Annotated in this window: 41 protein-coding genes and 1 pseudogene (1 of these 42 cut by a window edge); 31 read left to right on the top strand and 11 right to left on the bottom strand. The window is 46.7% G+C overall.

Going from position 1 to position 47,195, the window contains the following annotated elements; translation table 11 throughout:
* Nucleotides 1-227: 227 nt before the first annotated feature.
* From AC0YNZ_RS20690 to AC0YNZ_RS20650, 9 genes and pseudogenes are all read left to right on the top strand, one after another.
* Nucleotides 228-740: an N-acetyltransferase family protein gene (locus AC0YNZ_RS20690; protein ID WP_475828393.1), complete on the top strand. Its 513-nt coding sequence runs from the start codon at nt 228-230 to the stop codon at nt 738-740.
* A 36-nt stretch (nt 741-776) separates the two neighbouring features.
* Nucleotides 777-1,351 (top strand): annotated as a pseudogene (locus AC0YNZ_RS20685) (GNAT family N-acetyltransferase).
* 376 nt (nt 1,352-1,727) lie between these two features.
* Nucleotides 1,728-2,147 (top strand): DUF2203 domain-containing protein, encoded by a 420-nt coding sequence (locus AC0YNZ_RS20680; protein ID WP_475828392.1) that lies wholly within the window; start codon nt 1,728-1,730, stop codon nt 2,145-2,147.
* 260 nt (nt 2,148-2,407) lie between these two features.
* A complete protein-coding gene (locus AC0YNZ_RS20675) occupies nt 2,408-3,178 on the top strand; it encodes an IclR family transcriptional regulator (RefSeq protein WP_475828391.1) in 771 nt (256 codons plus the stop codon).
* 120 nt (nt 3,179-3,298) lie between these two features.
* A complete protein-coding gene (locus AC0YNZ_RS20670) occupies nt 3,299-4,012 on the top strand; it encodes a type 1 glutamine amidotransferase (RefSeq protein ID WP_475828390.1) in 714 nt (237 codons plus the stop codon).
* A 32-nt stretch (nt 4,013-4,044) separates the two neighbouring features.
* Nucleotides 4,045-4,953, top strand: a complete 909-nt coding sequence (locus AC0YNZ_RS20665; protein WP_475828398.1) for an aldo/keto reductase — start codon at nt 4,045-4,047, stop codon at nt 4,951-4,953.
* Between the two features lie 151 nt (nt 4,954-5,104).
* A complete protein-coding gene (locus tag AC0YNZ_RS20660) occupies nt 5,105-5,506 on the top strand; it encodes a VOC family protein (protein ID WP_475828389.1) in 402 nt (133 codons plus the stop codon).
* A 155-nt stretch (nt 5,507-5,661) separates the two neighbouring features.
* Nucleotides 5,662-6,105, top strand: coding sequence for an Rrf2 family transcriptional regulator (locus tag AC0YNZ_RS20655; protein WP_475828388.1), 444 nt, complete (start codon nt 5,662-5,664; stop codon nt 6,103-6,105).
* A gap of 223 nt (nt 6,106-6,328) precedes the next feature.
* On the top strand, nt 6,329-7,345 hold the full coding sequence (locus AC0YNZ_RS20650) for an LLM class flavin-dependent oxidoreductase (RefSeq protein WP_475828387.1): 1,017 nt from the start codon (nt 6,329-6,331) through the stop codon (nt 7,343-7,345).
* Nucleotides 7,346-7,510: 165 nt separating this feature from the next.
* Here the strand turns inward: AC0YNZ_RS20650 and AC0YNZ_RS20645 are convergent, their stop codons facing one another.
* Nucleotides 7,511-8,521, bottom strand: a complete 1,011-nt coding sequence (locus AC0YNZ_RS20645) for a LacI family DNA-binding transcriptional regulator (RefSeq protein WP_475828386.1) — start codon at nt 8,519-8,521, stop codon at nt 7,511-7,513.
* 215 nt (nt 8,522-8,736) lie between these two features.
* On the opposite strand from AC0YNZ_RS20645, the gene AC0YNZ_RS20640 reads away from it, so the two are divergent.
* The 5 genes from AC0YNZ_RS20640 (at nt 8,737) to AC0YNZ_RS20620 (ending at nt 16,329) form a co-directional block, all read left to right on the top strand.
* Nucleotides 8,737-10,830 (top strand): amylo-alpha-1,6-glucosidase, encoded by a 2,094-nt coding sequence (locus tag AC0YNZ_RS20640; protein WP_475828385.1) that lies wholly within the window; start codon nt 8,737-8,739, stop codon nt 10,828-10,830.
* A 53-nt stretch (nt 10,831-10,883) separates the two neighbouring features.
* Entirely contained in the window at nt 10,884-12,197 is a 1,314-nt protein-coding gene (locus AC0YNZ_RS20635; protein ID WP_475828384.1) for an ABC transporter substrate-binding protein, read from the top strand.
* A 76-nt stretch (nt 12,198-12,273) separates the two neighbouring features.
* Entirely contained in the window at nt 12,274-13,173 is a 900-nt protein-coding gene (locus tag AC0YNZ_RS20630) for a carbohydrate ABC transporter permease (RefSeq protein ID WP_475828383.1), read from the top strand.
* Nucleotides 13,174-13,185: 12 nt separating this feature from the next.
* Nucleotides 13,186-14,016 (top strand): carbohydrate ABC transporter permease, encoded by an 831-nt coding sequence (locus tag AC0YNZ_RS20625; RefSeq protein ID WP_475828382.1) that lies wholly within the window; start codon nt 13,186-13,188, stop codon nt 14,014-14,016.
* Between the two features lie 279 nt (nt 14,017-14,295).
* Nucleotides 14,296-16,329 carry a hypothetical protein gene (locus AC0YNZ_RS20620; RefSeq protein WP_475828381.1) on the top strand — a complete coding sequence of 678 codons (2,034 nt, stop codon included), beginning with the start codon at nt 14,296-14,298 and terminating at the stop codon, nt 16,327-16,329.
* Nucleotides 16,330-16,566: 237 nt separating this feature from the next.
* Here AC0YNZ_RS20620 and AC0YNZ_RS20615 read toward each other — a convergent pair whose 3' ends face one another.
* Nucleotides 16,567-17,196 carry a M15 family metallopeptidase gene (locus tag AC0YNZ_RS20615; RefSeq protein WP_475828380.1) on the bottom strand — a complete coding sequence of 210 codons (630 nt, stop codon included), beginning with the start codon at nt 17,194-17,196 and terminating at the stop codon, nt 16,567-16,569.
* Between the two features lie 149 nt (nt 17,197-17,345).
* Here AC0YNZ_RS20615 and AC0YNZ_RS20610 point away from each other — a divergent pair, with 149 nt between their 5' ends.
* The 3 genes from AC0YNZ_RS20610 to AC0YNZ_RS20600 all read left to right on the top strand — a co-directional run bounded on the left by AC0YNZ_RS20610 (nt 17,346) and on the right by AC0YNZ_RS20600 (nt 20,532).
* Nucleotides 17,346-17,789, top strand: a complete 444-nt coding sequence (locus tag AC0YNZ_RS20610; protein ID WP_475828379.1) for a MarR family winged helix-turn-helix transcriptional regulator — start codon at nt 17,346-17,348, stop codon at nt 17,787-17,789.
* A 59-nt stretch (nt 17,790-17,848) separates the two neighbouring features.
* Nucleotides 17,849-18,826 (top strand): ring-cleaving dioxygenase, encoded by a 978-nt coding sequence (locus AC0YNZ_RS20605; RefSeq protein WP_475828378.1) that lies wholly within the window; start codon nt 17,849-17,851, stop codon nt 18,824-18,826.
* 89 nt (nt 18,827-18,915) lie between these two features.
* Nucleotides 18,916-20,532, top strand: a complete 1,617-nt coding sequence (locus AC0YNZ_RS20600; protein ID WP_475828377.1) for an S-layer homology domain-containing protein — start codon at nt 18,916-18,918, stop codon at nt 20,530-20,532.
* A 121-nt stretch (nt 20,533-20,653) separates the two neighbouring features.
* Here the strand turns inward: AC0YNZ_RS20600 and AC0YNZ_RS20595 are convergent, their stop codons facing one another.
* Nucleotides 20,654-21,535, bottom strand: coding sequence for a DUF6999 family protein (locus AC0YNZ_RS20595; RefSeq protein WP_475828376.1), 882 nt, complete (start codon nt 21,533-21,535; stop codon nt 20,654-20,656).
* On the bottom strand, nt 21,532-23,406 hold the full coding sequence (locus AC0YNZ_RS20590) for a 3-oxoacyl-[acyl-carrier-protein] synthase III C-terminal domain-containing protein (protein ID WP_475828375.1): 1,875 nt from the start codon (nt 23,404-23,406) through the stop codon (nt 21,532-21,534). Before AC0YNZ_RS20590 ends, AC0YNZ_RS20595 begins: the two co-directional genes overlap by 4 nt.
* A 435-nt stretch (nt 23,407-23,841) precedes the next feature.
* Between AC0YNZ_RS20590 and abc-f the strand changes: the two genes are divergently transcribed.
* Nucleotides 23,842-25,659 carry a ribosomal protection-like ABC-F family protein gene (gene abc-f, locus AC0YNZ_RS20585; protein WP_475828397.1) on the top strand — a complete coding sequence of 606 codons (1,818 nt, stop codon included), beginning with the start codon at nt 23,842-23,844 and terminating at the stop codon, nt 25,657-25,659.
* Between the two features lie 49 nt (nt 25,660-25,708).
* Here the strand turns inward: abc-f and AC0YNZ_RS20580 are convergent, their stop codons facing one another.
* Together AC0YNZ_RS20580 and AC0YNZ_RS20575 are read right to left on the bottom strand one after the other, a co-directional pair.
* A complete protein-coding gene (locus tag AC0YNZ_RS20580) occupies nt 25,709-26,635 on the bottom strand; it encodes a response regulator (RefSeq protein WP_475828374.1) in 927 nt (308 codons plus the stop codon).
* Between the two features lie 6 nt (nt 26,636-26,641).
* Nucleotides 26,642-27,922, bottom strand: coding sequence for an ATP-binding protein (locus tag AC0YNZ_RS20575; protein ID WP_475828373.1), 1,281 nt, complete (start codon nt 27,920-27,922; stop codon nt 26,642-26,644).
* A 260-nt stretch (nt 27,923-28,182) separates the two neighbouring features.
* Between AC0YNZ_RS20575 and AC0YNZ_RS20570 the strand changes: the two genes are divergently transcribed.
* The 12 genes from AC0YNZ_RS20570 (at nt 28,183) to AC0YNZ_RS20515 (ending at nt 41,067) form a co-directional block, all read left to right on the top strand.
* Nucleotides 28,183-29,457 (top strand): cation:dicarboxylate symporter family transporter, encoded by a 1,275-nt coding sequence (locus tag AC0YNZ_RS20570; RefSeq protein ID WP_475828372.1) that lies wholly within the window; start codon nt 28,183-28,185, stop codon nt 29,455-29,457.
* 27 nt (nt 29,458-29,484) lie between these two features.
* On the top strand, nt 29,485-30,756 hold the full coding sequence (locus AC0YNZ_RS20565; protein WP_475828371.1) for a Glu/Leu/Phe/Val family dehydrogenase: 1,272 nt from the start codon (nt 29,485-29,487) through the stop codon (nt 30,754-30,756).
* 67 nt (nt 30,757-30,823) lie between these two features.
* Nucleotides 30,824-32,275 (top strand): circularly permuted type 2 ATP-grasp protein, encoded by a 1,452-nt coding sequence (locus tag AC0YNZ_RS20560; protein ID WP_475828370.1) that lies wholly within the window; start codon nt 30,824-30,826, stop codon nt 32,273-32,275.
* Between the two features lie 34 nt (nt 32,276-32,309).
* A complete protein-coding gene (locus AC0YNZ_RS20555) occupies nt 32,310-33,266 on the top strand; it encodes an alpha-E domain-containing protein (RefSeq protein ID WP_475828369.1) in 957 nt (318 codons plus the stop codon).
* The gene (locus AC0YNZ_RS20550) at nt 33,263-34,126 is read left to right on the top strand and encodes a transglutaminase family protein (protein ID WP_475828368.1); all 864 of its coding nucleotides are present in this window, start codon (nt 33,263-33,265) and stop codon (nt 34,124-34,126) included. Before AC0YNZ_RS20555 ends, AC0YNZ_RS20550 begins: the two co-directional genes overlap by 4 nt.
* Before the next feature lie 69 nt (nt 34,127-34,195).
* Entirely contained in the window at nt 34,196-35,122 is a 927-nt protein-coding gene (locus tag AC0YNZ_RS20545) for an aromatic acid exporter family protein (RefSeq protein ID WP_475828367.1), read from the top strand.
* 213 nt (nt 35,123-35,335) lie between these two features.
* Nucleotides 35,336-36,652: an ATP-binding protein gene (locus AC0YNZ_RS20540; protein WP_475828366.1), complete on the top strand. Its 1,317-nt coding sequence runs from the start codon at nt 35,336-35,338 to the stop codon at nt 36,650-36,652.
* Nucleotides 36,624-37,517 (top strand): response regulator, encoded by an 894-nt coding sequence (locus tag AC0YNZ_RS20535; RefSeq protein WP_475828365.1) that lies wholly within the window; start codon nt 36,624-36,626, stop codon nt 37,515-37,517. Before AC0YNZ_RS20540 ends, AC0YNZ_RS20535 begins: the two co-directional genes overlap by 29 nt.
* 321 nt (nt 37,518-37,838) lie before the next feature.
* Nucleotides 37,839-38,642: a transporter substrate-binding domain-containing protein gene (locus tag AC0YNZ_RS20530; RefSeq protein ID WP_475828364.1), complete on the top strand. Its 804-nt coding sequence runs from the start codon at nt 37,839-37,841 to the stop codon at nt 38,640-38,642.
* A gap of 42 nt (nt 38,643-38,684) precedes the next feature.
* Nucleotides 38,685-39,341 (top strand): amino acid ABC transporter permease, encoded by a 657-nt coding sequence (locus AC0YNZ_RS20525; protein ID WP_475828363.1) that lies wholly within the window; start codon nt 38,685-38,687, stop codon nt 39,339-39,341.
* On the top strand, nt 39,338-40,060 hold the full coding sequence (locus AC0YNZ_RS20520) for an amino acid ABC transporter ATP-binding protein (protein WP_475828362.1): 723 nt from the start codon (nt 39,338-39,340) through the stop codon (nt 40,058-40,060). Before AC0YNZ_RS20525 ends, AC0YNZ_RS20520 begins: the two co-directional genes overlap by 4 nt.
* Nucleotides 40,057-41,067: an asparaginase gene (locus AC0YNZ_RS20515; protein ID WP_475828361.1), complete on the top strand. Its 1,011-nt coding sequence runs from the start codon at nt 40,057-40,059 to the stop codon at nt 41,065-41,067. Before AC0YNZ_RS20520 ends, AC0YNZ_RS20515 begins: the two co-directional genes overlap by 4 nt.
* A 92-nt stretch (nt 41,068-41,159) precedes the next feature.
* Here the strand turns inward: AC0YNZ_RS20515 and AC0YNZ_RS20510 are convergent, their stop codons facing one another.
* The 5 genes from AC0YNZ_RS20510 to AC0YNZ_RS20490 all read right to left on the bottom strand — a co-directional run bounded on the left by AC0YNZ_RS20510 (nt 41,160) and on the right by AC0YNZ_RS20490 (nt 45,915).
* The gene (locus tag AC0YNZ_RS20510) at nt 41,160-42,368 is read right to left on the bottom strand and encodes an MFS transporter (protein WP_475828360.1); all 1,209 of its coding nucleotides are present in this window, start codon (nt 42,366-42,368) and stop codon (nt 41,160-41,162) included.
* 142 nt (nt 42,369-42,510) lie between these two features.
* Nucleotides 42,511-42,774, bottom strand: coding sequence for an HPr family phosphocarrier protein (locus AC0YNZ_RS20505; RefSeq protein ID WP_475828359.1), 264 nt, complete (start codon nt 42,772-42,774; stop codon nt 42,511-42,513).
* Nucleotides 42,775-42,827: 53 nt separating this feature from the next.
* Complete coding sequence (locus AC0YNZ_RS20500) at nt 42,828-44,354, bottom strand: tripartite tricarboxylate transporter permease (protein ID WP_475828358.1); 1,527 nt, start codon at nt 44,352-44,354, stop codon at nt 42,828-42,830.
* Between the two features lie 17 nt (nt 44,355-44,371).
* The gene (locus tag AC0YNZ_RS20495) at nt 44,372-44,827 is read right to left on the bottom strand and encodes a tripartite tricarboxylate transporter TctB family protein (RefSeq protein ID WP_475828357.1); all 456 of its coding nucleotides are present in this window, start codon (nt 44,825-44,827) and stop codon (nt 44,372-44,374) included.
* 65 nt (nt 44,828-44,892) lie between these two features.
* Nucleotides 44,893-45,915: a Bug family tripartite tricarboxylate transporter substrate binding protein gene (locus AC0YNZ_RS20490; protein ID WP_475828356.1), complete on the bottom strand. Its 1,023-nt coding sequence runs from the start codon at nt 45,913-45,915 to the stop codon at nt 44,893-44,895.
* 266 nt (nt 45,916-46,181) lie between these two features.
* On the opposite strand from AC0YNZ_RS20490, the gene AC0YNZ_RS20485 reads away from it, so the two are divergent.
* Nucleotides 46,182-47,195, top strand: the 5' portion of a protein-coding gene (locus AC0YNZ_RS20485; RefSeq protein WP_475828355.1) for an ATP-binding protein. 579 nt of this gene lie beyond the right edge of the window; the window shows 1,014 of its 1,593 coding nt (coding positions 1-1,014); its start codon is at nt 46,182-46,184; its stop codon lies beyond the right edge, outside the window.

The raw sequence follows: 47,195 nt of genomic DNA, 5'->3' as shown, positions 1-47,195 counted from the left end.
GCGCGCGACTCAAAATCGTGAGGGAAACCGTGGAGGTTCGAGTCCTCTCATCGGCACCAAATTTTCTAACACAAACTCTTGAGATCAAATTGATCTTAAGAGTTTTTTTGTTTATATCCGTATGATTTGAACAGGCTACAGCAAATCTACGAATGAAGCCCGTTGAATAATGCAATAATCTCGTTTATAATAACAGAAATTTCCACGTTAGATGGGAGGAAGGAACCGTGTCAACGGAGTATCTGATAAGTGAACTGTCCGAAATATCAGAAAATAATCTAAAAAGTCTCATAAGGCTTTTAGCAGAGGTTGTTGATGAGGGGGCTTCCATTGGTTTTTTACCCCCTTTAAGCCAAACTGACGCAGTTGAGTATTGGTCAGGGATAATTAGCGATCAGGTCATCTTATGGATTGTGCAAAGGAATGGAGAAACGGTTGGTTCCGTTCAATTACATTTGTGCTCGCGTCCAAACGGTACCCACCGCGCTGAAATCGCGAAGCTTATGGTCCATCCGCGAGCTCGACGTAAAGGGATAGGGCATTCGCTGATGGCTGTTGCTGAAGAAAGGGCGAGGCTTGAAAATCGCACTCTGCTCGTCTTAGATACACGCGCTGGTGATCCATCCAACCTATTATATCGTTCAATGGAATATATAGAAGCAGGACGCATCCCTGGTTATGCAAAATCAGCCGACGGGGAGCTTCATGATACCGTGTATTATTATAAGCGCTTATCGTAGTCTGTAACCATCCTTATTTAGGAGGCGTACGGCATTATGGATGATTTCAATTTTAATCCCTTATTACTTTCTATTCCAGAGAGCTTTGAAAGCAATCGTCTGCTTATTCGTGCACCATTGTGGGGTGACGGCATCCAGCTGAATGAGGCTGTTATTGAAAGCATAGACGAACTAAAGCCTTGGATGCCATGGGCAAAAACAATTCCCACAGTAGGCGCGCTCGATTAAAATATCTGGAGCGTACGGATCTGATGCTTCTGCTGATTTCGAAGGAAACTGCTCAATTAGTAGGCAGCAGCGGTCTTCATCGAATAGACTGGCAATCAGGAAAATTCGAAATCGGTTACTGGGTGCGTTCAGCTTTTAGCGGTAAAGGATATATTACGGAAGCAGCTGATGCGATCACAAATTTTGCTGTCCAGGAATTAAAGGCCAATCGCGTTGAAATTCGTTGTGACTCTCGAAATATAAGAAGTGCGCGTGTAGCGGAGCGGTTAGGCTACACGTTAGAAGGCATTCTTCGCAAAGAAAAATGCGCTATTGACGGTTCGCTCCGAGATACAATGGTATTTTCCAAAGTTCGGGGCTGGGAGATATGCGAGTGCCCTTAGTGTGGTAATGATTTGTATTGCGAATTTCCTGTTAAAGTAAAGCGAACAGAGCCGTGCCTTGAAGCACGTCTCTTTTTTTGATAATCATCATAGAATTCCTGCTTGGAAAACATTTAATTGCTTTCAAATATTAATGGAGCACAAATTGGCTTTCTTACCAAATTGCGTTTGATTGGTTTGTAGTGAAAACGCGTGCGGGCTAACGAAATGCTTGATCATTAGGCACGAAATTAAATACGGCGGGGAACCAGCCTTCGCTGGGTGGTTGACGGGTAGGCGTAACGAGCAATATATGTTTTTGAATTTATAGAAGTTTCCATGTAATATAGGGGTAAATCAATAAAGAAGCGCAACCCTCATAAGGAGTGAGCACAGGATGGGCAACAAAACCTTTACACTTAACGAAGCTAACGAGCTGCTGCCTCAATTGAAAGAGGATTTACTGCAGCTGCAGCAATTAACGGCGCAGTTCGAGAATCAATACTTGAACTATCAGAAGGAGAAGGCGGCTTACGAGCAAGCTTATGTTGCGGGACAAGGAAGCAGGGACCCTTTCTTTGAGCAGGAGAGCCAGCTGGAATTTCTGAAGATCGAGGCTGACCTGTTGATTGAAAACTTTTCACGAAAAGGCGTGCTTTTGAAAATGATTAACCCCGGCTTAATTGACTTTCCCGCAGTGCTGAATGGCGAGGATATTTTAATTTGCTGGAAGGAAGGGGAACAGCATATTAGTCATTATCATGGCTGGCATGATGGTTTTGTTGGCAGGAAGCCGTTCCCGGAAGGCGGAAGATAAGCGGATCGTTCATAATATCAAGACGATATCCTAGTAATATACAGTAAAAAACCCCCGACGATCAGGACGGCCAATAGGCTAAGCAGACCCGATATTTTTAATATTTTTTTACCCATGCGATCACTCCTTCCATTATTTTTTTCATTATTTCAAGGATATAAGCCTGCTGCCGGAAATGTACCATGATATGGAACGGGACACTAGATCCTTTTAGGGCGCTTTGCAGCAAGTCAGTCAAGGAAGAAAAGGAGCGGAGCGGCATGTCAGGTGTAATCTCGAAGGCGATTCATATTTTGGACCTTCTGCTTCCGCAAGGAACGGAGAAGGAAATGAGTGTCACGGAATTGAGCAGGGAGCTGGACATGCCCGTGCAAAGCGTGCACCGGATTTTGGCCTCCTTAGTGGAGCATGGGTTCGCCGCTCAAAATCCGAAGACGAAGAAGTATAAGCTAGGCCTGTCGATTATGAAATATGGCTTCCTGATGTGGGACAGCTTAATGCTGCGCACGGTAGCGAGACCTTTCATGGAGGAGCTTTCGCAGAAAACGAAGGAAACCATTTACCTGGCTACCCGTGAAAATGGGGAGGGCGTCTATATCGATTCGGTCGATTCGCCGCAGGTTTTGAAAATATCCGAACCGATCGGGCTAAAGCTGCCCTTATTTATTGGCGCTTCGAATCGGGTTATCCTCGCTTATTTGCCGAGAAAGACGCAGGAAGCGTTTTTGGAGGAAGTCGATTGGGAGGCCGTGCCTTCGCTGAGGCCCATGTCGCGGGAATATATAGAGAAAGAGATTCTATCCATCCAAAAGCAAGGTTATGCCATAACTGAAGGCGAGGCAACAGCGGGAACGACCGGTATTGGCGCTCCGATTTTTTCTTACGATAACATGGTGATCGGCTCTTTAAATGTGGCAGGACCTTCTCTGCGGTTTACCGATGAGACCATTCCGAAAAATAGCTTCCTCGTTAAGAAATATGCGGACCTGATATCGAACGAACTTGGGTATCGTTATAAGCTGAAACGGTAAGGCTATTTTTTTATGAAGCGGTTCCCATTATTCGGGAAGACCATATTACATATACCGAATAATGGGATTATAATAAACCTTAATAACCGCATACTGCGTACATTGGGGGAGAACCGTACGATGAATATCCTTGCTTTCAAACACTTTACTTTCGATGATGATTATGCGTTCCGTTCATGGGCAAGCCTTGGAGGACATCGCCTCGACATACGTGATCCTTCGGTTGAAATAAATTCGGAATGGTTGGATGAATTGGATCTGCTCATTATTTGCGGCGGACCGATGAGCGTCTATGAGGATGAGCGTTATTCTTGGCTTGCTTCCGAGAAGCAATTCGTAGGGCAGGCGATACAGCTTGGCAAAAAAGTGCTCGGTATTTGCTTCGGCGCCCAGATGATAGCCGAATTATTAGGCAGTCCTGTGTACAGGAATGCCTACAAGGAAATTGGCTGGCATACGATCAAACGCACGCAGGAGCGGCACTCATGGCTGGAGGGTTTGCCTGAGCAGCTTGTATCGTTCCAGTGGCACGGCGATACCTTCGACCTGCCGGAGGGAACGCGTCTGCTCGCTTACTCGGAAGCATGCAAGGTACAGGCATTTGATTATCAAGAGCATGTGCTTGGGCTGCAATTTCATTTGGAGACGACGCCGGCCTGCATGGAATCGATGTTCGCGCACTGGTCCTCCGAGCTTATTGATGCGCCCTACATTCAGACGGCAGAGCGGATTCGGCGGCAATTCGGACAAAGCGGGCAATCGATAAAAGCTCTTCATCATCTATTAGATCGAATTCACCTTCAAGCCATTGAAACGGAGGAGGGGGTAATATGATGCCTTGGCTAACGGAAGGGAGCGGAATAGGGATGAAACACAACCGTCTAGGTCATTCAGAGCTGTATGTCAGCGAGATCGGTCTTGGCTGCATGTCGCTCGGGACGGATAAGGAAAAGGCGATAGCCCTCGTGCATGAAGCGATCGAGGGAGGCATAAATTTTCTGGATACGGCGGATCTTTATGATGAAGGTCTTAATGAGGAGATCGTCGGAGAGGCAGTACGCGGACGGCGTTCGGATATTATACTTGCGACGAAGGTCGGCAACCGCTGGGAGCCCGGCAAGGAAGGCTGGACATGGGACCCTTCCAAGGCATATATCAAGTCGGCCGTGAAGGACAGCTTAAGGAGACTCCAAACGGACTATATCGATCTGTACCAGCTGCATGGCGGTACGCTTAACGATCCGATCCCGGAGACCATCGAGGCTTTCGAGGAGCTTAAGCAGGAGGGGCTCATTCGTTATTACGGTATTTCTTCGATTCGGCCAAACGTTATCCGGGAGTATGCGGAGCGGTCGAATATCGTCAGCGTAATGAGCCAATATAGTATTTTGGACAGAAGGCCGGAGGAGGAGGTATTGCCTTTACTGGCGGAGAAGGGGATCAGCTTAATAGCCCGCGGTCCGGTGGCAAAAGGAATTTTAACCGGCAATGGCGCTGCGAAAGCGGAAAAGGGTTATTTGGATTACGGGAAAGAAGAGCTGTCGGCTTTGCGTGCTGCATTGCTCCGTGCAGGAGGCGGCTCCAACGATATGGCGCATACGGCAATCAGATATGCGCTGGCCAATCCGGCTGTAGCTGCGGTCATTCCAGGGGCAAGCTCGGCGGCTCAACTGCTGCATAATATTGGCGCGGGATATGCTCAGGCGCTGACGTCAAACGAATTAGAAGCTATTCGGAGTCTAAGCAGAAGCAACCGCTATGAACAGCACCGCTAAAATAATATTTTATGGGGAAAATGGCAGGTAAAGTAATCATGTACAGGACAAACGTTCTGCGTTATGATCTTTGCGCAGGCCATTTTTTCTATTTAATTGTATGGGGAAAAAGCTGCCTGCCGCGAAAACCTTGAAAGAGAGCTGATGTGAAATGATTAAAAATATCAATTGCGCGTACGTTCCGGTTTCGAATGCGGTAAAGGCTGCGGAGTGGTATGAGCGGGTGCTCGGTATGAAGCTCCGTTCCCCCGTTGAACCAGGGCGTGGCGCTATTATGATCATGGGAGACGGCGGGTGGCTCTTTCTGCTGCCGAGTCCTGCTATGACTCCGCTTACATTCGAGACGACAGGGTGGACTGAAGACGGAGAATCGTTCGAGATGTTTCCGCTATGCTTCGAGACCGAAGATATTTCGTCGCTGTATGCTTCCTTGAAGGAGGCCGGCACATGGACCGAGACGGATATTCGGGACGAGGGCAGCTGCGGCCTGCAGCTTGGTTTCAAAGATCCGGACGGCAACAAATATCAAGTATGGCAGAAGCCGTCTTTATAGGTTAATTGATGATCGTCATCATAGCTATTCGGGGTGGGCAGATGAGAAAGTCTATGCTAGGGCTTTCTCTCTGTGCTATTCTAAGAAAGGAAGGTTTGACTTAATCAACTGTATGCAATAATATTACAGTATCCTTCTTGAGAGGGAGTGCAAAGATGAACAGTGAATTTACGGTAGCGGTTCACAGCCTGGTGCTGTTAGCTTATTTGCCTGATCATATGGCCAGCAGCGAGACGATTGCCCGTAACGTGGCGACCAATCCGACGCGCATTCGCAAAATAATGAGCACTTTGCGGAAACACGGTTTTGTGAAAACGAAGGAAGGAATCGGCGGCGGCTATATTTTGAACTGCGAGCCGGGGGAGGTTTCGCTTGCTCAAATTTACCGGGCGCTTTCCGGCTGTTCGCTTAAGCCTCACTGGTGTTCGGGCAATCCGGAGGAGGAGTGTCTCGTTTCGGCGAATATTCAAGCGGTCATGGATCATTTTTTCTACGAAGCGGAGCTTCATTATGTAGCTTACCTGGAGCAAAATACGCTTCAAACGGCTTTGGAGAAGATCCGAAAATGCCAACAGCTGCAAAAGGAGCATCAGATTTAAAATCTTACAGCAAATGAGAAGCGCCATGACTGCTTCAGCTGCTGTGGAAACAATAGCGGTAATAAGGGTAGAAGCTGTGTATTACCGCTCATTGTGCATGGCAGTCCTCATAGCGGGCAGCATTCTTTTTGTACTGCCCAATGTGTATCTAATATTCATACAGTTATTGCATGTCCAGCTTATGGAAGCGCGGCTTCCGATCATGAAGTAGAGGGTGAGCGTTATGTCAGAACAGACCAAAATAAATTCAGCATTTAGCATTCCGTTGTCAGTACTCGATGTTTCACCAATTGTCGAAGGAGGCTCTGTCGCCGAATCGCTCAGCAATACGTTAGACCTTGCACAGCATGCGGAAAAATGGGGCTATAACCGTTACTGGCTGGCGGAGCATCATAATGCGCCAAGCATTGCGAGCTCGGCGACGTCAATCGTCATCGGGCATGTAGCGGCAGGCACGTCGACGATTCGCGTCGGCTCGGGCGGCATCATGCTGCCAAACCATGCTCCGCTTGTCATCGCCGAGCAATTCGGCACGTTGGAATCTTTATTTCCCGGCCGCATCGATCTCGGACTTGGCCGCGCGCCCGGCACTGACGGTCTTACAGCTGCTGCGCTTCGAGGAAACAGAAGAAGCAACGGCCATGATTTTCCCGAGCAGTTAGCGGAGCTTCGGGCGTTTCTGGATCCGTCGGGCACGGAGGTCGGCATGCCTGTGCGGGCGATTCCAGGCGAAGGGCTGGACATACCGATTTGGCTGCTGGGATCAAGTGATTTTAGCGCGCTGCTGGCTGCGCAGCTCGGCTTGCCGTTCGCTTTCGCCGGTCATTTCTCGCCTACGTTTACCGTTCCGGCGATGAATCTCTATCGCAGCAGCTTCAAGCCTTCTGCCGTTCTCGATAAACCGAAAGGGATGGTCGCGGTAAACGTGGTTGCGGCCGATACGGATGAGGAGGCGGCTTATTTGGCTACATCGATGCAGCAGCTATTTCTTTCGTTTATTCGTAATAACCGCGGGCCTTTGCCTGCTCCGGTTCACGATATGGATGACGTATGGACCCCGCAGGAGAAGATCGCTCTGCAGCAGCAGCTGGGTTCTTCCATTGTCGGCGGGCCGGAGACGGTTCGCAGCAAGCTAAAGCAATATATTGAGACGACGCAAGCTGATGAGATCATGGTTGCGGCTCATATATTCGATCACAAGGCACGCCTGCGTTCTTATGAAATTATAGCAGGGCTATAATAAACAGACGGGGAGCGGGAAATTAGCTGTGCTTATTTTTATGCTGCTCTCCGTCAATCTAATTTATATACTTATTTTTATGGCATTCTTCTTTACTTAACTTTCGCAGAGTGAAAGAGACTTTTGAGCAACGTATTACGATTGTTTAGTATCTTTAGCTCAATCTTACATTTTGCGAATGCTATCTCTTAGGATTAGCTCAGTAGCAAGCATGACATGATGAATGGCTTCATGTCCCTCTAAAAGATCAATTAAGATCTGAGCGGCATGGGAGCCTAGCTCATATTTATACTGGTGAACGGTAGTCAGCGCCGGTGTGCAATAGGCTGTCAAGTTTATATTATCGAAGCCTATGATTGAAATATCCTCAGGTACCCTTTTCCCCATTTCCTTCACGGCCTGCATTGCCCCAAGAGCCATTAAGTCGCTGGCACAAAATAAAGCAGTCACCTCAGGCCTGCTGGCAAGCACTTTGCAAGCAGCTTCTCTTCCTCCAGCTTCGGAAAATAATCCGTCAAGAACAAGTGACTCGTCAAAGGGGACGTCATAATTCTCAAGTGCTTGACGATAGCCCTCTAGCCGTAAAATGCTTACATTCGCTTGAGAATGGCCGTTAATCATTGCGATATGACGGTGTCCGGAATCCAGCAGATGGTTTACTGCAGCAAGGGCACCGTTTGTATTGTCTGATGTCACGTACCCGACATTTGGTCCCTCAAGTATAATATCGATGAGCACACAGGGAATATCAGAGGATACAATCTCCTTCAAATATGGATCATCCAGTCGGATACCCATAATAATAACACCATCTACACCTCGTTCTTGGCATAACGTCTTATAGGATTTCATTCTCTGTTTCTGCGATGTCGTACTGAACAGAACAAGATCATAATCCAGTTCTCCTGATCGATCGTTTATTCCGCATAGCACTTCATAAGCAATATTGTCTTTGGAGCTGTCCCTTGTAACGTTGGAGAGAAGGAGGCCGAGTGTCTTTGTCTTCTTTGATATGAGTGACCTAGCAGCCATATTGGGACTATAACCCAGCTGGTCTGCAATTGTCCTAATCTTAAGACGGGTGCCTTCGTTAACGTCATCATAGCCATTCAAAGCACGGGACACCGTCGTAACAGATACACTGGCGGCTTTGGCAATATCTTTAATGGTAACCATATAAATACCTCCATAATGTTCTGGAAAATATTTCTTTCCAAAAATTTAAATATAAATTTAGACTTGTAAATGCTTTCATCTTGAACTATAATTCGATTATATCGCATCCGAAACGTTTTGGAAAGTTGGGTGAATATTTTTATTGGGATTTCAATTTTTTTTATCCTTTTTCCGAAACGTTTCGGATTTAAAAAATTAAGAAATGAGGAGAAAATTTGGATTATCAAATCATCAAAGAAAATGATTTATTTCTTATGACAGATAAGGATGGAGATATCTCAGAGCATAATGCTTCCGGTCAGGGTCTCTATACGAGAGATACCAGGTTCCTAAGCAGGATGGAGATTCGAATCAACGGTGAGAAAACCATTTTATTGTCCTCATCCTCTGCCGAGAATTGTATCTCTACCATTCGTCTTACCAATTCACATATGGAGGAAAACGGTAAGCTGATTTTATGGCGTGAATCTGTAGAAATTGAACGCACGCGCTTTATCTATGACGGTGCATTATACGAGACTATCAAGCTAACAAGCTACTACCCTAAAGCCATCCGTTTTGATTTCTCTATGCTATTGGATGCTGACTTTGCTGACATGTTTGTCGTTCGCGGCTTTCAGTATGGAGAGCTAGGGAGCAAGACGGCCGAGCGGAGCGCGCCGGGTGAGAGAGTGATCAGTTATCTCGGGGCCGACGGCGTTCGGCGCGAGACTAAGGTTAAGTGGAATAAGAAAGAAAGTCGAATAGACGAGACAGGCGAGCTTTATTTCGACGTGGAACTGAATCATCAAGAAACCTATGCAATCGATTTCTTTATCGCTCCGATTTTGGATGGCAAAGAGCCGTTTCAGCATGAGGTTGAGAATGCTATGAACAAGTTAAGAGCATCTTATACAGAATGGAATGCTTCAACGACTTCAATCCATAGCGATGTTCCACTCCTCAATAAGCTCTACCATCGCGGTGTCCAAGATTTACGAGTACTGCTTACCGATCTCGGTTATGGAGCATTTCCTGTAGCAGGCCTGCCATGGTATTCCGTCCCGTTCGGTCGAGATAGTCTCATTGCCGCTCTTCAGATGCTACCTTTAAATCCTCAAATTGCGAAAGGAACTCTGCTCACGATGGCTGCTTATCAGGGTCAGAAGGTGGATGAGTGGCGGGATGAGCAACCAGGCAAGGTGATGCATGAAATTCGATATGGTGAATTGGCCGGTACGAATCAGGTTCCATTTACGCCTTATTACGGAACAATCGACGCGACACCGCTTTTTTTGCTGCTTACAGCCGAGTATTATCACTGGACAGGAGATGCTGATTTTGTAAGCTCATTACTGCCACATCTCGATGCGGCATTAGCATGGATTAAAGATTATGGCGACCAAGACGACGATTCCTTTGTGGAGTATTATCAGAAGTCAACCAAAGGCATTGCGAATCAGGGATGGAAGGATTCCGCAGATTCAGTCGTCCACCGCAATGGCGACTATGCGGAAGCTCCGATCGCACTCGTTGAAGTTCAGGGCTATGTCTATCAGGCGCTTACCCGATTATCCACCATATTCAGAAGCTTAGGCCGTGAAGAGCAGGCAGCCATCATGGAACAAGACGCAGCACAGCTTCGAGCTCGCTTCGAGCGTGATTTCTGGTTGGAAGATGAGCAGTATTATGCGATAGCCTTGGACAAAGATAAGAAGCAGGTGGATTCGGTTACTTCAAATGCAGGTCATATTCTCATGTCCGGGATCGCTTCTCCCGAGCGGGCAAGGGCTGTTGCAGAACGGTTGGTTGCGCCTGACATGTTCGGAGGCTACGGCATTCGGACAATGAGTACGGCTGCAGCGGGATACAATCCGATGAGCTATCACGACGGAAGCGTATGGCCCCATGACAACTCTCTATGCTTGCTTGGCCTTAGTCAATCGGGTTTCACGAAGGAAGCAAATACAGTCATGCAGGGATTATTGAATGCTGCCGACAAATTCGAATATTACAGGCTGCCTGAACTGTTCTGCGGGTACGATGATTTGCTTGGCGCCCCGGTTCCTTATCCAGTTGCTTGCTCTCCGCAGGCATGGGCGGCTGGTACGCCATTGACATTTGTGCAAGCGCTGCTTGGCCTTCAACCGGATGCCTTATCCCGGCAGATTACGATCAAGCCGTCTCTTCTTCAAGGGATGAATGAGCTTAGAGTGGAGCAGCTTCACATAGGCAGCGGCACTCTCAACCTGCGCGTTACTCGCGGTAACGCAGGGCCAGAGGTAGAAATACTGTCTAATCAGACAGGGTATGAGCTGCTGATTTCATAGGATTCACGCATTATTTTATATACAAGGCTCACATTACAAAGGAGGTTGTATGTATGTTGAGAAAATCTGGTTTTGTTATTTTATCATTAATGTTGGTTATCGTTCTTATGTTGACCGCTTGCGGCGGTAAGGAAGGAAACGCCAACACAGAAGAAACGAACAAAGCTACAGAACAAAATCCGACAAAAGAGCCAGCCGATGAGCAGATTACCGTTACGCTTGCAGGCTGGGGAGCAAGCCCGGAAGAGCAAGATCTGCTTAACCAGACGCTGAAAGCGTTTGAGGCAAAGTATCCGAATGTGAAGGTGAATTACGAGGTAATTGCCGACCAATACATGGATGTTATCAAGACAAGACTTATAGGCGGAGAAGGTCCTGACGTATTTTACTTGGACGCATTCGAGGTGCCCGGACTCATTGAGCGAAATGTGCTCGAGCCGTTAGACAGTTATGTGACGCCAGAGTTTGATGTTGCGGACTTCGAACAGCCGATGGTCGATGCCTTTAAGCAGGAAGGCGTAACCTATGGTTTCCCTAAGGATTTCTCTACACTTGCCATGTTCTACAACAAAAAGGATTTCGCTGAGGCGGGAATTACAGCACCTCCGGCAACATGGGAAGAGCTGCAGACTGCCGCGATTAAGCTGACCAAAAAAGAAGGAGACAAAACCACTCGTTACGGCTTCGGCGTTGCGCCTGAGCTTGCACGCCAGATGTTTATGATTCAAGCATTCGGAGGCAAAGTGTCAGACGATGAGGGCAACGCGACTTTTGCATCGCCAGATGCACTTAAAGGACTGCAGCTTGTGGCAGATATGCATAACGTGGACAAATCATCCGGTGAGCCGAAGGAAGTGGGCGCCGGCTGGGGCGGAGAGATGTTCGGGCAAGGGAAAGCTTCTATCGTATTCGAAGGCAATTGGGCGATTCCTTTCCTGGAGTCTAACTACAAGGATCTCGATTACGGCACCGCGGAGCTCCCGACTGTAAACGGCAAGAAAGGTACAATGGCCTTTACCGTTGCTTACGTAATGAACAAGGAATCGAAGAAGAAAGAAGCGGCTTGGCAATTAATCTCCTTTTTGACAGGCAAGGAAGGGATGAAGACGTGGACCAGCAAAGGCTTCGCGCTGCCTACTCGGAAGTCAGTCGCACAAGAGCTAGGTTATGACAAGGATGAGCTGCGCGGTGCAATCGTGGCGGGCGCTACTTATGCAACGCCTTGGCAAGCCGGCTCCACGCTGCCTACCATTACGAGCAACTTCAATAATCAATTTGTAGACACATTCATGGGCAACTCGAAGCTTGAGGATGCGATGAAGGTAGCGGAGAGCGTCGCGAATAAAGAAATCGCGGCAGCGAAGTAAGCGGATTGAAGAGGGGAGAGGGAAGATGTCTCTCTCCTTAATTCTTTCATTATGATACGAGAGGAGAAGGTGATGCATGACCCAAGTTTCTTCATGGAGAAAGAAGCTGAAAAATAATGCGACCGGCTATCTGTTCCTGCTTCCAACGATTCTAGTGCTTGGTACTTTTTTGTTCCTGCCTGTTTTCTATTCGCTCTATTTATCGGGACATAAGGTCAACCTGCTTGGCGAGGTCAGTTACAATTGGGTAGGAGTGGATAATTTCACCCGTATGGCCGACGATGGTCGAGCTTGGATCGCGCTTAAAAATACGGCATCTTTCGCGCTGTTCGTTGTGCCGCTGCAAACGGCGTTCGCCATTTTGCTTGCCGTTATTTTGAATGCCAAGTTAAAATATAAAAATTTCTTTCGAATCGTATTTTTTATGCCGACCGTAACCTCATCTGCTGTATTGTCACTTATCTTTATGTGGATATACAATTCAAACGGTCTTTTGAACCGAGTTCTTGAGATCGTGGGTTTGCATGGCTACAACTGGCTCGGAGATCCCGCGGTCGCCATGAAGGCGATCATGATTATGAATATATGGTCTACCGCTCCATTCTTTATGGTCGTCTTTCTGGCTGCGCTGCAGGATATTCCTGATGCGCTTTACGAATCGGCGATGCTGGACGGGGCAGGAGCTTGGAGGCGTTTCCTTTCTATTACGCTTCCGATGATTAAGCCTGCAACCTTCTTCACCGTCGTTATGGGAATCATCGGTACTTTCCAGTTATTCGATCAATCGTATATTTTCTCGGCAGGCTCCGGAGGTCCGAATAACTCAACCTTGACGGTCGCGCTGCTGATTTATCAGTATGCTTTCAAAAATCTCGACTTCGGCTACGCTTCTGCGCTCGCTGTCATGCTGGCTGCGGTCATTATGCTCGTAACATTGATTCAACGCAAGCTTTTCGCCGAAGAGAAGCTGAACTAGGAGGGTGATTAGGTGGTATTTCAACAATCCAAATGGGGAAAGGCGATTCTTTACTTCCTGTTATTTGCATACGGCTTCATTACGGTCGCGCCCTTCTTATGGGCGCTGTCCTCTTCGTTTAAGCCGCTAAGTGAAATTGTGTCGGGGGGCATCAACTTTATTCCAAAACAGTTCACCTTTCAAAACTATTATGACATCTTCGTTAGAGAACCGCTGTTCCTTAGGTGGATGTATAATAGCGCCTTGATTGCGGTAGTTGCGACACTGTGCAATACCTTGTTCAACTCCATGGCAGGTTATGCGCTTGCGCGTATTGACTTTGCCGGAAACAAAGTGATGTTCATTCTTATCCTGGCAGTGCAGATGATTCCGGGTCAACTAACCATCGTTCCGGCGTACCTTATTATGAAGCAGCTTGATTTGTTGAACACGTATGCTGCGTTGACCCTGCCTATGATGGCAAATGCGACTTTCATCTTCATGATGCGGCAGTTTTTCCTGAGTTTCCCGAAGGAGCTGGAGGAAGCCGCCGCGATGGATGGATTAAATCGGTTCGGGGTATTTTTCCGTATTGCTCTACCGCTGGCTATGCCGGCATTAGCGGCCCAGACGATCTTCGTATTCATGGGAGCGTGGAACGAATTTCTAAAACCACTCATGTTCATGTCCGACAAGTCAATGTTTACGCTGACGCTGGGGCTTAACACCTTCAAGGGGCAATATATCAGTCAATGGAATTACATTATGGCCGCATCAATGGTATTCACGCTCCCAGCGCTCCTTATTTATGCTTTCTTCAACCGATTCTTTATTAAGGGAATTACGTTTACCGGCGGTAAATAGCAGAGAAACTATCAATCTAAGTTTCAATGTAAATGATTAATCAGCGGCTTTCTCCTAGTACAAATAGGGAGATGCCGCTTTTTTCTTTTTGAGACAAAATCAGTTCTTTTCAAATATATTTTTGTCGAGATCAGTGAGGTGAAGTGGTATCTAATAAATGAGCGGTAATTTTAACTGTTCTTTCTAATCCACCTAGATATCGGATAAACCGGGAAATGAATAATGAGGATGCAAATCGGTGAAAGTAGTTAGGGAAATTGCAGATATTCGGAGGGAAATATGAAAACACTCATTATTTCGGTATCAATCCTCTTATTTGGAACTTTAGTGCCCGCTCATAATTCCGGATTTAAGGGAGGGACGGAAAGCTTACCAGTTAAAAAAGCGCCAATCCGCAATTACGAAGAAGCCGTGCAAGGAATCTATTCTGCAGTGTTTGGCTGGGACGGGGATAAGGATGCAGCTATCGCATTTGAAAATGGAAGCTTCTTGATTCGAGACGAAAAAAATATCATCATCGGCTTTAATATTTATAACTCAGTGAAATCTGTCAAGTGGTATAATCACTCCGGTTACCTCCCTTGTCTCATAACGGAATTCGAACAGGATGAGGTATTAGTGAAAATTATGAATTTCGGTGATAAAGTAACGCTTAATGGGAACGACTATGTAATTGCTTATTCCAGAGTGTCTGCAACGAACCTAAGTACGGAAACAAAGGAAATCTTTCCGGGACAATCCGCTCCTTTTATCCCATTAAATTCACCCGATCATACGGTTAACCCACAAGAGACTGTGAATTTCGATTTTGCCGTTGCTATAGACCGGTTCGGAAAAGATTTCTACTGGCCCAAAAACGAAGACATCCAAAAAGCAGGTGGTTGGGACAAACACTTTCGATCTATGAAAACCTACTGGGATAATAAATTATCGGAAATTGCACAAATTCAAACTGCGGATAAACAATTAAATAATGCCTATAAAGCGGGTTACATTTATACTCACATTGTGAAAGACGGATATTCCACGCATGTAGGGGAAAATGGTTATGACCGCGTTTACGATCATGACGCGGTCGGAAGCCTGGTAACATTGCTTACCATTGGACAATACAGTGAAGCTAAACAATTACTGGAGCGACTTCCTGTGGGAAGACAGTATGATGATGCAACTTGGAAATATCCCTGGCCATGGGCGCTTTATCTTCTGAAGACCGATGACGTCGAATTTGCGCGGGTGCATTGGCCTGAGATTAGAGCCGCCGCACATAAAATAAGCGAGGATCGGACTGGACCGAACGGAATTATGAAGAGAACCAACGATGTTGACGCGAACGGATACTGGACGGTCGATAACTGGTCCGGTTTGACGGGGCTTTTGGCCTATAGGTACGTTGCGGACAGATTGGGGGAACAGGAAGAACGGGCTTGGGCAGAAGCGGAGTATAACGATTTTTTGATCACAGTGAATCTAACGCTTTCTGAAACCGTCAAGAATTTCAGAATAAATTATATGCCTGCTTCAATGGTGGAACCGAATGATAAAAACCGGACCCGAAATCCGAAAGACGCCAATTGGGCTTCGATGTTTTCTTTCGGCAGGTGGGCTTGGGACGGATGGCTGCTTGGTGGTAAACAACAGGGCGTAAGTTTGAATATGATTGATGCTACTTACGATTACGGATTCAAACGTTTGCAGAAATCCGGCCTTCCCCCTCATACCTATGGTGGATATCCTAACCCGGATTTTAAGGTTTATTCTACAGGGTACAATGCGGGATATGGGGCAGCTGCCCTTAGAGGAAACAAATATAGGACGGAAGGAATCATGGATTATGAATTTATGATCTCCAATACCCAAAGTGGGCCATATAGCTGGTGGGAGAATATCGGAGTGCCGGCTCCATCAGCATGGGTAGGAATACATCCGGGCAAGGGCAGCGGATCCTCTCCACATATGTGGGGTCAATCCATGGCTTCCAAAGTATTTGTAGAATCGATTGTGGCGGAGTTTTACGATGGTCGTATCCTGATAGGAAGAGGGATACCGGACAAATGGCTGGGTCAAGAGAAGATTATGGTGCACTATTTTCCGATCAGCCATAAGGGAAGAATAAATATCATCATCGAAAGTCCCTCCAGAAACGAAGTAACTCTAACAATGAATGGGGATGTGCCCGCCAACGATATCATTTTCAACCTGCCGATATTTGTAAATCGAATACAATCAGCTAGCAAAGGGATCATCAACAGAAAAGAAGGTACCGTAACTTTATCACCAGGTATACGGAGTGTAAGAGTGAAATTGGATTGATTATTAATGAAATATTTATGGTCGTTTCTATTGTGCTTAGGGAAGGCTATTGTTAACAAAACTGCGTCCCAATCGATTGACATCGATTGGGACGGGAACACGGATGTCCTGAACATGTGACTAGGCGAGAACGAGCCTGCAAAATTCTACGTTCATAGTGAGAATTGAAGCAAGCCAAAAGGGTGCAGACCGGAAATCGGTTTACACCCTTTTGGCTAATGAACCTGAGTGGCCCGGTTATTCGACAGGCGGCCGCAGTCCGTTGCGGAGCTGACGGATTGAATAGCCAAAGTCTATTTGGAGATGCGGATAGTCAGGGAAGTTCTTCCAGTCACCGCCCCAGGTAAAGCCAAGCCGTTTAGCAATTGCGACGACCTCCATCCAATCTGCTTGCCCGTTTTTATTGCCGTCATATTTCATGTCCCATACGACTTCACCCTTCTTGGTGCGCAGCGCAAAATCGATAGCGAGGCCGTAATTATGATACGACTGGCCGCCCTGCACCTGTGTAACGACTTTGCCATCCGTCGTTCTTCCCTTAGCATAAATAGCGTCCTGCTCTTCGTTTGAGCGGAAGCCGTCCGTAATGAGAATGGTGATGCCGGCCTTGCCCGTTTCTGAGATCAGCTCGTTTTGCTTGGCAAACACGACCGGATGCAGCTCTGTTATCGGAGCAGCCGGAGTGATTTCGGTGTCAGGTATGGGGGGCTCAAAGGTGAGAATCGTCTTCCACAATATAGCAGCGGTGACTGCCAAAATAATGAGCAGCAGAAGTCTGTTTCGCTTGCGTTTATTTCTTGCTGCAAGATCCAGCGGGGTCCTCCCAATCGGAAGGGGCTGCCGGGTAATAGGATTTCGTTCAATCATGCTATATCTCCTTACGCTTTGTATCCGCTTATCTTAACATATTGCAATTCCCGTTTCCCTAGTCCGAGGTAGGGGATTCATTTCGGCATTTGACATTTTATCAGTTTAGTTATAAACTGATAACTATAACGAAGGCTTGAGGTGGTCGAATGGATCGTAATGATACGGAATCCTTCTTATCTAAACGTGATGAGCGGCTGGGCTTAATGATATGGTTTCGCTTATCGCGGGTTTATAATCAAAGCCTGCGGGAAAGCCAGCAGCATTTGAAAAAATGGAGCTTATCCGCCGCGCAGTTTGACATACTGGCGCAGGTTGGCGCTCATGGCCGTTTAACGCAGCAGCAGCTGGCCGACAAGCTGTTTGTCACGAAAGGGAACATTACGCAGCTGCTTGGCAAGCTTGAAGAGTTAGGCTTTGTAGCGCGCGAGCAAGAGTGGAAGACCAAATACGTATCGTTAACGGAAAAGGGTAAAGCGTTGTTTGATGATGTCGTTCCGGTACAGGAGCAGTTCCAGGCGTCGCAGTATAACGCTTTGGACCGGGATGAGAAGAGGCAACTGCTCGATTTGCTTAAAAAAATACAATATTAAATGATAAGGCATAAAAAAAGTGAATTTTGCATGACAAAACTTTTTGGGAGGTTGTTTATATGCAGCTCAAAGGCATTCACCACGTATCCGCGATCACAGGCACCGCATCCGGTAATTTTGACTTTTACACGCAGTTGTTAGGTCTTCGTTTAGTCAAGAAGACGGTTAACCAAGATGAGACGTCGGTTTATCATCTGTTCTATGGAGATGAGAAGGGGAATCCGGGAACGGAGCTGACCTTCTTCGAATTTCCGATGACGGGCAAAAACCGTGCCGGTATAAGCAGCATTTCCTCTCTGTCCCTGCGGGTCGCGAATGATGCGGCGCTTCGCTACTGGAAAGAACGGTTCGAGCAATTCAGTGTCGATCATGATGAAATTATTGAACGCGCAGGCCGCAATACGATTGCTTTCAGAGATTTTGAGGGGCAGCGCTTAGTGCTCGTATCCGATGAGCATAATGAAGGCGTTAAGGGCGGTGTTCCTTGGGATAAAAGCACAGTGCCTGCCGAATACGGCATTCTTGGACTTGGCCCGGTGCAGCTGACGGTCAAAAATCCGGAGCCTACCGTTCTCGTACTGACCCAGCTGATGGGCTTCCGCGAAAAAGGGAAGTATCCGTCCACGGTTGCAGGCCAGCCGGATATCGTCGTATTCGAAACCGGAGAAGGCGGCAGCGGCGCCGAGGTTCATATCGAGGAGCGGCATGATTTGCCGCGTGAGCAGCAGGGACATGGCGGCGTGCATCACGTAGCGTTCCGCGTAGACAACGATGACGAGCTGCGCGAGTGGATCGAGCATATCCGCGGAGTCCGTATTCCAAACTCCAGCTTCGTCGACCGCTACTATTTCCGCTCGCTGTACTTCCGCGAGCCGAACGGCATTCTTTTTGAACTGGCGACTGACGGTCCCGGCTTCGATACGGATGAAGATATCAACCATTTGGGCGAATCATTGGCGCTGCCTCCGTTTCTGGAGCCGCAGCGCGCGCAAATCGAAGCAAGATTAAAGCCGCTGCAAACAAAGTCGAACGGCTGACGGAAGGCGGGCACTGCCAATAATTTTGCAATGAGCAATAGCAGATAGTTTGATATACTTCGTAGATTCGCTTATTTAGGAGGACCTACGTGAAGTATATAAGCAATAGATTAGTTATAGCGGCTTTTGCTTTGTTATATATGATGACTGAAATGGCGCAGCCTGCCTTTGCTCAAAGCGCGCTGCCTTTCGATGATATTTCGAAGAGCTACGGCAAGCAGGAGATTGTAGATTTGTATAACAAAAAAATAATAACGGGTACGTCGAAATGCAGCTTCTCTCCGGCCAAATCGATCTCCAGAGCGGAGTTTGTAACCGTGCTTGACCGGCTGCTCAGATTAGAGCCGGTAGCGACCCCGGTCTCTCCATTTAACGACTTAGCCAGGAAGGCTTGGTACTATGGCTGGATTCAAGCGGCCGTGCAGCTCGGCTTGGTCGATGGCATAGCCGTGAATACCTTTGCTCCGGCGAAGCCGATTACGAGGCAGGAGGCTGCCGTATTATTGGCTCGTGCGTTAAAAAAGCCGGAAGATGATGCGGGCGAGAAGCCGGGCTTTGAAGATAGCAGCCTTATCGCGGAGTGGGCAGACTCGTCCGTAATGACGGTTCTTGAGCACGGCCTTATGAAGGGCGACAATAATGGCCGCTTCCGTCCAGCAGACCCGATCACACGACAAGAAACGGCGGTTATGATCCATCGGGTGCTGCAAAATAAAAAATGGGCAGCGGAATTAGCGGCTAAGCCCAAAGAAACGATAAAGCTTGGCTGGCAATACGCTCAAACCACACAGCAATATGAAAAAAATGTTTTGTCATCGAATGTAAACACCTTGTCTCCGCGTTGGTACAATGTAGGGGCTTTGGGCGATGTATCCGAGATGACGGATCCAGCTCTTGTAACGTGGGCAAAGAAAAATAATAAAAAAATATGGCCGATGGTAGGCAACCGCTCCGACCAAGCAGCTACTCATCAAATGCTGTCCAACACCAAAGCGCGCAATACGGCAATTGCGAATCTGTCGGCAGTTGTACGAAAATATGATTTGGACGGACTTAACATCGATTTTGAAAATGTTTCCTCTCAGGATCGCACATCGCTTACTGCATTTATAACGGGTTTATCGGAGAAGCTAAAGGACATGAACGTGACGCTCTCAGTCGATGTATCTCCCGACCGCGGAACCGACTGGACGGAAGCCTTCGATTATGCCGCGCTTGGCGAGCAAGCTGATTATATCGTATTAATGGGCTATGACGAGCATTGGGGAGGCAGCCTGGTAGCGGGCTCTAATGCTTCCCTGGGCTATGATGAAGCGTCATTGAATAAGCTGGTAAGGGTGGTGCCCAGCTATAAAGTTATATTAGCTCTGCCTTTTTATAATCGTGATTGGAATTTGAAGGAGGACGGAAGCGCCCTGTTCTCCGAAATCATTTCACTCAGCCAGCAAAATGCGCTGATCGATAAGTATTCAATCCGGCCGATATGGAATGCCGGGTTAGGACAGTACACGGCTGCTTATACGAAAAACGGGGTAAGTCATAAAATATGGCTCGAGGACGGACGCTCCATAACTGAAAAATACAAGCTGGCAGCAGATGCTAAGCTTGCCGGTCTAGCCTATTGGTATATTGGCGGCGAAAGCCCTGATATTTGGTCAAGCATGAGAAATGCCGACCGATTTTTGGGATATTCATTTTTGAAATAAATGAGGAATTGGAGAAGGAAGGCAGACTCGCTGTATGCGATGTTTGCCTTCTTTTTTTGCTCGAGATTATGATGCTAAAGATGGCGGCAGCCGTGTAGGCTTGGCAGCCAGAAGCTGCTCTTTATGAGTGCTGCTGCTGTTTCAGCTTAAGTTCGACGAGCAGCGCGTGGAGCTGCTCCGTCGCCAGTCCATGCAGTACAAGGCGGAAGCCTGCTTTCAGCGTTGTGAGCGGCACCATGGGATGTTTGTTGTTTATGAGCGCCAGCCGCTCGTTGTTGCCGATAATCTTAGAGGCGAGGATACCGATCGTTTCATCCAGCTGCAGCGAGTTGGTCGCCCGCCAGAAATCATTATCCGTCAGGAACATCTGGTAGACAGGAGTGAAGCATTCGATCGCCGTCGTCAAATCCATAAAGTTGGTCCAGCGATTCGGCATTTGCTCAATGGGCAGGGGAGACGAGGTAATCGAACCGAAATGAAGCGTCTCCTGCTTCTTTACCTCGATCCCCTTGCTTTGAAGCTCCCGATTGAGATTGATGACGAAATTATATAAATTAAGGTCGTGTATCAAAAACAGATCATCCTTAACCGGCTCAAGACGGGTCGGCTTTAGCGGATTCATCTCGATTTGGACGCCGGGCACATTGTCGCGAATGAAGCCCAGCACCTCGGAGCCGAGATAGAAGTGGCGCAAAATCATAAAGTTAGCGCTCGGACTGACAAAGGTTTTCATCCCGAAATGCAGCACGCGGTGCAGAATGCGAGATGATGTGAGCGCCTTTGGCACAATGATTTTATAAATTTGCAGCAAAATAATCATCATCCGCGCAAAAGGTCTCAACAAGGGCAATAGAAACTGCCGCGATTTGCTTGAGCAATCCTTAAGGTAAGCGGCCTTTGCCTCTTCATTGAAGGGAATGCTCTGATCCATGAATATCGCGAGAAACGGATTCGGATCGTTTTTGTCATGCGCCATATTTTTAAAATAATCGGCTTCGCTCATACGTTCCCCAGCTCCTCTAGTTGGAGCAGGTACAGCCGTGCAGTCGTTTTAGCCGTTTTTACAATTCGCGCCGCAAATTCCATCGTCAGCATAGGATGCTGTACGACCGCCTCAAGCCTCTCGAAATGCTTCTCGTCGGAGTCGCTATGATAGAGAAGGAACGACACTTCCTCATCGCTCAGTCCGAGCTGATCGCGGATCATCTCGCCCCAGTAGCGCGCCATTCGGCAGCCCAGCCCTTCGATAATCCACATGGCGCCGATGAGATCGATCGGATTCTCACGGCTAGCCCGTTGAAATAAATAAGACGATAATGCCTCGCTGCCGATATTTTTTTCGCCGGACTGAATTTTCGCCAGGTCTCCTCCAACGGCAACATAGTTGCGCTCCAGTATTTGAAAGTCGCGATGCTCGTCGCGCGCATGAGCGATGAACGTCGAACGGAGATCAATATGCTCAATCGCGATATATGAAGCTGCGCGGGCGATCCACTGCGAGCCGTCAATGACCTGCTGGCGGATATTTTCCATCAGCGCCATGTAATCTTGAAGAGTGAATTTATTGTTGTACAAATGCTGAATAACCGGAACATGCGCCAGCTTTTGCTCAAAATCGATCCATACCTGCACGAGCTGTCTGACCAGATGGGCTTGAACGTTATTTGCTGCGTCGTACTCCAGATAAGGGGCCTCGGGTTTTCTTTCCTCGAACGCAGGCCTCGCTGCCATCTCGGCATCATCCGCGGAGCCGACAACGGTCAGCAGCATATACGACGTCTGAAATCTGCCGCTCTCCGGAACCATGCACAGCACCTGCTCGCCGGGCTTCAGATGTCCTTCGTTAAGCAGTTCCTCCAGCATGATATAGATCGACGCCGCGCCAGTGTTGCCCTTCGTATATAAATTCGTGAACCATTTCTCCTCGGGGATTGTAAGTCCGCCAAGCTGCAGCAGCCTGAAGATCTCCTCGCGGAAAAAATGGGACGAATAGTGGCATGCCATCCAATCAATGGCGGCAGGGTCGATCTTGCCCTCATCCACAAGCTCGAAGAACCGGTTAACCCCAACCTTCGGCATTTCGTTGACGAGCCGAATATCCTGCTTTAGATTAATGGCTCCGTCATTTGCTGCTTCATGAATGGAGGGATAGTCGAGCCAGCCAGCCTGCTCATCATTTTCCTGATTGGTCCCTGCATACATGCAAACGTCATATAGATTCGCGTAGGATTTGTTGTCGATCCATTCGATGCGCAGCGACAGCCCGGATGAGGCAGGATGATGCTGCAGTACCGCCGCGCCGGCACCATCGGATAGCATAAATCGCAGAAAGTCGGTATCGAAAGGGACTTGGCGGTTGGAAAGCGCCTCCTGCGCCTCGAACCTTGTATGCTTAAATGCGCGGCTCGGAAATTCGCTCGCACAGGAAATCGCTGTTTGCTGCTCGCCGGACAGCACATGCAGGTAGGCGTTTTTCATCGCCTGCATGCCGCTGGCGCAAACGCCATGATGCGTGGCGACCTCCATAACAGGCAGGCTGGTTTCAGCATGAACCATGCTGGCGAAGCCGGGCACTAATAAATCGCCTTGCGTCGTGCCGACTGCGAGGAATTCGACCTTGTCACTTAGTGCCGCTTTATTCCGCTCAAGCGCATCGCGTATGGCGAGCCCCGCCATTTCCGCATTCGAATAGAGGCTTTTTTGCTCTTTGCTGATGGCATAATGCCGAAAGCGTATTTTATTTTGATCGAGGATGCGCCGCATCGACTTAGAGCTTTTGCCGCCTATTTTGCCGAGGTAAGCCTCGATTTCATCATTGCCGACAGGCGATCCGGGCAAAAACTTACCGATACTCGTTATATATACAGAATGCATGAAGCACCTCCATTAAGGAATATTTATATGTCTTATAATCGTTGATGCTGCGTTTTAAGCCTAGTACTAACTTTAATTGGTACCGCATTGAAAGTTGGGCTTGAATAAATACTCGCCAGTCTTATATAATAATCGCATATTAAAACTGATGACTGACGGAGGTAACCCAGCCGATGAAGTAAGTACACGATTCCTGTAAACAACTTGTTTAAAAACAAGCGGCGTTCTCGGCAGCGAGAACCGGTCAGGGATACGTGCGTCGATTTGGGGGCTTGTGCTTAGTCAATCAGCAGCGATAGACAGGAGATGTTTACCCGCAATACAGCGGCGAAACGCATCCTTATTTTCGTTTACCTGATATTCCCCTGCGTATTCGACCGTGTGCCGCTGGCCACGGTTTTTTATTATGTAATCGGAAATGGGGAATGTACATTGATGTTGCTAAAAGTTAAACAGGCGAATAAAGAATGGGACGGCCGTATGCTGTTCGAAAATATAAGCTTCGAGGTTAAAGAGGGCGAGCGGCTTGCACTGTTCGGGCGCAACGGCATAGGCAAAACGACGCTGCTGCAGAGCTTGACCGGAAGGCTTGTGCTTGATGGCGGTGCGGTGCAGCGCTTATTGCCCCTTGAAGAGTGGGGCTGGCTTGACCAGCAGGCGCAGACGGATACCCCGCTCACGCTGCTCGAGTTCGTTCAGGCGGGATCGGAGGAATTGTTCGGCTTGAAGCGGGCAATGGCGGAGCTGACGCGGCAAATGAAAGAGAAAGAGACGAGTGAGAAGCTTTTAAATCAATACAGCGAGCTGTACGAGAGATATGCGCAGCTTGACGGCTATGGCTTTGAGATTAAAGCGGAGAGATGCTTAACTCAGTTAAGCTTTGATGCTTCTTTGTGGCGCCTGCCATTCGCGCAGCTCAGCGGCGGTCAGAAGACGAAAGCCCAGTTGGCGGCGCTTATGGTCAGAGAGCCGAAGCTCGTGGTGCTGGATGAGCCGACGAATCACTTGGATTCGGCTGCGCTGGATTGGCTGGAGCGCTGGGTGAGGACGTATCCGGGAACGATCGTATACGTGTCGCATGACCGGACGTTTATCGACCGCACGGCAACGGCCGTTCTGGAGCTGGAGCGGAATGGCTGCCGCCGCTATCCCGGAGGCTACACCGACTACAAGGCGCAGAAAGAGCTTGAGCTAAGGACGCAGGAGGCGCTGCACAAGAAGCAGGAGCTGGAGCGGGAGAAGCTGCTAGAGAGCATACGCATGTATGCGGAATGGTTCCAGCAGGCGCATAAAGCGGCAGGGCAAAATGATTTTTTAAGGTCAAAGTCAAAGAAAAACGTGTCGCGTCTGCATGCGAAAGAATCCGCATTGGAGCGTTTAGATCAGGGAAAAGCGCAGAAGCCTCGCGAGGAATCGCAGCTGCGCATGCATTTGGAGCCGGATGGCTTCGCGGCTTCGACGCTGCTGCGCATGGAGGATGTTAGCTTTGCTTATGAAGGCCGCAAGCATATATTCAGTAAGCTTAATCTCTCGATTGACCGGGGCGACCGCCTTGCCGTGCTTGGACCGAATGGAGCGGGTAAGTCGACCCTGCTGAAGCTGGCAACGGGCAGCTTAACGCCTGCCGCAGGCAAGGTAAGCATTCATCCGCAGGCGAAAATCGGTTATTTCGAGCAGGAGCTGGGTAAGCTCGATAACGAGGCGACCATTCTGGATAGTCTGCTGATGCTGCCGGGGATGACGCAGCCGCATGCGCGGACTATTTTGGGCTGCTTCTTATTTTCGAAGGAGGATGTGTTTAAGCGAATCGGGGATTTGAGTATGGGCGAGAAATGCAGAGTAGCGTTCCTGAAGCTGTATTTCGGCAAAGCGAATTTGCTCGTTCTTGACGAGCCGACCAACTATCTGGACGTGAGTACGCGCGAACGGATTGAGGAGGCGCTTCAGCATTATCCCGGCGCGATTCTGCTCGTGACCCATGACAGGTACTTGATCCGCCAAGCGGCGAGCCGCCTGCTCGTGATGGATGGGCAGAGTGAGCCAAGCTTGTTCCCGGGAACATACGAGGAGTTTATGTCCAAGGATCGCAGCCGGTCACTTTCACCCGAGGAGCAGCTGAACCAGAACGAGCGGGAAATGCTGCAGCTTCGCTTAGCCCGGATCATGAGCAGCACACAGCCGGATGATCCCGGGGAGCAGCAGCTGCTTATACAGGAAATCCGAAGGCTGCGCGCACAAATAAGCAGCTTCTAAACAGCATGAGGGGCTGGCTTATTAGCTCAGGCCCCTCTCTTTAGTATAATTAACTCATCGATTGCTTCGCTTCCAAATAGAGCACCTGTACAAATTTTTTTGTGTTGATCCGGATTTGGGATTGGGATGATTCTATATTATTTTGCAATTCCGACATTCTTTTTCGGATTTCGGTGAAATCGAATATTTTCGAAGCATAATTTTCAAACTTTGGATGGGTATAATCAGTTAGGCCAAGTGAAGCCATGTGGCTCAGCGCCTGGAAAATAGCTCTTCGTACACGCTGCTCCGAGGCTTTGATCTCCTTATTTAGTTCCGCAGATGCTGCGGAGTTTCCCAGTTTTTTCAAAGCGATATTAATAAAAATATCCTTTAATGAAGGAAACGCATTTAGAGAGTGAACAGCTTCGGTTTCTTTTTCGTATAGATACCCGAGAATATCCAATAAATCTTTACTGCCTGCTTCCCCAATCATCCCAAGCTCCGATAACAGAAAATGACCGGCAGTCAATATTTCTTTCTTTGAACCGGGCGTTTCTTGCTTCTCCTGAGGCTTCTCGAATGTAAGGTCCTGCAGCGTCTTCTGTATAAAGGATATCGATTTTTGCAGCCGCAAGCGTTCCTCGACCTTTCGGATAACCGCTAAAATCTCAAGCCGGTTAACCGGCTTGGTAATATAATATTCGACTCCAAGCGAGTAGGCTTCACAAATCATATTTTTCGATTCGATCTGTGAGATCATGATGATCTTTCCGCGAAAATGCGGGCCTAATGCCCGAACGGTCTGGATCCCGTCTTGAATCGGCATTAATAAATCGATCAAAAGAATATCAACTTTTTTCAGCTCCAGCAAGTCGCTGTTTATATGAAAGCCGTCATCCGTTTCTCCGACAACTTTCCCCAGCCCGTCCTCCTCAATAATATCAGCTAACATGGAGCGAACTCCTTGATCGTCATCCACAATAAAAAATCGCATGGATAGTCATCCTTTCCGGGTAAGCTCATCGATAGGCAATTGTATGATAAATACGGTTTCGCCGGTTTCCATTCCATCCAGTAATTCAATCTGTCCACCATGGTCTTTCACGACTTCCTGAACATAGTATAAACCGATTCCGGTAGAAGGCTTTCCTGAAACATCATACTTTGAAGTGTATCCTGGCGTAAATATAACCTTTCTTTTCTTAGGCGGGATACCAGGACCGTTGTCGCTGACTCGAAATACAATGAATTCATTCAAACGGCGGACAGAAATTTTTATTGTCCCTTTGTTAAAGATGGCTTCAACCGCATTGGCAACCAAATTGTTAATCAAAGATAAAAGGGTGTACACATGCATGGGGGGCAGCGTCTCTTCGATATCCAATAGGAACTGTATATCTTTGCCTAAGGAAACCGCGTATTTTTGATTCGTTCTGACAACCAGACGGCCTATTTCCACCGGAAGCATATAGTCTGATGAACTCTGGTCGGCAATCATTTTGGAAATCCCTGCCAATATTCGTTGATTATCTTTTTTAATTTCATGGATTTGTCCGGAAATCCGCAAGGCTTGCTGCGCAAAATTCGCGATCCCATTTATAGAGTCGGCATTCTGTAAGCCCCGGTACAACGCATAGCATTCTCTTGTAATATCTTCTGAGTTTTGCAGCGTTTTTTTTAATTGGACGGACTCTTCATATAAATTGGAAACGAGCAAAAGGATGCGTTCCTTTTCTTTGCGCTGCTGTTCTTCGTTTAAGATGGACTGGCGTAATTGAATAATATTAAAAAAACCGAGAACAAAAAAGCTGCGGATGACCGCAATTAAGATTAGTTGGCCAAAAGCAAATAAATCTATGGTCGTAAGGGAAACGGAATGGCGGAAGGAGAGCTCAGCCAGATTTGAAATGAATTCAATTACGACACTTAGAACTCCGACCCGCAGAGGCCTGTAAGGGAGCTTGTTCAACTTTAAAAATTGAAATAAAGACGCGTATGCAAGGTAATAAAATAAAGCCGGATAATGCAGGCGGACAAGCTCTTCGAAAGAAACATCCGTCAGCAATAAATAATCCGAAGCGATGCGAAGGGCAACAACATGGAGCCCTACCAGAAGTCCGGATAAGACTGGCGGTATTCTTTGAATCCATAATAAAAAAAAGAAGAAAAAGGTTGTGCCCAGACTGACGCGGAAATCGTCGTGAAAAGGGTAAAATTTCAATTCCCCTGCGAGAGGAACGGTAATAAGCATAAGGATAAACGCAGCGATGTTTATTTTCAAGGGAAATCACCTCCTAATTCCATGACTACGTAAACTTATTTAACGCGAGTGGCCGGATTTTTTCAATAATTATCGTCAAACCGATAGTTAGAACGATAGAATGGAGCTTTGTTATATAGAGAAATAGAGGATTAAACAATATAATGTTAGATTTCATGACATCAAATTAATCTTCGAATGTATGTTTTTGTAGATTTTAGTAGATTGCGTTTTAAGATCAGAACATCAATAAAATATTGTAAATTTGAGGGGTGAATCAAATGAAGAAGATCGGTCTTGCATGGCAAATTCTGATTGGACTTGTTTTGGGAATTACGGTTGGTATTTTGTTTTACGGGAACCCGTCGGTGGGCAGTTACCTATCACCGATTGGCGATATCTTTATCCGTCTGATCAAAATGATCGTCGTTCCCATCGTCGTTTCTTCTCTTATTGTCGGTGTTGCGGGCACTGGCAGTATGAAACAGCTTGGTAAGCTCGGAGGGAAGACGCTCCTTTACTTTGAAATCGTGACGACGGTCGCTATCATCTTAGGACTGCTGGCAGCCAATTTGCTGCAGCCGGGCTCCGGCATTGATATGACTCATCTCGTCAAGACCGATGTCCATCAATATGTGGATGCGGCTGAAACGGCAGCGAGCCACGGATTTGCCGACACCTTTGTTAACATTGTACCCAAAAATATTATAGAGTCTCTCGCAAACGGGGATATGCTCGCAGTCATTTTCTTCTCCGTCATGTTCGGTTTGGGCGTCGCCGCTATCGGAGATAAGGGTAAGCCGGTGCTGGGCTTTTTTCAAGGCGTGGCGGATGCCATGTTCTGGGTAACTAATCAAATTATGAAGTTTGCTCCATTCGGCGTATTTGCGTTAATCGGCGTAACCGTTTCGAAATTCGGGGCCGCTTCGCTCATCCCGTTAGGAAAGCTTGTGCTCGTTGTGTACTTTGCGATGATTTTCTTTGTGGTTATCGTGCTCGGCATCATCGCCAAACTAAGCGGTACAAGTATTTTTTCCATTATTAAAATTTTGAAAGATGAACTTATTCTTGCCTTCTCAACGGCTAGTTCCGAGACAGTCCTGCCTAAAGTGATAGAGAAAATGGAGAAGTTCGGTTGTCCCAAGGCGATTACCTCTTTCGTCGTTCCGACCGGCTATTCGTTCAATCTGGACGGATCAACGCTGTATCAGGCGATTGCGGCACTTTTCATTGCGCAAATGTACGGTATCGATATTTCGCTGACCGATCAAATTACTTTAATGCTCGTATTAATGGTCACCTCCAAAGGGATTGCCGGAGTGCCGGGCGTTTCTTTCGTGGTGCTGCTGGCAACGCTTGGTTCAGTGGGCATTCCGCCTGAAGGACTAGCCTTTATTGCCGGAATCGACCGCATTCTGGATATGGCGCGGACAGTCGTTAACGTTCTTGGAAACAGCTTGGCTGCAGTGGTCATCTCCAAATCGGAAGGCCAATTCGATGCCAATAAATCGCAATTGTACACGAAGAAGCTGAAGTCAGCAAATGAAGCTGCATAAATTAGGATCATTGTGGAGGGGAAGAGCATGAGCCAGCAATCTCAAGTGATGGATGTTCAAGAAAAGAACGGCGTTCTTCAAAGAACACAGCAAGTCATCCGATTAGCCCTTCAGAAAATGGGTTATGAGGAGGCTGTTTATGAATTGCTCAAGGAGCCGCTTCGAATTTTAACCGTTCGAATTCCAGTCAGAATGGACAACGGCGAGGTTAAAGTGTTTACAGGCTACCGGGCTCAACACAATGATGCGGTCGGTCCAACAAAGGGCGGCGTCCGTTTTCACCCTAACGTAACGGAGGAAGAAGTTAAAGCTCTTTCCATGTGGATGAGTATGAAATGCGGTATAGCGGATTTGCCTTACGGCGGGGGCAAAGGCGGTGTTCAATGCGATCCGCAGTCGATGTCCCCTCGCGAATTGGAGCTGTTAAGCCGCGGTTATGTGCATGCGATTAGCCAGCTTGTCGGGCCGACCAAAGATATTCCGGCTCCTGATGTATATACCAACTCACAGATTATGGCATGGATGATGGATGAATACAGCCGAATTCGCGAATTCGACTCTCCAGGGTTCATTACCGGAAAGCCGCTTGTGCTGGGGGGATCCAAGGGCAGAGAATCATCAACGGCTCTCGGTGTAACGATCGTACTGAACGAAGCTTGTAAAGTTATAGGCATCCCCATTGAGGGTTCCAGGATCATTATCCAGGGGTTTGGGAATGCAGGCAGCTTTCTTGCCAAGTTCCTTCATGATGCCGGGGCAAAAGTAATCGGCATATCCGATGCCAATGGAGCCTTATACGATCCTGAGGGGCTAGATATTGACTACTTATTGGAAAGGCGTGACTCATTCGGGATGGTCACAAATTTGTTCCCCAATCGGATTACGAATGAACAGTTATTAATTCAAGACTGCGATATTTTAGTGCCTGCTGCGATTGAAAATCAAATTACCGAAGCGAATGCCGCTCAAATTAAAGCGAAAATGGTTATCGAGGCAGCGAATGGGCCTACGACTATGCAGGCTACGCAAATATTGACCGATAGAGGAGTCCTGCTCGTTCCGGACGTACTGGGCAGTGCCGGCGGTGTCGTTGTATCCTATTTCGAATGGGTGCAGAACAACCAGGGATACTATTGGTCGGAGGAAGAAGTTAATGAAAAGCTGGAGAAGATTTTGAAATCCTCTTTCCATAAGATTTATGAAACGTCCCTTGAAGAGAAAATAGATATGAGATTATCGGCTTATATTATCGGGTTAAAAAAGATGATTGAAGCAATGAAATGGAGAGGCTGGATATAGAAAACCAGCCGATTATTGTCTGTAAATTTGATATTATTTTATCCGATTATGGTAGGAGTTGTCTGGAATGATGAGATCACCTTCGATTACTTATCCGCTGTATGATTTTTTCGATGAAATGTTCAGGGAAGAGACGTCAGTACGGCCGCACTATATGCACGTAAATCGGTGGTTTGAAGGCATGAGGCCAGAAGAACTGATTGCTAAACAGTCCGAGTTGGACCGGAGTATGATGGAAGAAGGAATCACTTTTACGCTGTATAATCAGTCGAATTCAGCTCCGCTCGAGAGAACCATTCCGTTTGATATTGTTCCGCGTATCATCCCAAAAAACGAATGGTCCTCTCTGGAAGCTGGTCTGTTGCAGAGGGTAAAGGCGCTCAACAAGTTTCTGCATGACATCTACCATGAACAGTTGATTGTCCGGGAAGGAATCATTCCGCGCAGCATGGTGATCGGAAATCGCTATTTTCGTCCTGAGATGATGGGAGTCCATGTACCGGGAGGAACCTACATTACTACTTCGGGAATCGATCTGATCCGTCATTCGGATGGGGAGTACTATGTTCTGGAAGACAATCTTCGATCTCCGTCCGGTTTTTCTTATCTCTTCAAGGGAAGGTCGCTCATGAATCATGTATGTCCCGAACTTTCCTTCTCTTATTCGATTCGCGAAGTGGAGCACAGCCTGAATCATTTCCTGTCTTCGCTTAGGAGTTTGTCTCCATCCCGAAATTCCGACCCTATCATTGCACTTCTGACGCCGGGTGCATACAATTCGGCTTATTATGAGCATGCTTTTCTTGCTCAGCAGATGGGGATTCATTTGGTGGAAAGCAGAGATCTCGTAATGAACGATCATAAGATTTATATGCGGGGAATAAGGGGACTTGAACAGATCGATGTTCTGTACAGCCGGATCGACGACGATTATCTCGATCCGCTGGCATTCAAGCCGGATTCCATGCTCGGCATAGCCGGTATCATGAATGCTTACCGCGCCGGCAACATTGCGATTGCCAATGCTCCGGGTACAGGGGTAGCCGATGACAAAGCGATATATGCTTATGTGCCGGACATGATCCGTTACTACTTAAACGAGGAGCCAATTTTGCGAAACGTGCCGACGTACCTGCTTTCCCGCCCTGAGGAACGCGAGTATGTACTCGGTCATTTGGCGGACATGGTGGTGAAAGAGACCTCGCTATCCGGCGGCTATGGCATGTTGATCGGACCGTCTGCCTCAGAAGAGGAGCTGGCCAACTTCGCCGTGCAGATCCGGGAGAACCCGAGCCGTTATATTGCGCAACCGACCATGCAGCTGTCACAGGCACCGGTATTGTTGAATGGTTCCATGGTGCCGAGGCACATAGACCTGCGTGCTTTCGTGTTGATGGGCGCTCAAGAAGAAGTGCACATTATTCCCAGCGGTTTGACGCGGGTTGCACTCAAAGAAGGATCGCTTGTTGTCAATTCGTCACAGGGTGGCGGCTGCAAGGATACGTGGGTATTGGCCTAGAGTTTTCAATTATAATATTCGAGGAGCTAGAGTGATGATCAATCGAAATGCGGAGGCTTTGTTTTGGGTAGGAAGGTATATCGAGCGGGCGGAAAATCATGCGAGGCTGATTGACGTTCATTACTATATCCAGCAAGATGGGGATGTTGAGCATGAGGAACACAAATGGGCGCGTTTGATTGATACGCTGGGAGCACGGATAGATTATTTGCAGCACTACGATTCATTCAATGAAAAAGATGTGCTTACCTTCATTACTCTAGATGGCCGTTATGAGAACTCATTGTTTTCCTGTGTGAGTCAGGCGCGCAATAATTTGCGAACGCTCCGGGATAAACTGCCGACCGAATTATGGGATATGCTGAATACCTTTTATTTGTGGTTGAAAGATAAGCAGGAAACGGACATTCTCATAGAGACTCCGCATTTATTTTATAAACAAATTAATCAAAGGACCGCGATGTTTCTAGGACTGGAACATTCGGTCATGCTGCGTGAAAATGAGTGGCATTTCATTGAAAGCGGACGGTTCTTAGAACGGGCGGAAAATACGCTGCGCATCCTGCAGTCCGTGACTGATGCTATCGCTGAAGCTCAAGCGCAACCGTATTCCTATTTGCTTGCCGTCCTGAAATCGGTTAGCGGCTATCAAGCTTTTCGCAAGTTTTATGCAGACGCGATGTCGGTGGAGTGTATTTTGGAGTTTTTGATCGGAAATGAAGCATTCCCGCGTTCTGTGCATTTTACTTTTACAAAGCTGGAAGAACATCTGTCGATTCTTGAGATGCAACCCTATAAATTTGATCTGACATACGAAAAAGCGGTTCTGCGGCAAGTTAGCAAAGTAAAAGCGGATTTATGCTGCCTGGAACGAGAGGATTTTGCAATGGGCAAGATGAGCCCGCTTCTCAGCAATTTGCTGTTATCCTGTCAGAAGCTCGGGATTTTGATGGCGAAATCGTATTTTTATCACGAGGAGGTCTATGCTTGAAAATCGAGATCAGCCATGTAACCCATTATACCTACGAAGAGCTAGTGACGGACAGTATTAATGAAATTCGATTGACTCCAAGAACCAATTATCGGCAGTCATGCTATCATCATCAAGTTATTATTGAGCCGCCGGTTTCTCTTTTTACATATGAAGATTATTTTGGCAATCGGGTTCATTCCTTCTCGGTGAACAAACCGTTCCGGGAGATGATCATTCGGACGAGCTCGGTGGTTGTAACAAAGGACAAGCAAGTGCCTGACCCTTCACAAGTTTCGCAGATGGAGAAGAGTGCTCAGCTTCGCGACGAACAATTTCAAAATCGGTACATCGAATTTTTATTGCCTACCCAATATACAGAGGTGACGGAGGAACTGCGTTCCTATGCGGGTATGTATCCGTTCACGGATAGTGGTCTATACTCGTGGACGAAGAGGCTGATGGAAGCCATTCACCTCGATTTCACCTATGATCCTGAAGCGACCCATGTACACACGACGGTAAGTGAAACGTTACTGCTCAGAAGAGGGGTTTGTCAGGATTACACTCATCTGATGATTGCTATCTGCCGCAGCGTCGGTCTGCCCGCACGATATGTCAGCGGGTATCATTTTGTAGGAGATCTTCAGGGCGGCAGCGCAGATTTCGAGCAGGCATCCCATGCCTGGGCAGAAGTGCATATTCCGGGTATCGGCTGGCTCGAGTTCGATCCTACAAACAACGCCGAGGTCGGCTGGCGTTATGTGAAGCTTGGTCATGGCCGTGATTACAAGGATATCGTTCCAGTCAAGGGTGTTTATCGCGGTAACGGGAGCCAACGTCTGCACGTAACCGTAGATGTGCGGCGATTGGAAAGTTGACCGTATTGTGAAATGGAGAGGATGGATATAAATCTCAGGTTCATTCGGCTGAAGCCCAGGGTACCATTGATGAGGATTGGATTTCGTACGGCCAAAACTTCTGTTGGCGTCAGTATTTCCGTGCTGGTATCCCAGTTATTGCAGCTCCAAAATTTTTCTTCGGCCGGCATACTTACGCTTTTATGTATTCAGAAATCGCGCAAGCAGTCTATAAAAGCTGCGGTAAGCCGATTTTTCGCTTGTATCATCGGGATGTTTTTCGCCAGCGTTGTATTTTTGATCTTTGGTTTTTTTCCTTATTCATTTCTCATTTTGCTGCTTTTATTTATCCCGTTATGTGTCCGTCTCCGGATTCAGGAAGGGATTGCAAGCAGTTCGGTCATTGTCATGCACGTCTATATGCACAAGAAACCGGAGTTTTCGTTTTTCGTGAACGAGTTTCTCGTCATTGCGATTGGCTTGGGAGTGGCACTTGTGATCAATGCTTATATGCCGAGTATTGATAAGCAGTTAAACCAATGCAAAGCAGAGGTTGATCATTTGTTTCGTACTATATTGCATGAGATAGCGGCCTATTTAAAAGATGGAAAAACGCAGTGGGACGGGAAAGAATTGCTGCAGCTATCTGATTCGCTCTCAGAGTTAAAAACCTTGGCCTTGCTCGATGCCGAGAACAGTATCATGTTCAAGGCTGATTCTTATTATGATTATTTTGAAAAGAAGAAGCAGCAGTATGATATTTTGGATAGGATGCTGCCCTACGTATCCCGAATTACTGTCCAAATGGAGCAAGGGGAGAGAATCGGTGAATTTCTGCTGTTATTAAGCGTTCATTCGAGTGACCAGAATCACACGAAAAACCTTTATGAAGAGCTGCGCAAAATCAGAGAGTATCATAAGCTTCTTCCAATGCCCCAAAACAGAACAGAATTTGAAAACCGTGCAAGCTTGTTTGTGGTGGCCAATGAATTAGAACTTTACATTAAATCGATCTAAAATGATTTCACGATCGTTGAATGGCTATTGCGTTTTTAAGTGAAGGTCGATTAAACCAAAATACGTTATATGGTCTATGATTTATAGTGGAAATCCGGCCCTGTAACGGGGACTGGATTTTTTTTGCGCCCGGCATTCGCGCTTGGACTGGGATTTTAGCTAGGTTCATGTAAATAAAAGATGTCTGACTCTCTGACTGGAGCGGGTCGTAGGATGAATCATATTTTTAAAAATGAAAGACTGCAAATAATCGTTATCTCCCTGGCTACGGCCATTGGTGCGGAATTCAAGATTAATCCCTTCAGTGACCAATTATTTCGGATCGGTTTGGGTGTCAGTATATTTTTATTTTTTTTATTAATCATGCGCCACTTGCCTTATATAACGGTCGGCATTATGGCAGGGATGATCAGCGTGGTATTCCAAGCCGGAGAATGGATGATCGAAACGAACTCCTTCTCTATACTGGAAAGTGCACAAAATAACTTGGCGGCCGGTCTTTATTATGTTGTTTTCGCATTTGGCATGAGCGGGTTTCGAAAAAGAATAAACGAGTTTCACCCCCTTCTGTTGGGTGCGATTGTTTCGGCGGTCGATTTTTCTTCTAACGTGACGGAGCTCTTACTGCGCGGGGCTTTACTGGATACAGATGAATTTTCTCTCAAAGAATGGTTTCAGTTAATAGCCATATCGGTTGTTCGAAGCTATTTTGTAATAGGGCTGTACAGCAGCATATCGATTAGTCAGATGCGGTTCCTGCATGCAGAGCAGCAGAAACGGATGGAGCAAATGATTCATATCGGAGCGGGTTTGTATGGAGAAACCTTTTACTTGAAAAAATCGATGAACGAGATAGAATCTATTACCGTGTATAGTTTTAATTTGTCCCGTAAATTAAAAGAAGCGAATTTGAACAGCTACAGTGGACAAGTATTAAGAGTCGCCCAGCAAATCCACGAAGTGAAGAAAGATTCTCAGCGTATTTTGGCAGGTTTGCTGAAATTATATGACAGTGAAATCGTCGTTGACCTGAGTCTCTCGGAGATTCTCGATTTTGTCGTAAAAGGAAATCAAAAATACAGCGAAATGCTGAAGAAAAAAATAATAATAGATAAAGAAGTGGAAGCAAACTTCTTTACTCCGCATTATATACCTGTAATGACGGTGCTTAACAACTTGGTATCCAATGCTGTGGAAGCCATTGAGAAGAGCGGAAGCATACAAGTACAAGCTGTCGAAAGGGAAAAAGAATATATTTTTGTTGTTTCGGATTCGGGGGGAGGTATTTCTGAGCAAGATAAGAGCCTTATTTTTGAACCGGGCTATACGACAAAGTTTAATGTAGAAGGAATAGCGGCGACAGGGATAGGTCTTTCACATGTGCGCGATATTGTTCATTCTTTTGGAGGCGAGATCGCAGTCGAATCATTGGAGGAAACAAGCGCTACTCGCTTCGTTGTTCATCTTCCAAAAACCGCTTTACAAGAAAGGGGGGGGATCGATGACGCTATCTTTCGTTATCGTGGATGACGACGCGGTTAGCAGGCGTATGCTGCAAAATATTATAGAGCATAGCGGGCTTGGTGAGGTTGCAGGGACAGCGGAGGACGGTATGGAGGGAGCGAGAGTCATTCTTGAACTGAATCCAGAGATGGTGTTGATTGATTTATTGATGCCCGACCAGGATGGGATCGAGACGATCACACAATTGAAGGACAGTGGCTATACCGGGAAGTTTATTATGATTTCGCAAATTGAAAATAAAGAAATGGTAGGACAAGCCTATCAAAAAGGAATCGAGTTTTTTATCCATAAGCCCATAAACCGATTGGAAGTGGAAGCCGTATTGTTGAAAGTAAATGAACGGCGGAAATACGAGCGGCATATTATTGAAATCAAGCAAACTTTAGCGAAATTTGATCCTGTAGAATTATCATCGGTTCGTAGAGAACGACCCGCACGTGATGTCATGAAGCCTATTCTAATGGATTTGGGTATAATCGGTGAAATCGGCAGTAAAGATATTATTTCTTTAATGGAATACTTAATTGAACACCGGCAGGCTTCCGATTTTCCAACGCTAAAAGAATGGTATGAATCCGTAGCCCGAACCTATAAACAAAGCAAGAGCGATATTGAGAAAGAAAGTAAAGCGATTGAGCAGCGGATCAGGCGGACCGTCATGGCTGCGTTGGTTCATATGGCTTCGATCGGCCTAACAGATTATGGTAATCCGAAGTTTGAGTATTACGCTCCGCTTTACTTTGACTTTCAAGATATCCGGATGAAAATGAAGGCTATGGACGAAGAATTGAATGGTGAAAAAGGAAAAGTAAACATAAAAAAGTTTTTGCAAGTCTTTTATTTTGAAGTACTGGAAAAAATGAAAAGCTGATCATATTGTTCGAGTTCCGCCCAAAAAAGAATCCCAACCGATAATCTGGAGCGTGCCGGATTGACGGTTGGGATTCTTTTTTGTCTTTATGCTGCGCAGAGGTAGGTTCGTAATGGTTTAGTTCGTGTTATATATATTTACACGATCGCAATCGGATACCTAGGTTTTCCACATCCATTCTCATATTAATGTAAACTTTTTTTACATGTGATGTAAATGTTGTTGTAGGATTCTGAAGGTTAATGTAGCGAAGGAGATATTATAAAAACGTGATAGAGAAAGTAGCTTTTAAAAAAACAATAAGAGAGAAGAGGTTTTTATATGAAAAAGATAGGATTATTATTGTTCGCAACAGTTATCGTATTCACGCTTAGTGCCTGCGGCAATGAAGGATCGGATAAGTCAGTTAAGACGGTTCAATCCGAAGCAAATAAGGAAGAGGTTACGAAATATTTGATTGGCACCGATGCAACGTATCCTCCCTTCGAATTTGAAAAGGATGGCAAGTACATCGGTATTGATATTGATTTGATCCATGCAATTGCCGAGATCGAGGGCTTCGAAGTCGAACTTAAGCCTATGGATTTTAAAGGAATTATTCCGGCGATTACGTCTAATCAATTGGATGGCGCCATTGCGGGCATCAGTATTACGGATGAGCGTAAGCAGAGTGTCAGCTTGTCGGAGCCGTATTACAAAGCGGGGCTTTCACTCATCGTTCGGAAAGATAACACTTCAATTCTAGGCCCGGAAGATTTGAAGGGGAAGGTCATAGCGATTAAAAAAGGAACATCAGGCTCTAAAATGGCTGTGGAACTCGCGAAAAAATACGGAGCGGAGATCAGGTACTTCGACGACAGCCCGGCGATGTATCAGGAAGTCGTAAATAAAAATGCTGATGTTACGTTAGAAGACTTCCCGGTGATTTCATACAAAATTGCCGTTGATCCGGCTTCTAATCTGAAAATTGTGGGCGACCGGTTGAATGGCGATCATTATGGCATTGCCGTCAAAAAGGGCAACGATGAGCTGCTGCAAAAAATAAATGCTGGACTTAAAAAGCTGCAAGAAAATGGGCGATACGATGAAATTATTGATGCTTACTTAGGAACAGATACAAAATAAATAAGATAAACTCAAATTTATGAAAAGAAGGGGTTGCAGCTGTTGACATCCACATTGCAAGTTATTTTGGATGCGTTACCGATGCTGTTGCAAGGCGTTCTGATTACGTTAAAGATTGTTATCATTTCTTTGAGTTTTGCATTTGTCATAGGATTAATTACGGGATTGATGAATACTTCCCATAGTAAATTTCTTCGCATTCTCTCAACTATTTATGTGGATCTCATACGGGGTACGCCTTTATTGGTGCAAGTCTTCTTTATTTACTTTGGTTTGCCTGTTTTTTTGGATATTAGAGTACCAGCAGAGATTGCAGGGATCGTGGCACTTAGTTTGAACGCAGGTGCTTACATCTCGGAAGTTTTTCGTGCAGGTATTATATCCATTGATAAAGGCCAGGTGGAAGCGGCTCGATCTTTAGGATTTAACCGGTTTTTGACTATGAAGCTGGTCATTTTGCCGCAAGCCGTACGTCGAATGCTGCCTGCTTTTGTAAATCAATTTATTATTAGTATTAAAGATACATCCCTGCTGTCTGTCATTGGAATTCAGGAATTGACGCAGAGAGGGGAAATTATCATATCTACCAATTTCCGCTCTTTTGAGATATGGGGTATCGTAGGTATTTTCTACTTTATCATTATCTATGCTTTAACACGGTTGTCTCATTTGCTCGAGAGGAGGTTCGATATAAAATGATCGTCGTACAAAACCTGAAAAAGAAATTTGGTTCTTTAGAAGTGCTGAAGGATATATCGACAACGATTCAGGAGAAAGAAGTGGTTTGCGTTATCGGGCCGTCAGGATCGGGTAAAAGTACCTTCCTCAGATGCCTGAACCTTCTTGAGGAGGTGACGTCCGGGAAGGTTGTGATCGGTGATGTGGAGGTCACTTCACCGAAAACGAATATTGATAAATTACGTGAAAATGTAGGAATGGTCTTTCAGAACTTTAATTTATTTCCCCATTTAACCGTATTGAAAAATATTATGTTGGCCCCTAAACATCTTAAAAAGATGGAAAAGCAGTTCAATGAAAAACAAGCCATGAGCCTGTTAGAAAAAGTGGGCTTGGCGGGGAAAAGAGATGAATTCCCTGAACGTTTGTCGGGTGGGCAAAAGCAGCGTATCGCTATTGCCCGCGCATTGGCGATGAGTCCTCGTGTCATGTTGTTCGATGAGCCGACCTCGGCATTAGATCCCGAAATGGTGGGGGAGGTTTTACTGGTCATGAAGGAGCTGGCTCGCGATGGAATCACGATGATTGTCGTCACTCATGAAATGGGCTTCGCACGTGAAGTAGCAGACCGCGTAATCTTCATGGATGGCGGATATATCGTCGAAGAAGGGACTCCCTCCGAAATATTCGAATCCCCGCGGCATGAACGTACGAAAGCATTTCTTGGCAAACTGTTATGAAAAAAATACTTCTGCTGACAACAGGCGGAACCATTGCATCCGTCTCAGGGGAAAACGGGCTGACTCCAGGAATGACGGATGAGGAAATAGTGAGCTTTCTATGGGGACCAAATAACCGGTATAAGGTTGAAAGTAAAGCGCTGATGGGCATTGACAGCACGAATATGCAGCCCGAATGCTGGGTGTACATGGCTGAGGCCGTCTATAAGAATTACGATGACTATGACGGTTTTGTCATCACGCATGGAACGGATACGATGGGATATACATCTGCGGCCCTTTCCTATATGCTGCAAAATAGCACAAAGCCGCTTGTTCTAACAGGCTCACAGGTTCCAATTGCTTGTAAAAATACCGATGCCAGAAAAAATATTGGCGACGCTGTACGTTTTGCCTGCGAAGATATCGGAGGAGTATTTATTGCATTTGACGGCAAAGTGATTAACGGGACTAGGGCTGTGAAAGTAAGAACGCGAAGCTTTCATGCTTTTGAAAGTATTAATTATCCGTATGTCGCTTTTTTTGAAGGGGACGAAATCAGGTACAATAAACCCGTTTCACAGGTGCGAAGCAAGGAGATAAAAGTAGAAGTTTCCTTATGCCCCGATATTTTTTTGTTGAAACTGCACCCGGGTACAAAGCCGGAGCTTTTTGATTATCTCAAGTGTCATTATAAAGGAGTCGTAATCGAGGGTTTCGGACTTGGAGGAATACCTACCCGATGGAGAAGCCTTGTTCACAAAATAAATGAGCTCATACAATCGGGAGTAGCTGTTGTTATGACTACTCAATGTCTTGAAGAAGGCGAGGATCGTACTCTTTATGAGGTAGGGCGAGAAGCAGCAGGGGAACTGATTATTTCATCTAAGGATATGAATACAGAAGCAATTATTCCTAAATTAATGTGGGTATTAGGCAAGACCAATGATCTTAAAGAGGTCAAGAGAATGATGGAAACGCCAATCGCAGATGATATTTCAAAAAAAGACGACTTCTCATCCCAATAAACGGGATATGCGTCGTCTTTTCTTGACCCATCATTCAGACTTTCAAAATGTAAGTTCTTCAGTGGCCTCTATTGAGTCAGCCTGTTATGTCTTTATATTTGCTTCGATAACGCGGTTTCCCGCCGTCTTCGCGCTACCATTTCACTAGCGAAAAAGATGATACCGGCAACCAGGGATACAATCGCCGCGAACACATACATGCTCGAGCCGCCGTAATGATCCTCCAGCCAGCCTCCGATGCTCCCGCCTGTAATGCCGGCAAAGCCGAGGAATACCATCGCAAGCAAAGATTGCCCGGTGGAGGTTAGCTGTTTCGGAAGAATATTTACCGTATAATGAACGACCGTTATCCAAAATACCGCGAACGTGACTGCCGCTCCCGCCTGCAGGGCGAACATTACCCAAGGATCCTTCGTTATGGCATAGGCGAGCCAACGAATCGTATACAAGAGGCAAACCAGGCCGATTAAATTGAACTCGCGCACCCGGTGCAGGTACCTGCTAAGCAAAGCAAACGCAGGAATTTCCGCCGCCGCCGCTATTGCCCATGACCAGCCAACCATCGAATCCGATCCTCCGGCCTTGGTCAGGTACAAACTGAACATGACATCATGCATGCGATGCGGAACGGAGATAATAAAGACCAGCAGGAGAAACCAAAGGAATGATTTATTTTTCAGAATCGGCTTAAGCGATTGCAAGGACATCCGCTCGCCGGAGGCCGGCTCATCGCGAAGCTTGAAGAGCAGAACCAGAGGAACGGCCCATGTCGCCCAGAAAATCAACGACAGGCTCGAGATCCCGAACCACTTGCCAAGCAGTACCCCTCCAGCGATCAGCACAGCCGTATATCCCAGTGAGCCGAACAAGCGTACCGAACCGAAGGATTGGCCTCGTCGTTCGGTTGCCTTAATCGTAATGCTGTCCATAAGCGGAAGCGACGGAAGCCAGAAGAAATATAAGAGCGTCACAAACGCTAACGTCGTTCCGTAGCCGGTTGAGGCAAACAAACCGATACTGCTGAGAATGCTTAACGTCCAAAGGAGAAAGACGATTTTTTTCACCGTACCTAAACGATCGCTTAAATATCCCCATACAGGCTGGAAAAATACCGCGAGCAGCGGTCCCAGCATCATCATAAAGCCGATTTGGCCGGAAGAATAGCCCTTCGCTTGAAAATAAACCGGAAGATACGGCGACAGTATATTCGTAGCGTAAAGCCAGAATTGCAACCCGCGAAGCGTTACCAACTGGGTATCCGTCTTCCTTCCAATATGGAGTACAGCTTGCTTCTGCGACATCTTCAAATTCCACCTTGCCTGGATTGATGAAAACAAGCTCTGTACGCCTGTTCTAGCTCCTAGTATAGTGAATTTCGATATCGCAGTATAGGCTTATTCCTGTTATTTTTGTATGCGATCATGTTCATTTCGCACGTATGGGTTAATCGCTTAATCCTGACGGACGGTTTACTTCTACCTGGAGATGATATTTGTTGAAAACATCGATCATAGCGGATTTGGCTTCTTCCTCGTCGGGCCCGTGAATTTCAAGTTTATACGCCTGGTTTTGGTACAGTGAAATACTTAAACCAAGGATGCTTTTGACGTCGACGAATTTCGTTTCGCTGATGCGAAGGACGATGCTCGATTTAAAGTCGGCTGCCGTTTGGTTAATGTCCACAATGCTTCGAATTTCAGCTTTCATCAGTTAACCTCCCTTCATTACTGTCACTGGCGCATGAACGCACTGCCATGAAGCTAGCCTTCCTCGTTGACGACAACCTCTTTCCCTCTCTTTTTCAATAAGATGGGAACAATAATCCAAAGTGCAGCGATTATTAAGAAAACGAGAGACAGCGGCTTTTGCAGGAAAATCATAAAATCGCCATTGGATGTCGTTAACGCTCTGCGCATATTGTTTTCAAGCATCGGCCCCAGCACTAAGCCGAGCACGAGCGGAGCTAAAGGGTAATCATTGCGCACGAGCAGGAACCCCGCAACCCCGCAGCCAAGCAGCAGCAGGAGATCAAAGATTTGCACCTGCACAGCATATACGCCAAATATAGAAATAGCGATAATGATCGGAATCAAATATTTCGGCGGCGTTTGAATGACTTTAGCAAACACTTTCACAAGCGGCATATTGAGAACAAGCAAAATGAGATTTCCGATCAGCATGCTGGCAATCAGCCCCCATGCCACCTGAGGATGTTCCTCGAATAACAAAGGGCCCGGCTGGATGTTATACATGATAAAAGCGCCCATCAATATAGCCGTTGTACCCGACCCCGGTATGCCTAAAGCAAGCAAAGGGATCATAGCTCCGCCGGATGCTCCATTATTAGCGGATTCAGGAGCAGCTACGCCGGCGATATTTCCTTTGCCGAATGATTTAGGATTTTTGCTGATTTTTTTCTCCAAAATATAGCTGAAGAAAGAAGCCAATGTGGCACCGCCGCCAGGCAGAATACCAACAAAAAAGCCTAATACAGAACCGCGGGCAATCGGTCCTGCGCTATCCTTTAAATCTTGCTTTGTCGGAAGAATACGTCCGATCTTCGCTATTTTTCCGGCGGAGTACTCATTCTCCAATATGGTCTTGAATACTTCGCCCAAAGCAAACAGGCCGACCGCAACGGTCAAAAACTCAAGACCGGAATAAAGCAGCGGAATGCCGAAAGTAAATCTTGCGACGCCCGATACCGTATCCATACCGATGGTGGAAAGAAGCAATCCAAGCACCGTCATTATTAAAGCTTTCGTAATGGATTTTCCGGCCAAACCGCTGACTGCGCATAGTCCAAACAGCATTAAGGAAAAGTAATCCGCCGGACCGAACCTAATGGCAACGTTCGATAACGGTTCAGCTAATACAATAAGCATGATGACGGCGAACAGTCCTGCGGCAAAAGAACCGATCGCAGATATCGATAAGGCAGCCCCTGCCCGGCCCTGTTTGGCCATTTGATAGCCGTCTAAGGTTGTCACGACCGAAGAGGATTCTCCCGGTGTATTAAGTAAGATGGATGTGGTTGATCCGCCATACATCGCTCCGTAATAAACGCCGGCCAGAAGAATAATGGAGCTTGTTGCTGCCGCTTCCGCGGGTAATCCGCCGGTTATAGATGCCGTTACCGGGATAAGCAAAGCGACACCGCTCATGGGACCTATACCGGGAAGTACCCCTACGGCTGTACCAATTAACACGCCTATAAATGCGAACATCAGATTATGCCATTGAAAGGCGGTTGCAAGACCATCTGCAAGAAATTGTAATGTGTCCATTCATGTACCTCCTCTAGTTACGACAGCCAGGACGGAAAGCCCGGCATGGAACCTTCCAAAATGACGACAAAGATGACGTAAACGCCTACTGAAAACAATCCGGAGATCAATACCGACTTCAGCCATTTCCCTCTTTCCAATACTTGAAAGCTGATGAGAAGGAAGAGGAAGGTCCCGATGATATAGCCGATCGTTTCTAAGAAGAACGCATATAAGAAGGCTGCTGCAAAGATGATTAGAAACCTTTTGTAATCGAGCTTTTGTTCATTACTGCTTTGATTCTTTGCCTTCAATACTTCGTAGAACAAACGCAGACTTAAAAGGACTAGAAAGGCTCCGAGGCCGAAAGGGGCAATATTGGGACCAACCGTGCTGCCGTACGCGGAAGTGCTAATGGTCGTGCTTTGCCACATAAAACCGATTCCTAGAAGTAAAAATATAATACTGGCATATCGATCGAAGACTTTGTTCAATGTGATGCACCTCCTAAGAATAAATAAAGAAAGGGAGACACATGCTCCCTCCCATGGTCATTCGGTTACTTTTGCATCCCGAGCGCCGTTAACAGCTCTTGAACAACTACTTCTTGATCAGCGAGGAAGGCTGCGAAATCGGTTGAGTTTTTGTACTCGCTTGCCCAATCGTTCGATGTCAGTTCTTTGTTCCAGCTATCATTCTCTGATAGAGCTTTTAATGTATTATCCCAAAATGCAATTTGGTCTTTCGTCATACCTTTCGGGCCCAATACGCCGCGCCATATCGTGAAATCTGCATCAATGCCCAGCTCTTTTAACGTAGGCACATCTTTAAAGTCGTCGCCGAGTCGTTCATTTGAAGTAACCGCGAGAATTTTAATTTTGCCTGCTTTCAAATAACTGCCGAGCGAAGAGATGTCTGTTCCAATTGCATCCGCATTTTTGCCCAGTAAAGCTGTAATGGCTTCGCCCCCGCCATCATAGGATAAATATTTGATCGTTTTCGGGTCGACTCCTGATTTAAATGCAGGTAAGACGCTAATTAAATGATCCATAGATCCGGGGGCCGAACCGCCCGCAAGTGTAACCTTAGAAGGATCTGTCTTAATGTCGTCGATTAAAGCTTGAAGATCATTGTATTTGGAATCGGCAGCAACAGCGATTGCGCCGAAGTCCTTCGTTATTTGCGCGAGCGGGGTGACGTCCTTGTATCCGTACGGGCTGTTTCCTTCTTTTTTAAGATTGTTAATGAGAATGGGCGGCGAGCTGACAAACAGCTTATAGGGGTCATCCTTGTCTTTTGTTACATATTCAGCCAAAAATACGGTGCCGCCGCCTCCGGGTTTGTTTTCGACTGTCATCGTCTGATCGACCAGCTTCGTTTCGCCGAGCACCTTGGACAGTGATCTTGCTGTTTTATCCCATCCGCCGCCGGCTCCTGAAGGGGCCGTAATCACGATAGGCTTCTCCGGATATTTGGCAGCATCCGAGCCCCCTCCATTCGATGCTGTTCCACAAGCTGTAAGACTGACGGCAACAAAAGCTGCGGCCACTATCGTTTTCCAATTATTAGTTTTGAGAACCATTCGATAATTCCCCCTTTGGCATCCGTCAAGCAAGCTGTTACTTTAATTTGAAAGCGCTTACCTGACTTATACGGTTCATACTAGCACCGCTAATTTGAGTTGAACAGAATAACTGCATAAGTTGAAAAATAATCATTTTATTAATTTTGTTCATAAAAATTACGGCTAAAATCGATTCCAGGGACTATGTTCAGGGAAATATGTAGAATACAATAAAGGCAATGCCGGCATGCAGATCAGAAAACCGCTCCCAAGGAGGTTGTTGTATGCGATTACAAACTAGACTTATTTTGTTAATCGGGACGCTCTTATTCATCATTATTATCGCATTAACCTTTACTTTTGAGAGAATGCTGGTAACCACGCTTGAGAAGAATGTGGGCGCCTCTGCACTTAAAATAGCAAAGACGGTAGCGCTGATGGATGTGATAAAGGATGCTTTCGACGAAGAAAACCCGTCAGAAATCATTCAACCGATCGTTGAAAAAATTCGAATGGAAACGGATGCCGAATATATCGTCATTGGAAACCGGGAGGGCATACGTTATGCCCATCCTCTGCCGGACCGGATCGGAAAAGAAATGATCGGCGGAGATAACGGGCCTGTGCTGAACGGCGAATCGATTATTTCGGAAGCTGTTGGCTCTATGGGGCCCTCGCTTCGGGGAAAAACGCCAATCTTTGACGATCATAATCAAATTATTGGCATCGTGTCGGTGGGCATTTTATTGAAAGACATTCATGAATCGGCCGCCACCTACCGAAATGCGATGATCTTTTTTGCGGCAATTGCGCTTATGGTTGGATGCGGAGGGGCGATTGCGATTGCGAACGGTGTGAAACGATCGATTCACGGTTTAGAGCCTAAGGAAATCGGTCTGTTGTACCAGGAGAAGAGAGCTATTTTGGAAACGATCCATGAAGGGATTATCGCTATTAATACAGAGGGAACCGTTACTCTCGCCAATCAGACGGCTTTAAAGCTAATCGATCCGTTTGAGAAAATGGAGATAACCGGGAAACATGTACGGGACGTCATACCGGAGTCTCGCTTACTCGAGGTTATCAAATCGGGAAATGCTGAAATCGATCAAGAGATGGTCATTAACGAGAGTATGGTTGTGGTCAATCGCCTGCCGATTTTTGATCGTCAGCAGCAGGTCGTCGGGGCCGTGTCCAGCTTCCGCAACAAATCCGAGCTGCTTCGTTTAACGGAGGAGCTTACGCAAGTGAAACGGTATACCGAAGCGCTGCGTTCGCAGACGCATGAGTATTCCAAT

It is taken from the genome of Paenibacillus sp. J2L1-98, from assembly GCF_056269405.1.
This window is presented reverse-complemented; position numbering and strand designations above follow the sequence as displayed.

Excerpts from the sequence above, each read along its gene's own strand:
- AC0YNZ_RS20680 (WP_475828392.1), top strand. The coding sequence starts at position 1,728 with ATGGGCAACAAAACCTTTACACTTAACGAAGCTAACGAGCTGCTGCCT.
- AC0YNZ_RS20675 (WP_475828391.1), top strand. The coding sequence starts at position 2,408 with ATGTCAGGTGTAATCTCGAAGGCGATTCATATTTTGGACCTTCTGCTT.
- AC0YNZ_RS20670 (WP_475828390.1), top strand. The coding sequence starts at position 3,299 with ATGAATATCCTTGCTTTCAAACACTTTACTTTCGATGATGATTATGCG.
- AC0YNZ_RS20665 (WP_475828398.1), top strand. The coding sequence starts at position 4,045 with ATGAAACACAACCGTCTAGGTCATTCAGAGCTGTATGTCAGCGAGATC.
- AC0YNZ_RS20660 (WP_475828389.1), top strand. The coding sequence starts at position 5,105 with ATGATTAAAAATATCAATTGCGCGTACGTTCCGGTTTCGAATGCGGTA.
- AC0YNZ_RS20655 (WP_475828388.1), top strand. The coding sequence starts at position 5,662 with ATGAACAGTGAATTTACGGTAGCGGTTCACAGCCTGGTGCTGTTAGCT.
- AC0YNZ_RS20650 (WP_475828387.1), top strand. The coding sequence starts at position 6,329 with ATGTCAGAACAGACCAAAATAAATTCAGCATTTAGCATTCCGTTGTCA.
- AC0YNZ_RS20645 (WP_475828386.1), bottom strand. The coding sequence starts at position 8,521 with ATGGTTACCATTAAAGATATTGCCAAAGCCGCCAGTGTATCTGTTACG.
- AC0YNZ_RS20635 (WP_475828384.1), top strand. The coding sequence starts at position 10,884 with ATGTTGAGAAAATCTGGTTTTGTTATTTTATCATTAATGTTGGTTATC.
- AC0YNZ_RS20630 (WP_475828383.1), top strand. The coding sequence starts at position 12,274 with ATGACCCAAGTTTCTTCATGGAGAAAGAAGCTGAAAAATAATGCGACC.
- AC0YNZ_RS20620 (WP_475828381.1), top strand. The coding sequence starts at position 14,296 with ATGAAAACACTCATTATTTCGGTATCAATCCTCTTATTTGGAACTTTA.
- AC0YNZ_RS20615 (WP_475828380.1), bottom strand. The coding sequence starts at position 17,196 with ATGATTGAACGAAATCCTATTACCCGGCAGCCCCTTCCGATTGGGAGG.
- AC0YNZ_RS20610 (WP_475828379.1), top strand. The coding sequence starts at position 17,346 with ATGGATCGTAATGATACGGAATCCTTCTTATCTAAACGTGATGAGCGG.
- AC0YNZ_RS20605 (WP_475828378.1), top strand. The coding sequence starts at position 17,849 with ATGCAGCTCAAAGGCATTCACCACGTATCCGCGATCACAGGCACCGCA.
- AC0YNZ_RS20595 (WP_475828376.1), bottom strand. The coding sequence starts at position 21,535 with ATGAGCGAAGCCGATTATTTTAAAAATATGGCGCATGACAAAAACGAT.
- AC0YNZ_RS20590 (WP_475828375.1), bottom strand. The coding sequence starts at position 23,406 with ATGCATTCTGTATATATAACGAGTATCGGTAAGTTTTTGCCCGGATCG.
- abc-f (WP_475828397.1), top strand. The coding sequence starts at position 23,842 with ATGTTGCTAAAAGTTAAACAGGCGAATAAAGAATGGGACGGCCGTATG.
- AC0YNZ_RS20580 (WP_475828374.1), bottom strand. The coding sequence starts at position 26,635 with ATGCGATTTTTTATTGTGGATGACGATCAAGGAGTTCGCTCCATGTTA.
- AC0YNZ_RS20570 (WP_475828372.1), top strand. The coding sequence starts at position 28,183 with ATGAAGAAGATCGGTCTTGCATGGCAAATTCTGATTGGACTTGTTTTG.
- AC0YNZ_RS20565 (WP_475828371.1), top strand. The coding sequence starts at position 29,485 with ATGAGCCAGCAATCTCAAGTGATGGATGTTCAAGAAAAGAACGGCGTT.
- AC0YNZ_RS20560 (WP_475828370.1), top strand. The coding sequence starts at position 30,824 with ATGATGAGATCACCTTCGATTACTTATCCGCTGTATGATTTTTTCGAT.
- AC0YNZ_RS20555 (WP_475828369.1), top strand. The coding sequence starts at position 32,310 with ATGATCAATCGAAATGCGGAGGCTTTGTTTTGGGTAGGAAGGTATATC.
- AC0YNZ_RS20545 (WP_475828367.1), top strand. The coding sequence starts at position 34,196 with ATGAGGATTGGATTTCGTACGGCCAAAACTTCTGTTGGCGTCAGTATT.
- AC0YNZ_RS20540 (WP_475828366.1), top strand. The coding sequence starts at position 35,336 with ATGAATCATATTTTTAAAAATGAAAGACTGCAAATAATCGTTATCTCC.
- AC0YNZ_RS20535 (WP_475828365.1), top strand. The coding sequence starts at position 36,624 with ATGACGCTATCTTTCGTTATCGTGGATGACGACGCGGTTAGCAGGCGT.
- AC0YNZ_RS20530 (WP_475828364.1), top strand. The coding sequence starts at position 37,839 with ATGAAAAAGATAGGATTATTATTGTTCGCAACAGTTATCGTATTCACG.
- AC0YNZ_RS20520 (WP_475828362.1), top strand. The coding sequence starts at position 39,338 with ATGATCGTCGTACAAAACCTGAAAAAGAAATTTGGTTCTTTAGAAGTG.
- AC0YNZ_RS20515 (WP_475828361.1), top strand. The coding sequence starts at position 40,057 with ATGAAAAAAATACTTCTGCTGACAACAGGCGGAACCATTGCATCCGTC.
- AC0YNZ_RS20510 (WP_475828360.1), bottom strand. The coding sequence starts at position 42,368 with ATGTCGCAGAAGCAAGCTGTACTCCATATTGGAAGGAAGACGGATACC.
- AC0YNZ_RS20505 (WP_475828359.1), bottom strand. The coding sequence starts at position 42,774 with ATGAAAGCTGAAATTCGAAGCATTGTGGACATTAACCAAACGGCAGCC.
- AC0YNZ_RS20500 (WP_475828358.1), bottom strand. The coding sequence starts at position 44,354 with ATGGACACATTACAATTTCTTGCAGATGGTCTTGCAACCGCCTTTCAA.
- AC0YNZ_RS20490 (WP_475828356.1), bottom strand. The coding sequence starts at position 45,915 with ATGGTTCTCAAAACTAATAATTGGAAAACGATAGTGGCCGCAGCTTTT.